The organism is Snodgrassella sp. ESL0324 (genome assembly GCF_013344955.1).
In the GTDB taxonomy this organism is placed as follows: Bacteria; Pseudomonadota; Gammaproteobacteria; order Burkholderiales; family Neisseriaceae; genus Snodgrassella; species Snodgrassella alvi.
Map to the genome: position 1 here is coordinate 1 of NZ_JAAEDS010000010.1, position 41,028 is coordinate 41,028.

Sequence of the window (41,028 nt, forward strand, 5' to 3'; positions counted from 1 at the left end):
CTGTTACTGTATCTAGGCCAGAGAGGGGAAGGACTGCTGACGCAGCGCTTCGTAGAGGACGATGGCGGCGGCGTTGGACAGGTTCAGTGAGCGGATGTGCTCTGACTGCGGAATTCGCAGACATTGCCCGGCGCGTGCCTGTGCGAATGCCTGGGGCAGTCCGGTGGTTTCGCGACCGAAGAGGAAGTAGATTTGCTGATTGGGGTCGCTGTAGTCGAACTGAGTGTAGTTGCGAGTGCCGTAGGTTTCTATCAGGTAGACTTGTGCATTAGTCTGGGTTTCAGTCATGCTGATGAATGCTTCCAGACTATCATGATAATGAATATCTACATGAGGCCAGTAATCCAGACCAGCACGCTTAAGCATCTTGTCATCTGTAGAAAAACCTAATGGATGGATTAAATGCAGGCTGGTATGTGTGCCGGCACAAGTGCGGGCGATATTGCCGGTATTAGCAGGAATTTGGGGTTGATACAGAGCTATGTGCAGACTCATCTGATTAGTTTTTTATTGATACAAAAAAGACGATTAGTATAATCTATATTGAAAATTTAAGTGACTACTGCTTTGAATGAAGAATGTGACAGATGTATCGCTTATTCGCTTAACTGTTTATGTATAAAAAATTTCTATACCATTTTAATTTAACATAAATTAATCTTATTTTTATCATTAAATCTATAGATATTTCATTTAAACACTAAAGTAATAATCCAGATTAGCCAGAGCAGAGCACAGCTTATTAAGGAATATTTGAGTTGCTTCAGTGCTCCCTGATATCTTTGTTCCAAAGTAAAATCTTGCAGTTTTTGTTTTTGCCAAATAGAAGTAAGAATAATACCAGCCTGCCGGTTATTTTCCTGAGTGAGTTCAGAGAAATAATGATTATCCAGCCATAGCCGCCAGCATTGATAAATAACTATACCGGCACCAGCTGTGATCAGTGAACGTATTAAGCCGCCAGAAGCGCAAAATATTGCCCATAATAAAGGTATTAATGCCATCAATAACAAAAAGCGCCAGCTTGCTAATGTGTGGCTGACTAACACTTTACTAAGTTCATGTTCATTGGATTCTGGGTTATGCTGATATGCCATTGCTCAAGAAGTTCCATATGTTTGGAGCCTAGTACAATTTGCGGGCGTTGTTGCTGCACAAATGTACAGGCCTGTTCTACAGTTTTAAAATCATCAAAAGCCAGCAGCCATGCTACTACTACAATGGCACTACGTGATAGTCCCAATGAGCAATGGATTAAAACACTATTGTGCTGTGTACGTAATTTTTCTAATTCACTGACAGCTTGTTGCAATTGCATCATACTGGGACAAACAAGATCCAGCATAGGTATACATGTATACACGCGATTATATGTAGATTGGGCGCGTGGAAATTCGAATGTTAAATCCAGAATGGCTTTTTGTTTAACACTGCTGCAAGGATAACTACCCATAAAAATGTGCTTATTGATTGGGCTGATAGCAGGAATTTTACGGGTATACAGCCATCTGGAAATAGTCATCAGACATCGCCAGGGAAATAACAGAATATAAGTAGCCGCTGAATATTTGCCATGCTGTGATTTATATATTGTATTAACACCAAAATGATATGAACAACTGACAATAAATAAAGATAATGCCAGCCATAATAACCATGGAGTAGAACAAATTCCAAAACATAAGCACACAAACGCTGCTATTGCATAATACTTAGCCAGCTTTTTTGACTGTGTACACGGTATATGAATATGGGTTTTTGGTATTTTTTTAGCCGGTATTAGCCAGTCAATAAACATACCAATAGCTACGCCGATGATTACATCAATAAAATGATGTTGCCATGTCGTCAGTACAGAAATACCAATTAACAGAAACCAGCAATGAATCAGCCAGCGCAGACGTTTAGGAGTATGTTGTAAAAAGTGTTGCCACAGCAGCCAGCTTAGGATGATATAGAGTATTGAAGACTGATTATAAGATAAATTAAACTGCTCCAGCTGATTAAACCACCAGCCGGTAAAACCTTCAACTTTGGGACGGATAAAGCTAAAACGAAAAGGAAATAGTAAAAAACTGATACAGGCTATTGTAGAAGCTAATACTAACCGGCAGGCCTGACGAGTCTGTTCAGATATAGAGCGACACAAAAATAAAGATATGCTATAGAGCAAAGCCAGACTACAGTAAGGAATAATGGTGAGCGGAATAAACGGGATGTATTGTTCCCAGCTATATACCACACTATTAATATCAGCTCGCGTGGCAGTAAACTGATTAACCAGTTCATACGTTACCAAGAAAAACGGCGCCAGAATGATTAACCAGCCTACTGCCAAACAGTTTAATTGACTACGCAACTTCATGATGTACGGCGAATTGCCATGGATACGCTGAAAATCCCCCATTCATCAATAATTTGTGCACATTTATCAAAACCGGCTGCACTTACCAGAGCATCCATTTCACCTTGAGAACGATTACGCATAATCCACGGCTGACCCTGACGATGGCTGGTTAAAGACCATGCAATGGTTTTCAATTGCGGGTGCCAAGGTTGATTTGTGTAAATCAGGATACCACCGGCAGGGATAGCTGCTGCTAAACCATTTAGTGAATTGCGTAACAGAGAGTTATCCGGAAAAAGTTCATACAGTCCGGAAACAATACCCAAGGTTGGTTGAGGTGTAAGTGCTGCGAGTTGCTCCTGATTGAAAGCATCACCAATTTCAAATCGCGCTTTATTGCTTAAACCATAATCAGCAATCATCTGCTGACCTTTGCTGACATTAAGTTCACTGTAGTCGCGTAATAAAATTTCTTCAACTGCATTGATATTGGATAATGCTTCAATGACATACCTGCCATGACCGGCAGCAATATCAACAACCCGAACCGGAAGATTTTTTTCCTGTAGTTTTGATACAGCTTGTTTAATCATATATTCCAGATTAATTTTGCGTTGCCGGATACCTCGCCAGCCAATGCTATTGAGATAGGCTTTGTCAAATTGTTTTCCCAGCCAGTTTTGACCCTGAGGCTGATTCTGATAAACATAATCCAGTGTACTGCCGGAATCAAAGCCAGTTTCACAACCCAGTTTAATACCATTAGAAAGTTTACCAAGGGTTGTCATACCTTTATGTAAGGCACGATAACTAAAGGCACTGAAAGAAAGCGGAACCGGTCCGCCGCTTAATTCACGCCAGTTATCTGCACTCGGGCTCCAGCGATCTTCATGCTGATAATTAAAAGCGGCTACTGGCTGCTGATATAAGGTATCGATAAAGCTGCGAATTTTTGTAAAAGCTTCTTCTCGGTTAAGTTCGCCCAATGTGTCGTGATAAAAACCGGGCAGAATGTGCATTTCTTTGAGCGGATTGCGAATACGCTGATAGAAATCCAGTTGTGGTTGCCTGTGCACTACATAATCCTGACCGGATATCAGCAGTTGCGTAGGTAAAGTAATAGCAGCAGCATCTTCAATGACGCGGTCGGCTGTACGGTATAAATCCAGTAAAATATTTACTGCAATTGCACGAGTAATCAGTGGATCGTTATTAAAACTGTTAACACGTTCGGGATCATGAGTCAGATACTTGCCTTTGACATAGGAATTAACAAAGAAAAGACCTTTCACATATTGTCCGAAACTAAGCAATGGCCGGGCAAACGGTACGTACAGTTTTACTTTAAATGCAGGAGAGGCTAATACAAGTCCGCGAATTTTCGGGGCATAATCATGTGCCCATGTTGCTGCCAGTACCGCTCCCACACTCTGGGCAATCACTATGATATTCGAAAGGGGAGTTTGGCTGTCTGCGGCAACAAAATGCATAAATTCATCCACATCCTGTACAGAACGAGCCAGAGACGGGCTGTAACCGCGAGGGCCGGGAGAGTGGCCATGCCCGCGGGCATCCCATGCATAAAAATCCGTATCCGGCATGTGCAGCTCATCCACAATGTGCTGCAAACGACCAGAATGTTCATGTCCGCGGTGAAACAATACAATAACTTTACGTATCGTGCCGGAGGTAATTGCAGGCCAGTGTCGATAAAATAATTCTTGTTTATCGCTGGTATAAAATGTACTTTCTTTTGCTTGGCGTTGTTCAGTCATCAGAATCTCTTTTCGTATATTGCGGACGCAATGCGAGTAAATTATTTAACAAATCTGCTTTAAACTGGTCCTTATCCGGCTGGTAATACATGGCACTGCCAATATTAATGTCTATGAATAGGGGCAGCGGAATACGATTACCTTTAGCCATAATCTGTTCAGTTCCCTGCAGCCATACCGGAATGATGGGTACAGTTGGCATAGCAGCGCTTAAATACCAGATACCTGATTTGAGCGGTTGCATTTTTCCGGGTTCGCCACGAGAGCCTTCTGGAAATAGGATAAGGATTTTGTTTTGACGTAAGGCTTCTTCACAGCCCTGAAGCGGATTGTTCTGACCGCCATTCTGACGGGTAACCGGAATAATGTTGAGAATATTAATTGCAAACCAGGCCAGCCATTTATTACTCAGAAAGTAATCTGCTGCAGCTACCGGATGAATCTGATTTTGCTGTAAAGGTGAGTATAGACCCATCAGTGCAAATACATCCATGTGGCTATTATGATTAGCAACAATGATTGCCGGACCCTGTTTAGGCAGATTGTGATGCTGATGAATACGCAAACCCAGCCAGAAACGCATAAACGGCCATTCTATACATAATGCAAATATGGGTTTGAGTAATGATTTAAGCATGATTTAGTAGTAAAAATAGCGAACGAAATGAAAAAATACCGGTGCAGTAAAAATCAATGAGTCCAGACGATCAAGAATACCTCCGTGGCCGGGTAATATCGTGCCGCTGTCTTTAATACCAATATCCCGCTTGATTGCAGACATGACAATATCACCACAGAATCCGCTTATACTGATGATCAGACCTGCAATTAAAGACATTTCCCAGCTCAGTGGTGTCAGTATAGGCCCCAGCAGCATGGCAGCAATTGTCGTGCTGGCTATGCCGCCAAGTAGTCCGGCCAGAGTTTTGTTCGGGCTGACTTTAGGTGTTATTTTGATTTTACCCAGAGATTTACCCCATAAGTATTGAGTAATATCATTGAATTCTGTTAAACCCACAAGGAACAGTACCAATAGTGCACCAGTTTGCTGATGATCATTCGGCAGTACCAGCAAACTGGCAACATGGCTGAAAGCAAATACAGTTGTCATCAAACCCCACTGCAATTGAGACACTGTACGCAGAAAATGTTTGGTATCACCAGCAAGAACCATTCGTACCGGTAAAAACAGGAACATATATACCGGAATAAATATAATAAAAAAACCGTACCAGTTACTGCCGATAAACCAGTAATTAATCGGGATAGTGATAAACATCCACAGGATAGGCATACGGTCTGCATGGCGTGCCGGTACCAGCGTTAAATATTCTTTTAACGCCATGAAGCTGACCAGAGCAAAAAAACATATCCCTAACCAGGATGGACTGATTAATGCCAGAGAAAACAGTATAATAATAATCCACCACGTTCGAATACGCAGTGTAAGTTCATGCCAGTCTTTATCCGGTTTCAGGTACACTAATAAGCCATTGATAACTGTAGCCAGTAATAAAAGGCTGAAAATGACCAGTAAGGATTTTTGCAACAGCATATCAGTGTTCTCCGGTCAGTGCACTGCGACAACGGTTAACACAAGTCCAGACCAGTAAGACAATTGATATACACCACAGCAGATTGTTCCATGATGTTAATTCTGGCCAGATAGCCAGTAATAAAGACCATGTACCGAAAATCAGGGCACGATCACTTTTACCCATGGGACCCGCATAGCTGCGGATGCCATTAATTGTTTGAGCAAGAATGCCGCAGAATTCCGTAAGTACTGCACAAAAGAGCATTACCAGTACCACAGTTGTATTACTGCACGGTAACAGAATGAACGGTACATATAAGGCAATATCAGATAAGACATCACCCAATTCATTTAAGACAGCACCAAGCCGGCTTTGCTGGTTACATTCACGAGCGAGCATGCCATCCAGTGCATTGAGCGCCATTCTGATAAATAATGTAATAGGTAGCAGCCAGAATAATCCCGGATGCGGAAAAATAGCCAGTATGACACCGATTAATACAGAAAGACCAATTGCAGAAAGGGTAATGTGGTTTGCTGTAACGCCTTTTCGATACAGCCAGAACATGAGCGGGCGTAATAATTTTTGAAAAGCAGGTTTGATACTGTAAAGAGTCATGCTTTTATAAATTAAGTTATGTAATTTCTATATTATAAAATGTATTTAAAAATTTTGTTTTGTTATTTTTATTAAACATGTTAGGCTGCTGTACCGCTTTATTGAGCCATACTGCAAAACTCACGTTAATAAATATTACAGTGCGGGATTTATTTTCAATGTTTTGATTAATAATTAGTGATCTGCTTATACGTTTTTAAATTTTTACTGTTACGTGATGAATTTATAGATGAATTGCCGGTAATGCGTGATAGTATTACCGGCAATTTTCAGGATGAGATAGGTTTATTCACCTTGTGGCAATGCCCACATCTGATTTTGATTGTATTTCTGCATAAATTGTTTAAATTCTGGTGATTGATAGGCTGCTTTTAAGTCTTTTGCCCACTGGGTATCTTTATTTTTTTCATTAATGGTAACCACCATTTCCATTTCCGGAATTACTTTTTCACGAAGTACGGCTTTTTTCGGATCAAGTTTAGACTGGTAAGCAATTCCACCGGAGGCGAAACCGAAATCTACTTCACCCAGTGTGCGCGGAATCATGACTGAATCCATTTCTTTAATTTTCAATTGTTTTGGATTGCTGACAATGTCTCTGGATGTTGCCAGTATCGGGTTAGTACCGGATTTGAGCTGAATGAAATGATTATCGGTCAGAATGCGCAATGCACGTGACGTATTGGCCGGATCACTGGGAATCAGCACAGTAGCACCATTGGGCGCCTGCTGAAAGGATGTGTATTTGTCTGAGTAAATGGCAGCCGGTATGGTAGGGATATGCACCAGAGGATACAGATGTGTACCTTTTTCACGGTTAAAGACATTAAGATAGGCAGTATGCTGATCCAGATTAAAATCAACCTGACCATTATTAACAGATTGATTATTCACTTCCAGCGTGGAAAAATTCATGGTTTTAATGGTGTAGCCCTGTTTTTCCAGAATAGGTTTAATGCCTTGTTCAAATACTGTGCTGTAAGGCATAGCAGAGGCACCAAAAACCAGCTCTTTTTTGGTCGTACTGGCTGCTGTGGAATCTTGCTGAGTTTTAGAGCAGGCAATAAGACCTGTTGTCACGAGACAGAATAAAACGAAATAGATAATTTTGTTCATAATGTGCCTGCTAAAAATTTAATACGGAATTTAAGTATATAATTGGAATTAGTTTGTAAATATACTGATTTTAAATAACTTTACTACTAAAAAGAATATGGGTTTATGCTATTTGCCTATTGTTTGAATTGTTATGCTTACTGATTTAGAAAAAAACGCCATACGTGATCATTACCAAAGTATTGCCAGAAGTTTGCCTAATTTCCGGCCCCGGCAGGCACAGCGGGAAATGATTGCAGCTGTTGCTAATGCATTTTCACGCACTCAGCAACAGCAGGATGGTGAGGATGCACCGGAGCGCAATGGTGAGTCTATCGTTGTAGTAGAGGGGCCGACAGGAGTGGGTAAAAGTCTGGCATATTTACTTGCCGGCGGTATTATGGCGCAGACGCGCGGCAAAATACTGGTAGTAAGCAGTGCGACTGTCGCCTTGCAGGAACAACTGGTCGGGCGTGATTTACCGTTTGTAGTCAGACACAGCGGACTGAGTCTTAGTTTTGCTCTGGCTAAAGGACGCGGACGTTATTTATGTCCCTATAAACTGTATCAATTAACCCAATTAAACGCACAGGACAGTTTGCAGGGTTTTGAACCACAAATGGTACTCTGGGAGCGGAAGCCTAAAAAAGAAGAATTGGCAGTATTGCGTAATATGGCAGATCAGTTTGCTGCCCGTACTTTTAATGGAGACCGGGATACATGGCCGGAACAAATTGACGATGGTTTATGGCAGAAAGTAACTAATGATCGCCATGGTTGTTTGAAATCCGGGTGCCCGAACCGCGCCGAGTGTCCTTTTTTTCTGGCGCGGGAGACGCTGGAAACGGTGAATGTTGTGGTAGCCAATCATGATTTACTGCTGGCTGATATCGGCATGGGCGGTGGTGTAATTTTGCCGGCACCGGCCAACAGTTTTTATTGTATCGATGAAGCGCACCATTTACCGCATAAAGCTTTACAGCAATTTGCGGCTGAACATAGTTTGAATCAGACATTATGGTTTTTAGACCGGATTGGTAATATTGTAGATAAAGTAGCTGGTGTGCTGGATAAAAGTGAACTTGCAGTGCTGGCTGTTGAAGCTGCATCGGGTTTGCAGGAAAGTTTGCAGGAATGGCTGATTTGTCTGGCTGATGAACCCAGTCTGGCAGTACAGGACGGTATCGAAGAAAGCAGCTGGCTATGGCCGGATGGTGAAATACCATCGAGTTTGAATATGCTGGTAAATAATACCGCTATCGCCGCACGAATGCTGCTGAAACATTTAAATGGTATGAATGAGGCATTATCTGCCTCCAGACGGGATAAGAATAAGGATAGCAGCCTGCTTGATCAGCTCAGTACTGATTTGGGCATGCTGCTGGCGCGAACTGAACAGGTCGTGGATGTATGGGATTTAATGTCCACGGAAAAAGTTGAAGGCGAAGCACCACTGGCTAAATGGATTACTCGGATAGCTAAAGATAAGGTTGACTACAACTTTCATGCCTCTCCCATTACCAGTGCCAGTAAGCTGGCCAGTGGTTTGTGGCGGCGGGCAGCAGGAGCATTGCTGACTTCGGCTACGTTGCGCTCACTGGGTACATTTGATTTACTGTTAAAGCAAACAGGCCTGAGCTGGCTGCCTGATACTACTATGCTGGCACTGGACAGTCCGTTTCATTTTGCAGAACAGGGTGAGCTGTATATACCGCCACTGGCAGCCAGCCCGAAAGATGCGGCAGCGCATACCAGTGAAATTGTTAATTGGCTGCCGAAGCTGATTAATGAAAGCGAACCTATTGGGACGCTGGTATTATTTTCTTCACGGCGGCAAATGCAGGAGGTCGCGCTGAAATTGCCGGACAGTCATTTGCCCTTATTGCTGGTGCAGGGAGAAATACCTAAACAGATATTATTAGAGCGCCATCATGAGGCAATTGCTGCTGGTCGTCCGAGTATTATTTTCGGTCTGGACAGTTTCGCTGAAGGTCTGGATTTACCCGGTGAGATGTGTGTGCAGGTCATTATTGCCAAGTTGCCGTTTGCTATGCCGGATAATCCGATTGAGAAAACCCGCAATCAGTGGATAGAGGCACGCGGCGGTAACCCGTTTATGGAAATTACTGTGCCGGAAGCCAGTATCAAGCTGATTCAGGCTGTAGGGCGGCTGATTCGGACTGAAACAGATTACGGCCGGGTTACTATTCTGGATAATCGTATTCTGACTGCGCGATATGGTAAACAGTTACTGGCGTGTTTACCGCCTTTCAAACGTATCGGCTGATTATGACTACAGATGTAATCATCAATGCAACTGTATCCTGCTCAGTACAGGGAAATTGTCATACAAACTCTGTACAGCAATTGACAATCAATTGATTAATCTTTAATATTAGAAGCTTTCGTATATTTATCTGGATTAGCTTTTATGAAAACCTTTTCAGCTAAGCCCCATGAGGTGAAGCGCGATTGGTATGTGGTTGATGCTCAAGACAAAGTTCTGGGTCGTCTGGCTGCTGAAATCGCCCGCCGTCTGCGTGGCAAACATAAGCCAGAATACACGCCACATGTTGATACTGGTGATTACATTATTGTAATTAACGCTGACAAACTGCGTGTGACTGGTCAGAAACAGACTGACAAAAAATACTATCGCCACTCAGGTTTTCCTGGTGGTATTTATGAGCGCACTTTTGCTGAAATGCAAAACCAGTTTCCTGGCCGTGCGCTGGAAAAAGCCGTTAAAGGTATGTTACCTAAAGGCCCGTTGGGCTATGCCATGATTAAAAAACTGAAAGTATATGCTACTGCAGAACATGGCCATGCTGCTCAACAACCTAAAGTTTTGGATATCTAAGGACACGCAATGAACGGTAAATATTACTACGGCACGGGTCGCCGCAAAAGTTCAGTGGCTCGTGTTTTCCTGCAAAAGGGTAGCGGTCAGATTATTGTAAATGGTCGTCCGCTGGATGAATTTTTTGGTCGTGAAACCGGTCGCATGATTGTTCGTCAGCCTCTGGTACTGACTGAAAATCTGGAAGCTTTCGATATTAAAGTAAATGTTGTAGGCGGCGGTGAAACCGGTCAGTCTGGTGCGATTCGTCATGGCATTACCCGTGCACTGATTGACTACGATGCAGCTCTGAAACCAACTCTGTCTGCTGCTGGTCTGGTTACTCGTGATGCACGTGAAGTTGAACGTAAAAAATTCGGTCTGCGCAAAGCACGCCGTGCAAAACAGTTCTCAAAACGTTAATCTGTATTGCCACTACCAAAACAGTTTATATATTCAAAAAAGAGCCTTTATTGGCTCTTTTTTTTGTGAATAGGTCAATAAAGATATATTGTAAATTTTGAAACAGATTACTGGCATATTATCCGCAGGAGCAACCTATTGCTTAGCAGCAGGGCGGCAGTAAGCGGGCAGTTCTAGTACAGGCTGCTATAATTACTGCTGGTTATGAGTATGATGAAATTAATCTGAACTGCGGCTGCCTCAGCACCAGCTCGCGGGTACAGCAAGGTGCTTTTGGTATCTGTCTGATGTGTGAAGTTGAACTGGTAGCACAATGCTTAATGCTATGCAGGAAACGGTTAATATTCCGGTTACGATTAAGCATCTCATCGGTCTGGATTAAATCGAGTTTTACAGACAAATATAAAAGCAAAAAATTACAAGTTATATAATTTAATAAAAATAAAACAAATCATAATTAGATAATTGTTTAATATTTTTTGCTAAATAAATTATTTATAATTTTGGTATTAATTTTAAGATTAATATATTTATTTTATTAATAAGAATTAATGATTTATATCTAGTAGAAATTAATCTATATAATTTTATTCAATATAATTTCAGATCATACTTGATAAATATTTATTAAATTGATATGACGATTTTTAATTAAATAATGTATTAAATAATTTCCGAATAATTATAATTTAAGGATAATTCTTCTGTGATTTCTATATTGTTTATATAAGATATAGTTTGCTAATTTTTTGATGGTTTTTTAGGTAGCAGGTCTGTTTTTACGCCATTTATACCGGTTGTAGCCAAACAGGTACTGGCTTGGGAAACGTGTTACCCATTTTTCAACATTATTATTAATAATCTGTGCATCATGATCGCGGTTGCCGTTGAGTGTGCCTTCAAGTGGTGCGATATGAAGAGCAAAGCCGCGACCGTGCGGCAGGCGTTCGCCGCAAAAGAACAGAGGGGTTACTTCAGGCATGATGGCCAAACGAGAGGCTAGGGTCATGGTGTAGGCAGGCTGACCAAAAAAAGTTGCCCATACACCTTCACCTTCGCCGGGTACCTGATCGGGCAGTACAATGGTAGCCTGCTTATTTTTTAATGCCCGTACAATTTGTTTTACCCCCAGCATATTGGCAGGAGCGGTATAGCCGTTATCTCGTACACGTCCGCTATTCATAACGCTTTCCAGCCAGCTTATTTTAGGCGGGCGGTACATGGCGGTAAGCGGAAAAGGCAGTTTTTCGCTCAGAAAACGGCCGGCAAGATCATAATTGCCCAGATGTGGTGTAATTAAAAGCAAACCTTCGTTGCGTTCAATAGCGGCTTCTATGTGTTCCCAGCCGTGTACTTCTTTAAATAATGAGACGATATGCTTGCTTGAGCGGGTCCAGGCTATGGATAACTCAAGCCCGCTTTTGGCTGTTTCTGCAAAAATAGATTTAACCAGTTTTTCTGATTCTTGGTCGTTGGCGGCAAGTTTGCTAAAATGCAGATTTTTAGTTGTGCGTTTACGTTCACTGGTGGCGAAGTAAAAGCCAAGGCGCCCCAGTACGGAACCTAAACCCTGTAAAACAGGTAAGGGGATTAATGCCAACAGGAAAAATATGAAATAAACCAGCTTTTGCATCCGTTCTGTATCTCAAACTCGAAAATTTGGGCGACATTGTAACAAAAGCATTTATAACTGCCCATCATAATGCTTGATTAGCATCAGAAAGTATCCGCCAATTATGAGTGAATTTCTGTTTACTTCCGAGTCGGTATCCGAAGGTCATCCGGATAAAGTTGCCGACCAGATTTCCGATTCTATTTTAGACGCTATCCTGACTCAGGATCCTACTGCACGTGTTGCAGCTGAAACTCTGGTAAATACCGGTTTGTGTGTTCTGGCCGGTGAAGTTTCTACACGTGCGCATATTAATTATATACAAGTTGCACGCGATACAATTAAACGTATCGGTTATAACTCATCTGAACTGGGGTTTGATGCCAGTGGCTGTGCGGTGATGGTGTGTTATGACGAGCAGTCTCCTGATATTGCTCAGGGGGTTAATGAAGGGGAAGGGCTTGACCTGGACATGGGTGCAGGCGATCAGGGACTGATGTTTGGTTATGCCTGTGATGAAACTCCTACGCTCATGCCGTTTGCAATTTATTATGCACACCGTCTGATGCAGCGTCAGAGTGAAGTGCGTAAAAGTGGTGAACTGCCGTGGTTGCGTCCTGATGCCAAGGCACAGCTTACCTGTGTGTATGACAGTGAAACCGGAAAGGTAAAACGTATTGATACTGTGGTGCTGTCTACGCAACATGAGCCGGATATCGAGCGTGATGAGCTGGTTGCAGCTGTTAAGGAATATATTATTAAGCCGGTGTTACCTGCTGATATGCTGACTGAAGAAACGCAATATCTGATTAATCCGACCGGGCGTTTTGTCATTGGTGGTCCGCAAGGCGACTGTGGTCTTACTGGTCGCAAAATTATTGTGGATACTTATGGCGGGGCGGCTCCTCATGGCGGCGGTGCTTTTTCCGGTAAAGATCCTACCAAGGTTGACCGCTCTGCTGCTTATGCCTGCCGTTATGTGGCGAAGAATATTGTTGCTGCCGGTCTGGCCAGTCAGTGTCAGATTCAGATTTCCTATGCTATCGGTATTGCACAGCCTACATCAATTGCGATTGATACTTTTGGTACCGGCAAGATCGATGAAAACAAGCTGATTGAAATTGTGCAGGAACATTTTGATTTGCGTCCGAAGGGTATTATTAAAATGCTGGATTTGCAGCGACCGATTTATGCGAAAACAGCGGCGTATGGTCATTTCGGGCGTGAAGAGCCTGAATTTACCTGGGAACGTACGGATAAAGCGCAATTGCTGCGTGAAGCCGCAGGTATTTAGTTCTGGTTATGTGGAAACAGGCTGCTTTTGAAGCAGCCTGTTTTTTTGCTGATGCAGGAGTTAGTCAGGATATGTATATATTGTGATGATGTTGTATCGGTAGGTTGTCTGCGGAATATGCTGAATATGCTGAATATGCTGCTTATGTCGTTATTGGTAATGTATTTGCTAAGAAAATTGCAGTTTTGTACAGAGTGGAAGATGCAATTTTGTTTAAGGCTGGTGTCAAAGGTTGTTGTGGAGAAGCCGGTAAAACAGGTATCTGGTTAATAAGGCGTAAAAAAATTCAAAATGTCTCTATATTTAATCTGTTATTAAATATAATTATGCTCTTAACACATAAGTATGGTTTTGAGTTGTTACTTTATGGTTTGTATAGAAAAATAATTATGTTTATGGTCTTTGCAGCCAATTATTAACAAGTTTAAGTGATGGTTTATCTGAGTTGAAAACTGGTTAACCGGTATTGCTGAATGCTGTCCGGGTTGTTTCATTTCTGCAACGACGGATGATGCGCTAAAGCAATTTGCTGTTCTGGTCTGTAGAGTCTGTTTCCGGTAATTGTATTTGACAGGTGATAGATGAGGGCTGGAAAAAACGATAACGGTATAGGGTATTTACTGTTACCGGCAATATGCAGATATACAGATAGATAAGAGGGCTTTTCAAAAAATTTGCTAAGGTAGTGACTATTTTAGGGATGGAATATTTTCAGCTAAATAATAAGCTTCATTTATAATAAGTGGTATGGTTATTAAAATGGTTTATTTTTTGGATTTTGAGGTGTTCTAAGATGGGTTTTTCTCTTCCTGCTACCGAACTGGAAGCTACTTTAGAGGTGCTGGCAGTGAAAATGCCAAGCATGAATGTTCAGTTGGTGATGCTCAGCCGGTTAATCCGTCTGGTACATACATCGATTCACGGTGAGCTGAATGAGCGTTTACACAAGCACCATTTATCAGAAAGTCTGTGGCATGCATTGCTGGCAGTGTATTCACGACCAAATCATGAGATTTTACCATCAGAACTGAGCAGTATTCTGAATCTGACTCGTACCAGTGCAACGCGTTTGTCGGATGAACTGGTGCTTAATGGCTGGGCTACGCGCTCTACTCATCCTTATGACCGGCGCAAAATTACGCTGAAGCTAACTAAAGCCGGTGAGGATCTGATTCAAACGGTTAGTCCGGAAACCAATGAGGTTCACCGGAGGGTATGGTCAGCCCTGAGTGAACCGGAATATGAACAATTACAGCAGCTGTTAACTAAGTTATTAACCGCTGCTTAACTTTTTGCTGAGATTTGCATGAAATTAACTGTATCTGCGCCCCGATTACGTCAGCTGGCTCTTGTTAGCCCTGTTGCTTTGCTGCTGTTATCTGCTTGTGCCAATTTTGGCAAACAGCCTGAGTTAGAAAATCCACAGGATGCCGGTCAGCTGCAATTGCCGGCAGGGCAGACTGTAGCAGTAAAACAAAACTGGTGGCTTGGGCTGAATCAGCCATTGTTAAACAGATTAATGGAAACAGGCTTGTCCAATGCGCCGGATTTACGTATTGCGGCTGCGCGTATTGCAGAAGCTGAGGCTCAATGGCGTGGTGCCAGAGGCGAAGCTGGTGTTCAGGTCGGGGTACAGGCTAATGGTGTGGCTGCCTATCTGAATCCAAAGCCTGACTCAAACCGGGACGGTGATAACCCGAATCATGTTTTCAGTAATGAAATGGCTGCGGTAGCGGTTAATTATACTTTTGATTTCTGGGGCAGACAGCGTAATCTGATTAAGGCTGCGCTGGGTTCCCGTCTTGCTGCTTCTTATCAGCAGGAACAGGCCCGGCTGGTACTGAGTCAGAGTATTGTGTCGCAATATACGCAATGGCAGCAGTTACAGGAACAGTCGGATATTCTGAAACAGCGTATTGCAGTGAATCAGCAGTTGCAGAAGCTGGTTGCAAACCGGATTCGCGCAGGTTTGCAGCCGGCAAGTGATGAGTATGCTGTTACGCAGACTGTACTGAATTTGCAAAGCGCTCTACGTCAGACACAGGCGGATATTGAACGTACCCGTCATGGTATTGCGGCACTGGTCGGATTATCACCGACCCAGTTGCCGGAAGCAGTACCGCAGCCATTGGGTAAGGTGCCGGCAGTTGCGACTGATGGTTTGCGGGCGGATATTTTAGGGCAGCGGCCTGATATTGCTGCACAGCGGGCGTTGTTACAGTCAAATTATTTTGGTGTAAAGGCGGCTGAGGCTGCTTTTTATCCTAATATTGAAATTAAGGGTCTGGCAGGTCTTGCGCATGTCGATGCGTTTGATCTGGTGCACTCTTCTTCACGGATGCTGGGCGTTGTACCGGCCATTACTCTGCCGTTATTTACTTCAGGCAGTTTACAGGCGGCATTATCCGGTAAACGCTCTGCTTATAATGAACAGGTAGCTCAATATGATAAAACCGTATTGACTGCCTTGCAGCAGGCAGCTGATGCAATTAGTGATTATCAGCACAGTACTGTGGCACTGCCATTACAGCAGCAGGCATGGCAGGTGGCACAGAAAAATGCAGCTGCCAGCAGCAAGCGTCAGGCAGCCGGTCTGGACAATGCTATTACCAGACTACAGCGTGAAGACGCTGCTCTGAGTGCACGGGCTGATTTGGTTAAAACCATTGCCTGGCAGCAGCAAAGCTGGAATAGTCTGCATGCTTCTCTGGGCGGCGGTTTCCAGATGACAGATGCTGAGGCTACTCGTTAATTTACTGTTATTTTTAAATTTTATTGAGCTATTTTCGTATGAGTGAACAAAAGCAAACTAACGAGGCGGTAACCACCTCACAACCGGCGGTTCAGCCGCAGTCAGAACGTGTACCGGCCGGCCGCAAACGTAAACTCGTGTTGCTGACCGTGATTTTTCTGCTGATTGCACTGGGTTGTCTGCTGATGTATCTGCTGGTTTGGCAGCATAAAGAATCTACCGATGATGCGTATGTAAATGGTCATCTGGTACAGATAACTCCGCAAATTACCGGTACGGTACAAAAGGTAAATGTGGATGATACGCAAACTGTGAAAGCCGGTCAGGTGCTGGTAGAGCTGGATAATAGTGATATGCAGCTGGCGTTTGAACGGGCACATGATGAGCTGATTAATGCGATTCGCCAGAATCAGCAGCAGACTGCTCAATCACGTCAGGCTAGTGCACAGGTTGCAGCGCAACAGGCACAGTTAAAACGTTTGCAGGCTGACTTACAGCGCCGCCAGAGTCTGGCCGGTACGGATGCCATCTCTGCTGAGGAGCTGAGTCATGCGCGTGATGCAGTACAGGAAGCACAGGCTAATCTGAAAGCTATGCAGGGACAGGAAAGCGCGGCCAAAGCAGTATTGGGTCACAATGTTCCGCTGCGTCAGCAGCCGGCAGTGATGACTGCTGTCAGTCATCTGAAGAGTGCATGGCTGGATTTGCAACGTACTCAGATTAAGGCTCCGGTTGACGGACAGGTTGCCAAGCGTAATGTACAGGTAGGGCAGAAGGTAGCCACCGGTGCTGCACTGATGGCGGTTGTACCATTGAATAATGTGTGGGTGGATGCAAACTTTAAGGAAAGTCAGCTGGCTAAAATCCGTATTGGTCAGCCGGTGGAAATCAGTGCCGATGTATATGGCAGTAAGGTGACTTATCACGGTAAGGTAGCCGGTCTGTCAGCAGGTACGGGAGCTGCGTTCTCTCTGTTGCCGGCACAAAATGCAACCGGTAACTGGATTAAGGTGGTACAGCGTGTGCCGGTGCGGATTGCTCTGGATCCAAAAGAGCTGGCTGCGCATCCGCTGCGGGTAGGTTTATCAATGGATGTTGAAGTGAATACGCGCAACCAGAATGGTCAGGATTTAACTGCGGCTAATGCGATTCCCACTAATGGAAATATGGCTGCAATTGACTGGACTCCAATCAATAATATGATTGAGGAAATTTTTGCTCAATATGCACCCTGATTGAGTTAATGCTGAACCATAATCCGACGGCTGCTAAAGCAGAAGGGCATATTCTGCCACCAGCAGCCATTATTCATGGTAATGATTTTGCCTGATTTTTTTGTTATTCCGGAAGTATCGTCTTTGTGAATAGTATTGACTGTACTTGTGAGTACAGCTATCCGGATATGCTGCAGATGAAAAATATTTCTGCGATAAGGCTGCTTGAATGACGCATTCTCCTTTAAAAGGTCCGGCACTTGCTCTGGTTACGGTGGCTCTGTCACTGGCTGTTTTTATGCAGGTGCTGGATTCAACTATTGCCAATGTGGCATTACCGACTATTACCGGTAATCTGGGTGCAGCCAACAGTCAGGGTACGTGGGTAATTACGGCGTTTGCTGTGGCAAATGCTATTTCTGTACCGCTTACTGGCTGGCTGGCACGCCGTTTTGGTGAAGTAAAAGTATTTGTCGTGGCTACGCTGTCCTTTGTGCTGGCCTCGTTTTTATGTGGTATTGCCCCCAGTCTGGCGTTGCTGGTGTTTTTCCGTGTATTGCAGGGGGCTGTAGCCGGTCCGATGATTCCGCTGTCACAAAGTCTGCTGATGGCAGCTTATCCGCCGGAAAAGCGCCCGATGGCGCTGGCTATGTGGTCAATGGTGATTATTGTGGCACCGATTTTCGGCCCGATTCTTGGTGGGATTATCAGTGACAACTGGCATTGGGGCTGGATTTTCTTTATTAATGTGCCAATCGGGTTGCTGGCCGCGGGTATCTCATGGCAGATGCTGAAAAAACGCGAAACTGAAACCGAAAACCAGCCAATCGACCGGATGGGGCTGTCCCTGATGGTTGTAGGTGTGGGTGCTTTACAGATGATGCTAGACCGTGGCCATGAGCTGGATTGGTTCTCATCCAATGAAATCATTATATTAGCGGTTATTGCCACGGTATGTCTGAGCTATTTTGTTATCTGGGAATGGTATGCAAAATATCCGATTGTAGATTTACGTCTGTTTAAAGACCGTAATTTTACGGTAGGTGTGATTACGCTCAGTACCGCCTATATGACCTATATGGGCGCAATTGTATTATTGCCGATGCTCTTACAGATGCAGTTGGGCTATACCGCTACCTGGGCAGGGCTGGCAACGGCGCCTATCGGTATTTTCCCGGTATTGTTGTCGCCATTGATTGGTAAGTTTGGTAACAGGCTGGATATGCGGGTGCTGGTAACCATCAGCTTTACTGTATATGCCATCTGTTTCTTCTGGCGTACCAATTTTAATGCCGGTATGAGTTTTATGGATGTATTCTGGCCGCAGTTTGTGCAGGGGATTGGTATGGCAATGTTCTTTATGCCGCTAACCCAGATTACTTTGTCTAATATGTCCGGTTCACAGATTGCCAGTGCTTCAAGTATTTCCAATTTTGTGCGTATTCTGGCCGGTGGTATTGGTACTTCAATGGTCAATGTGTTATGGGATAAACGTGAGGCTTTGCATCATACACAACTGGTAGAAAACATTCATCCTTATAACAGTACGATGAATGAATCAATTCAGGGGATGAACCAGCTCGGTTTAAGTGGTACTCAGCCGCTGGGTTCGATTGAGCAGACCATAGGGCAGCAGGCTCATATTATGGGTGCCAATGATCTGTTCTGGCTGTATGGGATGACATTCCTGATTCTGATTGTACTGGTGTGGTTTGCCAGACCGCCGTTTGGCAGTGGCGGTGGCGGCGGGGCACATTAGTTTTTCTGTAATCCGGTTCATACGGTCTGTGTCTTAGCAGGCCGTATTTATTTTTATCCGGAGTATTTTGCCTGTCACTACTTGCTCTGCTGTTATTGCAATAAGTTATATACAACAGTGAATGTAAAGTGACCGCAGCTTGTGTACAATAGAGTGCAGTTAATGATAGAGCTGGCGATAATCAGTTAGGTAACAATAGTAATGATGATGAAATTGGCGTTTGCTTTTTTGTATGTGCTGCAATTACTGCCATTATGTATGATTCATGCGCTGGCACGCTGTGTAGGCTGGATAAGTTATTATGCGGTAGCACCAAGACGACGTATTGGTCTGATTAATTTGCGTCACTGTTTTCCTGAATGGACAGAACAGCAGCGGCGCAAAATACTGCGTGAACATTTCTACCATATGGCCATGTTATTACTGGAATATGGTTTGTACTGGTATGGAGATGCAGGCCGGCTGAAAAAGCTGGTGCGTTATCAGGATAAACATTATCTTGATGAGGCTCTCGCCGCGGGTGAAAAGGTAATTTTACTTTATCCGCATTTTACGGCTTTTGAAGCAGCTGTCTATGCTCTTAATCAGGATGTACCCCTGATTAGTGTTTACTCACATCAGAAAAATAAACAGATGGATGAGCAGATACTTAAGGGACGTCATCGTTATCATAATGTTTTTCTGATTGGGCGTACGGAAGGGCTGCGTGCAATTATCAAGAAAATCAAAACCAGTACCGCTCCGTTTCTTTATCTGCCCGATCAGGATTTTGGCCGGCGTGAATCAATTTTTGTGAATTTTTTCGGTATTCCAACTGCTACAATCGCCGGTCTGAGCCGGATTGCTGGTCTGACTAAGGCAAAAGTGATTCCTGCTATTCCAACCCGCGAGGCTGATGGTACAGTAACTCTGCGCTTTTATCCGCAGTGGGAACATTTCCCCAGTGATGATGTGGTTGCTGATACTCAGCGCATGAACGATTTTATTGAAGCAAGAATACGTGAACAGCCAGCACAATATTACTGGCTGCATAAACGCTTTAAAACCCGTCCGGAGGGTGAAGCGTCGTTTTATCGAAAAATCCGTAAATAATAAATCGTCTGCCTGCTACAGCAAACAGACGGTCAGATATATCTTATAGCAATTATTTATTCAGACGCCGGATAATGCGACAGACTGTCCGATATAAGCATCATTGTGCAATGCTTTCAGCATAAAATGTGCCACATCTGCGCGGGCAATACGACCACTTCCTGCTGGTACACCCTGTGCTGCTTCAAGATAATGAGTCGAAAGCGCATCATTAGTTAAGCCAAGCGGGCGCACAATGGTTGCAGACAGACCGGCTGCCTGAATGATTCCGATTGCCGCCCGATGGTCTGCCAGCGGATAACGTAAAAATTCCATTGCCGCCTGACCGCGTTCGCCTTCAAGCTCATTATCCACACCGGCAGAAGCACAATACACAATACGTTTAATGCCATGTTTCTGTAATTGTGTAACGATGTTGTCAAGCATGCGCTGCAAATCATCACCCGGTTTAACTCCCTGATTGGTATTCAGAGCAGAAGCGACAGCATCATACTGGCTGTTACCGCTAAATAGTGCCGCTATATCAGCAGCGTTAAATGCATCACAGTGGCGAATATGTAATTTAGGATGCTGTAAATCAAATTTTTCTGGTGAACGAAGCGCAGCAGTTACTTCATCTCCGCTGTCTAATGCCTGCTCAACCAATGCCCTGCCAACGCCGCCACTGGCACCAAAAATCAGAATATGCATAAAAATTCCCCCGCTGAATAGTTAAAATTAATTCAATAACCCAATGTTAGCAAAATAATCACGATAAATTGCTGCCTTGCGTTCCAGTGCAAGCGGATAAGCACGCGATGAAGAAGGCAGTCTGGATAAAGTTAAATGCCGGCCGTCCAGTATAGTGTGACTGGGATGGCCGATAGTCGGTACTGGCGTATCTGCTGGTAATAGTTGTAATAATGTGCTGGTAGCTTTGTCTCCGGTAGTCATAATATGCTGACAGTGCGGAATCTGAGTTAGTACTGCCGATAAGTTTACCGGTGTAACAACTTCGAGGAATTTATCGGCTGCATTATTTTGTAAACGTCTGATCTGATAGGCAGCGTCATTAATGGCTATACCGCGTTCTGATAAAAAAGTACGGATGAGTTTTTCGTTGAATGCTTTATTGTTATCAGTAAAAAAGTAATGTTTGTCCTGAAAAAATACCAGCCCGAAAATACGCCACATATCATTTTGCAGATTCGGGTAATAAAAATTCATTTTCCATCGTCCGGCAGGCGGAGGGAATGACCCGAGCATCAGCAGCCGCGCATTTGCAGGTAAAAAAGGTTTCAGCGGGTGTGTTTCAACAATAATTTCAGCCATAAGTATCTATAATATAACCCGTACTTACTAGCAGCGACCAAACAGACAGGCTACCATATGAGCCTGTTCATCTGTATAACCCGCTTCTCCCAGCCGTGCAGCCATTACCCATTCACTGGAAAAGCCTTGCTGACTACTGTATTCCTGCCATAAACGCAGTTGTTCGGTTTTATTACCATTTTTTTTGGCAAGTTGCAGACGTTGCCTGATTTCCGGTGGTATAGATTCATCCATTATTATTTCCTTATAGTTCAGATATCCTGTCCCTGATTTTCATAACGACGGTGAAACCACAACAGGCAGGTACACCCAATTAATGTCAGTGGCACGCCGAGTAATGCCGGATATTGATACCCCCAGTGATGGCTGATGGCCAGCCCACCATTATAAGAACCAATGGCATTACCCAGATTAAATGCCATCTGTACACTGGCGGCTCCAAGCAATGCACCACCCGGAGAGTGACGCAGTAATAACAATTGCTGTGGTGCGGATACGGCAAACAGACAGAATGTACATACACACATCAGTATGGCTGATAACCAGCTAGTCGAAGCAAACAGAAAAATCAGTAATAATGCTGCGGCTGCCAGTCCCTGTAAGCCGGCTGCGACCTGACCCGGTGTATAACGGTCGGCCAGACGGCCACCGCACCAGTTACCGGCGACCATACCGGCGCCGGCCAGTACCATCAGTAAGCTGACCTGATTACCACTGAAACCGGATACCTGTGTGAGTAAGGGGCTAATATAGCTGAACCAGCAGAAAATCCCGCCGTTACCAAACATGGTGGCAGCCAGTATCAGCCATGGTGCAGCAGATTTCAGAAAACGGAATTGTCCCAGAATACCGGTATCAGGTAAACGATCCATTTGCGGGATAAAATGCCGTAAGGTGAATACCAGTATGATGGCCACTACAGCCACCAGAGTAAATACCAGACGCCAGCTTAAATGCAAACTCAGCCATGTACCTACTGGTACACCAATCAGATTGGCTACTGTCATTCCGGCAATCATCAGTGCTACAGCCTGCGCAGAGCGTCCCGGCGGTGCAAGTTTGGTAGCAACAATGGAGCCGATACCGAAGTATGCGCCATGCGGCAGACCGGAAATAAAACGTGCTACCAGTAAGGTCATATAGCCCGGAGATAATGCAGCCAGTATATTACCAATGGCAATCAATGCCGATAATGACAATAAAATAGTTTTGGGTGGCAGACGGTAACTTAATACCAGCAGCCATGCACCGCAGCAGACACCGATTGCATAAGCAGCAATAAAATGTCCGGCCTGAGCGATACTGATATTCAGTGAAACCGCCACATCCGGCAGAATACCCATCATGCTGAATTCTGCCATACCCAGTGCAAATGTGCCTAACGATAATGAAAGTAAACTTTTCAGTAGCATAATAATTTACAGCTATAGTTTATTCAGCAATAAACAGTCAGTTTAGACGCAGCCTGCCGGCTTGTCACTTTTCGCACTGGTAAATACCAGAATCATATAAACAAATTTTGTTCAGCCACGCGGAGAAAGCAAAATGATTGCTGCACCAAGCAGGCATACTAGTGCACCACTGATATCCCATTTATCCGGTACAGATCCTTCTACCAGCCAAGACCACAGTAACGAACAGCAGATATAAATACCGCCGTAAACGGCATATGCCCGTCCGGCAATATTGCTTTCCACCAGCGTCAGCAACCATGCAAACAACAACAGTGACAGTGTGCCGGGTAATAGCCAGAGTACTGATTTGCCCATGCGTTGCCAGACCCAGAAAGAAAAACAGCCGCTGATTTCAGCAACAGCAGCCAGAAAATAATAAACAAAAGATTTCATAGTGAGTTTTCGAATCAGTCTGATTGATTGTGACCACCTGCCTTGCAGATGCAGAAATAAAGAGAACCGCTTATACCATAGCAGTCTTACCTGCACCGGACAATCTGATTTCAGCAGGATATCTGCCAAAGGTGAGTGCTGTTACCGGTGTAACTGCAATACAAAACCTGATTCAAACCTTGCTGATCTGAATTTAAATACATTATCAAAATAATTAATTGATTCTGCTGATGTCCGGTTATTTATTGGTATTAAATTGACCAGCAATAACCATATAAACATTGTTTATTCAATAAATTTTTATTTTAGAGTATATTAATATGTAAATAAAATTTATTATCTATTCTCGGAGCAGAAAATGAAAAAAGCAATTGTCCAGTTTTCAACCATTAATGCATTGATGGCAGGGTTGTTTGATGGAGTATTTAGTGTTGGAGAAGCAAAAAAATATGGTGATTTTGGTTTAGGCTGTTCTCATGCGCTGGCCGGTGAGGTAATTGTTGACCATGATTTTCTGGAGGCCGACGGTGATAAGGCGGTTAAGGTGATGGGCGATAATGAGCTGTTGCCGTTCGTACAGGTTACAACATTTCAGCCTGATAAAGTCGTGGATATTACTGATGTCTGTAAAAGCAATCTGTATGCGCATCTGGCGCACTATCTGCCTCTGGATAATGTATTCGTGGCAGTAAGAATCAGCGGACAGTTTGATGAGCTGAAGATTCGTCGTCCGTTTGCTCAGCATAAACCTTATCCGTCTGTTGTTAAAGTTTTTGAACAGCAAGTCGTGGATACGGTAGAGAATGTCACCGGCACATTAATCGGTTTCTGGACGCCAGAGTTTTTCAAAGAATTATCTGTAGCCGGTTTTCATCTGCATTTTATTGATACTACACGTAAACTTGGTGGTCATATTATTGATTTTTCAGCAAGTAATGCAGAGCTGGCGTATGAGTGCAAACAATCGGTTCAAATTGCTTTACCTGAAAGTGAAGAATATTTACGCAAGAATCTGAAAATGGATGATTTAAATAAAATTATTAAGCAAGTAGAAAATTAATCAGCGCGTGTTACACTATTATTGATTATCTGGAGTAAATTAAGGGGAGAGGACAAAATTTTCCGGTATGACCGGACAACTCCTGTCTGTATCTGCTCTGAAAGTGTCAGCCATGAAAAAAATAATTGCGCTATTCTGTTTGTGCTTACTGGCAGCCTGTAACCGGCAGCCAGATGAATCTGGTGCAGCTTCTGCAGAAGCTGCCAGTAAACCTCGGCATATGCCTCTGGCCATTGATCCGGTATTGACTACGTCTGTAGATCAGCAATTGCTGGCATTACAGAAGAAACTGCCACAGCAACACAAACAGAATCTGTTTACAGCAGCTGTACGGCACAATCAGACTATTTATTATTCGTATACCATGCTGGACAGTAAGCGAAATCAGGCTAATTTCAATCCGGCATCAGTGAAAAAGGATTTAGAGCAGGCGTGCCGTCAGCCTCTGACACGGCGTATGTTGCTGGGGGGATTTAATTTTGTGTATGTTTATACTTTTCAGGATCATTCACAGGTAAGTGTGCCGTTGTCTGGCAAAGATTGTCGCTAAGATATTATATACAGGCTGTTTAATGAAAAAAGGGGCAGAGATGCCCCTTTATAGCGGTCTTTTGTCTATTGCTGTTTTAACCGGGCAAATGCTGCCGCCATAGCATTATCTGTGCCGGATACATTTTGTGTTTTACCATTTTGCCGGCGTGGTCGTTCGTGTTGGCGGGATGCAGGCTGAGCATCGTCGTTCAGACGCATGGACAGAGCAATACGTTTGCGCGCAATATCAACATCGATAACCTTCACTTTAACCACATCGCCGGTTTTAACAATATCACGCGGGTCAGCAATATAGCGGTCAGCTAAGGCAGAAACATGTACCAGTCCGTCCTGATGCACGCCAATATCGACAAAAGCGCCAAATGCGGCCACATTACTGACTACGCCTTCAAGAACCATGCCGGGTTTAAGGTCGCTGATGTCTTCTATACCATCAGCAAATGTTGCGGTCTGGAATTCACCGCGCGGGTCACGACCGGGCTTTTCCAATTCAGCCAGAATGTCGTTAATCGTAGGTAAACCGACATTAGCATCGATGTAATCTGCGGGTTTAAGTGTTTTGAGCACACTGCGGTTGCCAATCAGCTGGTCAGCACGCAGCTGAGCCGTTTTGAGCATTCTGGCAACGATAGGATAGCTTTCTGGATGGACTGCACTGGCATCCAGAGGTTCATCACCGCCCTGAATACGCAGAAAGCCGGCTGCCTGTTCAAAAGTTTTACTGCCCAGACGCGGTACTTTAAGCAGAGTTTTGCGATTGGCAAAAGCGCCATTCTGGTCACGATAACTGACAATATTCTGTGCCAGTGTACTATTAAGACCGGAAATACGCGCCAGCAGGGCAACTGATGCGGTATTCACATCTACGCCGACAGCGTTTACACAATCTTCTACGACTGCATCCAGACTTTTGGCCAGCTGGCTCTGGTTAACATCATGCTGATACTGACCAACACCAATTGATTTGGGGTCAATTTTCACCAGTTCTGCCAGCGGATCTTGCAGGCGGCGGGCGATAGACACAGCACCGCGCAGACTGACATCCAGCTCAGGAAATTCTTTGGCTGCTAAAGCTGAAGCGGAGTAAACAGAGGCACCGGCTTCAGAAACAACGATTTTTTGCAAATGATAATCAGGCAGGGCACGAATCAGTTCACCGGCCAGCTTGTCGGTTTCACGACTGGCCGTACCGTTACCAATGGCAATCAGCCGGACTTTATATTGTTTTACCAGATGCATCAGTGCAGTCAGAGCACCTTTCCAGTCGTTACGCGGCTGGTGCGGATAGATAGTAGCTGTTTCCAGTAGCTTACCGGTATCATCCACTACCGCTACTTTTACTCCGGTACGGATACCGGGATCCAGACCGATAGTGGTAAGACGACCGGCCGGAGCTGCAAGCAGCAAATCTTTCAGATTTTGGGCAAATACACTGATGGCAGCCTGATCAGCATTTTCTTTAAGCCGGTTGAGGGCTTCAAGTTCTAATGAAAGAAAAATTTTGGCACGCCAGCTTAAGCGCACTGTGTCACGTAACCAGCGGTCAGCAGCACGTCCGATATCTGCGATACCAAACTGTTGTGCAATCAGTTGCTCATAAATACTCTGTTCGCCGGCAGGTGTATCATCAGGCTGGTATTTCAGATTGAGCGACAATATACCTTCATTACGACCGCGCAGTATGGCCAGAGCACGATGGCTGGGCATGCTGTGAATCGGTTCACGGTGATTAAAGTAATCTTTGAATTTTTCACCGGCACTTTCCTGACCTTCGATTACCGTGGCATGGATTTCACCTTCACGCCACAATTTCTCGCGCAAACGTCCTATCAGAGCGGCTTCTTCGGCAAATTGTTCCATCAGAATCGCGCGCGCTCCGTCCAGAGCGGCTTTACTGTCAGCGACATTGTCGTTTAAATAATTTTGTGCGGTAATTTCCGGATCTAGATCTGGCTGAGTAAGCAGTGATTCAGCTAATGGTGCCAGCCCGTACTCGCGTGCAATTTGTGCCTTGGTACGGCGTTTGGGTTTATAAGGAAGATAGATATCTTCGAGTGCAGTTTTATTATCAGCGTCTTCTATGCTCTGGCGCAGCTCATCAGTCAGTTTGCCCTGTTCTTCGATGCTGGATAATACAGTTTGTTTGCGTTCCTGTAATTCACGCAGATATTGTAATCGTTCAGCCAGCGTCCGCAGCTGAGTATCATCCAGCCCGCCTGTGGCTTCTTTACGGTAGCGTGCCACAAACGGTACCGTAGCGCCATCATCCAGCAGGTCAATCGCTGCCTGAATTCGTGCGGAAGCAACATTCAGCTCCGAAGCAATTTTCTCAGTGATGTTCATAACAGTCTAATAAGCAATAAAAAGGCAAGCATAGCCGGCTGAAGTGGCTTTGTCACCTGTTCATGTCAGTTAAAAAGCCAGTTAGTTATACCAAATGCTGAATAAGATGAGCGGTATCGATAAAAAAGCTATTTGTCTGAGACAAATAGCTTTTAAATATCCTTAGAATCAGGCAGATTTAACCGGCTACCGGATAAGTGCCCGGTATCAGAATATCTTTATTGACGGTTTTGATATCAGTGTGACCGGTAAAGGCCATGCTGATATCCATTTCGTTATAAATAATTTCCAGCGCACGTGTTACACCATCCTCACCATATGCACCCAGGCCATACAGGAATGCGCGGCCAATTAGTGTACCCTTGGCTCCCATAGCAATAGCTTTGAGAACATCCTGTCCGCTGCGGATACCACTATCCAGCCAGACTTCAATATTATTGCCTACAGCAGAAATAATATTGGGTAATGCATGGATGGTCGAAGGAGCGCCGTCCAGCTGGCGACCACCATGATTAGACACTATAATTGCATCTGCGCCGGATTTCACAGCCATTTCTGCATCTTCGGCATCAAGAATGCCTTTAATAATCAATTTTCCGCCCCATAGATTCTTGATTTCTTCAATGTCTTTCCAGCTGAGGCGCGGATCAAACTGTTCAGATGTCCATGAAGACAATGATGTCATGTCGGCTACGCCTTTGGTATGACCGACAATATTACGGAAAGTGCGACGCTGTGTATTCAGCATAGCCAGACACCACTCCGGCTTAGTAGCCAGATTCATCCAGTTGCGCAGTGTGGGTTTAGGCGGAGTGGATAGCCCGTTTTTAATATCTTTATGTCTTTGTCCCAGAACCTGTAAATCAGCAGTAACCACCAATGCTGAGCATTTGGCTTCCTGAGCACGGCGAATCAGATCGCGCATGAATTCGCGGTCACGCATAACATATAATTGAAACCAGAACGGAGCGCTGGTATTTTCGGCCACGTCTTCAATAGAACATATAGACATAGTAGACAGCGTAAACGGCACACCGAATTTTTCGGCCGCACGTGCAGCCAGAATTTCTCCGTCGGCATGCTGCATACCGGTTAATCCGGTAGGTGCCAGTGCTACCGGCATTTTTACTGTCTGACCTGCCATTGTTGTTTCCAGTGTACGGCCGGTCATATCAGTCAATACACGCTGGCGTAATTTAATTTCCTGAAAATCATTACTATTGGCATGATAGGTAGATTCAGTCCACGAACCAGTATCAGCATAATCATAAAACATCTTAGGTACTTTGCGTTTGGCAACTTTACGCAAATCTTCGATACAGGTTATTTTGCTTAATTTGTTTTGCATGTGGATACCTATTTTTCAAATTTTCTTTGAAGAAAACAGTCTTAGCTAGAGAAGATAATGTTATACATCAATTTTATTCGGTTGTAATCACCATCATTGATTTCCAACCGATTCTTAAATAGTTATTCATCTGCCAGAATCAGAATGAAGCTGACAGACAGGAATCAGAATTCAGACAACGCGCGATAGTTTATATATCATCACCATAATCAGAATCAGCAGGCAGCTAATGCCAACCAGCATTGTCCATGGTCCCCAGCGCTGTGAGCGTCCGCAAAATCCGGCAGTTAGTATGGCACAACAGACACCAAGTAAAATCAGTAAAATATAAAAATCCATCTTTTGCTCCAGTTGTATTTCTTTATTGTAAATAATCGCTACGATTATTGTAACGGTCAGTTTGCAAATATGTCTGTTTTTTTACAGGACATTAAATATTCACAATTTCTGCTTATTGATATTTTCATCTGTCTGAATGATTATAAACTGGCAATAATAATAAAATCAGAAATTTTGCGGCAGAAATGACAGATATAAACAGATATAAATGGTATTTTTTAGTCTGTAGAGCAATGGCCAGATAAAATAAAACCCCGCTTGGAAGCGGGGTTAAATAGTATCAGGAAAAAATTAGTCTTTTTTCTCTTTATCTTTTACTTCTTCAAATTCAGCGTCTACAACGTCATCGCTGCCTTTGCTTTGTGACTGTTCTGTCTGAGCACCAGCTTGCTGACCTTCGGCCTGTGCCTGAGCATACATCATTTCGCCCAGTTTCTGGCTGGCTGTACCTAAAGCCTCGGCTTTAGCATCAATTGCAGCTTTATCTTCGCCTTTAACAGCTTCTTCAGCTTCCTTGATGGCTGCTTCAATTTTTTCTTTTTCAGCAGCATCCAGTTTGTCGCCATATTCAGTCAAAGATTTCTGTACTGAATGAATCAAAGCTTCAGCCTGATTGCGACTGCTTACCAGTTCGGATAGTTTACGATCTTCCTCAGCATTAGCTTCTGCATCTTTTACCATGCGTTCGATTTCTTCTTCGCTCAGACCGGAAGAAGCCTGAATGGTGATGTTGGCTTCTTTGCCAGTACCTTTGTCTTTTGCAGATACATGCAAAATACCGTTGGCGTCGATATCAAAAGTTACTTCTACCTGAGGCACACCACGGGGTGCAGGAGGAATATCACCCAGATTAAATTGTCCCAGACTCTTATTAGCAGAAGCACGTTCACGTTCACCCTGTAATACATGGATGGTTACTGCACTTTGATTATCTTCAGCTGTAGAGAATGTCTGAGTTGCTTTAGTCGGAATGGTGGTGTTTTTGTTGATGAGTTTAGTCATCACACCGCCCATGGTTTCAATACCCAGAGACAAAGGTGTTACATCAAGTAACAGCACGTCGTTACGGTCACCGGCCAGTACGGCACCCTGAATAGCAGCACCTACAGCAACAGCTTCATCAGGATTAACATCACGGCGCGGTTCTTTACCGAAGAAATCTTTAACAGCTTCCTGTACTTTTGGCATACGGCTTTGACCGCCTACCAAAATAACATCATTAATATCATTTACGCTCAGACCGGCATCTTTAATTGCAGTGCGGCAAGGTTCGATCGAGCGGGTAATCAGATCTTCTACCAGACTTTCAAACTTGGCACGGGTAATTTTCATCGCCAGATGTTTCGGGCCGGAAGCGTCCATGGTGATGTAAGGCAGATTGATTTCTGTCTGCTGACCACTGGAAAGTTCGATTTTCGCTTTTTCGGCAGCTTCTTTCAGACGTTGCAGAGCCATTACATCATTTTTCAGATCGATACCCTGATCTTTTTTGAATTCATCAATGATGTAGTTAATCAAACGCTGGTCGAAGTCTTCACCGCCCAGGAATGTATCACCATTGGTGGCCAGTACTTCAAACTGTTTGTCGCCATCAACTTCAGCGATTTCAATAATAGAAATATCAAATGTACCACCGCCAAGGTCGTATACGGCAATCTTACGGTCGCCTTTTTCGCCTTTATCCATACCGAAAGCCAGAGCTGCGGCAGTTGGTTCATTGATAATACGTTTTACATCCAGACCGGCAATACGACCGGCGTCTTTAGTAGCCTGACGCTGGCTGTCATTAAAATAAGCCGGCACAGTAATAACAGCTTCAGTTACTTTTTCACCCAGATAATCTTCAGCTGCTTTTTTCATTTTACGCAATACTTCGGCAGATACTTGCGGAGGTGATAATTTTTCACCATGTGCTTCTACCCATGCATCGTTATTATTTGCTTTAACAATCTGAAAAGGCATAGATTTAATATCGCGCTGTACTTCAGCATCATCAAATTTGCGACCGATCAGACGTTTTACAGCATAAATAGTATTTTTTGGATTAGTAACAGCCTGACGTTTGGCTGGTGCACCTACCAGAATTTCGTTATCGTCCAGATAAGCAACAATTGAAGGCGTAGTACGTGCACCTTCTGCATTTTCAATTACTTTAGTCTGGCCACCTTCGGAAATGGCAACACAGGAGTTGGTGGTACCTAAGTCAATACCGATTACTTTTGCCATAATTAATAATCTCCTAATTATTTAATTTCGTACTTTGCGCCGCTATATTACGGCTGCAAACAGGGTGGTTAATTACCACCGCCATACTATTGCTAATGAATCGTAAATGGGTATGCCCGGCACGATTTCAAGCATAGTTTTGCAAAATTTATCTATTTAATCGCATCCGGAAAATCTGCTTTAACATCAATAGCGTTTACTTACACAGCTGTATGTTATATTCATTCAGGCTTAAACAGTATAATCATCTGACTTTCGTTAATACCGTCTGATACTTTTTTGCTTTATATCAGACGGTATTTTGCTATAAAAGTATACAATCACATTCAGGTTAGTGATTTCTGTCTGGCTGTAGTCTGTATCTTTATGATTTAGGAGTATGTTGTATGCCTGTAAAAATTGGGTTTAAACCCATTCCCGCGGCTATTGCGCTGATAATCGCTCTGATTATCTGGTTCATACCGGTTCCAGAGGGGGTTTCACCTCAGGCATGGCATTTACTGGCCATGTTTGTCGGAGTTATTGCTGCCATTATCGGCAAAGCAATGCCAATTGGTGCACTATCTATTATTGCCATTATGCTGGTTGCCTTAACTGGAGTGACTAATAATGATCCCAGTAAGGCTATGGGTGATGCCTTAAGCAGTTTTGGTAATCCGCTGATCTGGCTGATTGGTGTGGCAATTATGATTTCGCGCGGTTTATTAAAAACCGGCCTTGGTGCACGTGTGGGCTATCTGTTCATTAGGCTATGGGGTAAACGTACGCTAGGTGTTGCCTATAGTCTGGCCGTAGTGGAATTAATACTGGCTCCGGTTACACCGAGTAATACTGCTCGTGGCGGTGGCATTATTCACCCAATCATGAAGTCTATTGCATCCAGCTATGATTCTGATCCTGAAAAGGGCACAGAAAAACGTATGGGTAAATTTTTGGCTCTGGTAAATTATCATGCCAATCCCATCAGCTCAATCATGTTTATTACTGCTACCGCTCCTAACCCGTTAATTGTGAGGCTGATTGCCGATGTAACCAATAAAAATATTAATCTGACATGGGGTACATGGGCTTTGGCAATGTTAATACCGGGTCTGATAGCGATGTTCCTGATGCCGCTGATTATTTACTGGTTGTATCCGCCTGAAATCAAGCAAACACCCAATGCCGTTGCTTTTGCTCAAGAGCGTCTGAAAGAGCAGGGGCCGATGACCCGTGATGAAAAAATCATGCTGGGTATTTTTGCAGTATTGCTGATTTTATGGGCAGGTGTGCCGGCCATGCTGTTTGGTGACGCATACATTATAGACGCGACCACTACTGCATTCATTGGTTTGTCATTGTTATTGTTAACTGGTGTATTAAGCTGGGATGATATTCTGAAAGAAAAAAGTGCATGGGATACCATTACCTGGTTTGCTGCATTAGTCATGATGGCTACTTTCCTGAATAAACTCGGATTGATTAAATGGTTCTCTGGTGTGCTGGAAAGCAGCATAGGCGGACTGGGTATGGGCTGGATGGGTGCCTGTGCCTTATTATTACTGGCTTATATGTATGCGCACTATATGTTTGCAAGTACTACTGCTCACATTACAGCCATGTTTGCTGCCTTCTATTCTGCCGGTCTGGCGCTTGGCGCACCTCCGATGCTGTTTGCACTGATGATGGCTGCAGCTTCCAGCATCATGATGACACTAACGCATTATGCTACTGGTACTTCACCTGTGATATTCGGTTCAGGCTATGTTACTTTAGGCGAATGGTGGAAAGTCGGTTTCATCATGAGTGTAGTCGAACTGATTATATTTGTGGCTATCGGTGGTGTTTGGTGGAAAGTTCTGGGTTATTATTAATCTGATTAATCTATTATTGCAGGCTGCCATAAAGTATGGCAGCCTGTTTTGTTGTCTGAAATCAAATTCAATGAATTTTTAAAGAATTTCACTTGTTGCGTTTGTATAGAATGGGTTATGATGCCCTGCCTTAAGGGAGTAGTTGCACAGGTGGTTTCTTCAAGCCTGTGGTTACGGTCAACATATTTACAGTTTTTGCTGTATGGTCGTAACGTCCTTGCCTGTTGGCGGACTAACGAGACTTGAGACACATAAAACCATTACGGCGGGGGTTTTATTGTGTCTTTTGTCTTTTGCCCGCCAACGGTATTCTGAAAATGATTCATGCTTTTCTTTCTTCTGTCATTCCAGTTGCGCTTGCTGAAATTGGTGACAAAACTCAATTACTGACTTTATTTCTGGCAACCCGATTTTCGCGCAAATATTCCATCATTGCCGGTATGCTTTGTGCCACCTTACTTAATCATATTGTTTCTGCATGGTTTGGCGTAGAAGTAGCACGTTTTTTTACACCGCAGTTAATGGGCTGGGTTGTAGGCTTCAGTTTTCTGATAGTGGGTTTATGGCTGTTAAAGCCGGATAAAGATGATGGTGTAGATACTCGCTTTATGCGTAACGGTCCGTTCGTGGCCACCGCAGTATTATTTTTTCTGGCAGAAGTGGGTGATAAAACCCAAATTGCTACTATTTTGCTGGCAGCTCAATACCGTGATTTATTTTCAGTAGTTCTGGGTAGTACAGTAGGTTTGTTATTAGCTAATGTTCCGGTGATATTTTTCGGAAACTGGCTGATGCAGCGTTTACCCTTAAACCGTATCCGTATAGGAGCCTGCATTCTGTTCTGTCTTTTAGGTATTATCACCCTGATTCAGACATGGTTATATTAAAAATTATCAGATAACTATGCAAAAATTATAACATTAAGCGGATTCAAATATTATGCAAAAACAGTTGAAACAACGGTGTGAATGGGTCAACGCCGACCCATTGTATGAACATTATCATGATTTTGAATGGGGAAAAATACAGAGAGACGGGCAAAAACTGTTTGAAAAGATTTGTCTGGAAGGCCAGCAGGCGGGCTTATCATGGATTACCGTATTAAAAAAACGCGATGAATACCGGCGTTGTTTCTATGATTTTAATCCACATCAAATTATTACAATTACCGATATTGAACCACTATTACAGAATTCCGGGCTTATTCGCCATCCGGCCAAACTCAAAGCAATTATTAATAATGCCCATGCATATCTGTCTATGCAGCAACATGGGGAAGATTTTGCCAGTTTTATCTGGTCATTTGTTAATGATCAACCGATTATAAATCACTATAAACATTTATCAGAGGTGCCAACACAGACAGAAATTAGTCGCGCTATGTCCAAAGCTTTAAAAAAGCGTGGTTTTAGCTTTGTAGGTCCGACTACATGCTATGCGTTTATGCAATCAATGGGATTAGTAAATGATCATTTAACAAACTGTTTTTGTGCCCAGCATTAAAATAACTATTATTTCTGTGATTCATCATGTAATTTGCTTTTAACGTTTACGTAAATAACCTAAAACACGAAAAGAATCTATTTTCCATAATCCATATTTATAAATTAACGGAAAAGTGGCACGACTACTGGCAGTAGGACCAGGATTTTGCTGAACGATCTCAATATCATTGTCAGTAACTTTACTGATAATGGCTACGTGACCATATTTAGACCAGCCTAAGACAATAATATCGTCAACTTGAGGTTTTGTGGGAGAGCCGTTATGGAACTGAAGTAAATTACGTTTAGGATTAAGATTTCCATCTGGTATCGAATCATCAAAAAATTGTTTGGCATGCCCGTAACTGTCAGGCATTTTATGATTAAAGCGTTCATAATAGTAGCGCTTAATAAATTCGACACATTGATACTTTAATCCTAAATTATAGTCATCTGGTGCTATATTTCTTTCACTCACATGGCTGATTTTTCCATTGTAGTAAATCTTAACACCATTGAATTCATCGACAACCGTACCTATTTTGCTTTCATCGACAAAGAGATCTTCATATACATAATAAAAACTGAATCCTAATAATATTAGTATAATAATTACTGGGAAGAAAACTTTTTTAGATTTAAGTAACATTTTGTTTTCTAATTATTTAGTATATTATCATTATGTTAATTAATAATTAAAAGTAAATTTAAGAAGCATGAAGTAATTTTATGATTTTTATTTATGTGGTTAAGTGCAATCTTTGAAATTATCAGAAACATCAGGAGAATAAATTAAATAACGTAAACTCTGTACTTATATTACAATAATATAAAAAATACCCGTACACCAGATAATTTGTCTTACAATTATATTTTGTAAAGATTTCAGTCACTGGTTAATTATCCAAATCAGCAAATTGTGCTATAAAACTACATTGTGTATGTATTTAAATGTGGACGTAACGAGTAATTGTTATGCAAAACAAGTTCAGATTTAGCTTTTATTTCATTATCTGTTTATTGTTTTTCAGTGATATGGATGTGGTTTGGGCTGAAGACACAACAGCAGCTGTGTCCACAGCCAGTGAGCCTAAATCTGTGGTCTGGTATGCTTGTCCGCTGGCAAATAATCATGTCAGCTATACAACCAAACCTTTAGATGTTCAGTGTCAGATTGCAAAGTATCCACCTGCAGATGATGATAATCTAAAAAAATATTCTCTGGAAAATCAGAATGCTCCGGGTTTAGAGCAATTGCAGCGTCTTTGGTACAGTGCTGAATTTGGACAAGACAGTGACTTAATGAAAACACCGGCTTCTCCCAAAATAGGTATTTCACTGCGACAACAGCCCCCGAAACCTGAAACTGTGACTATGATTAGAAATAAAAATAATATGGCTACAGTACCGGCTAAAATAATCACTATACCCAAACTGACACCAAAACAACTGGTTCAGCGTGATATTGCCAGTGAACAGAATGCATTGACAATAGCGCAGCAAAAGTTGCGTCAGGCACAAAAGCAGGGAGCAACAGCACAAATTCAGCGCTGGCAACAAAATATAACAGACCGGCAAGCCAATATCCGCGTATTAAAGCAGGAACTTAGCCGATACTAAAAATTAATTTGTTTGCTATTGAATAAATACAAGTACTCAAACTTGCAGCCAGAATGTTACCGGTCCGTCATTAATCAGGGAAACCTGCATATTTGCGGCAAAGATACCAGTTTTAGTCACAATTTGTTTCTGGCATAATTCAACAAAATAATTATACAAATCATTGGCTTTTTCTGGTGCTGCACCTTTTGTAAAACTAGGGCGCATCCCTTTTTTAGTATCAGCAGCAAGCGTAAATTGTGAAACAACCAGTAACTGACCATTAGCCTGCTTAACGTTCAAATTCATTTTATTATCTTGATCACTAAAAATCCGATAACCAAGTACTTTGTCACAGAGACGTTCAGCTTTTTGTAAATCATCTCCTTCTTCCACACCTAATAACACCAGTATTCCCTGATCTATTTGTCCGACTATTTCAGAGTTTACATAGACGCTGGCTTCTTTCACACGTTGTATTAATGCAATCATAGAAAATCCTGTTTCGAATCTGTTTGAATTTAAATTCATTTATAGATTACAGATTATTTAATCAATTTCATATGATTAAATAATCTGTAATCATATATAACTTAAATCAGAAAATTTTGTGCATCAAAAAACGCCTGTTATAGAGTACAGGCGTTTTTTGATTGCTCTAAAACTTAATCAGCATCATGAATAAATTTTACCCCAGTTAACTGCGAAGCCAGAATAGCAGATTTAATCATGCGCAAGGCTTTAGGACGGACAAAATTGCGTCTGGAAGCCAGAACAACGCGCCGTTCCGGTGTCGGTCTGGTAAAAGGAATAATACTGAACAACAGATGATCATTCTCTGTTAAAGCTGTAGCTGGCATGACACTAATACCCAGACCACTGGCCACCATATGTCTGATCGTATTGATAGAACTTCCCTGAATACTATTAGACAGTCCCTGAATTTTCTGACGTGAAGCCAATTCCTGACAGCTAGCTAGTACATTATCACGCATACAGTTGCCTTCGGTGAGTAATAATACCCGTTCTTCACCTAGTTGCTTTGGTGTAACTTCGTCCAATTGCTCGAAAGCATGGCCTTTTGGAACAATAACAAAAAAAGGCTCATCATAAAGCGGAATGGTTTCCAACCCGGTTTCATCAAATGGCTCTGCTACCACAATAGCATCCAGATCACCACGCTTAAGTGATTCTTTTAATACATCTGTATAGTTTTCATCCAGCTGTAATGGCATTTCTGGAGCCATCTCTCGCAAAGATAAAATCAGCTTTGGCAGCAGATATGGTGCAATGGTAAAAATCAGACCAAGTTTAAATATTCCTTCCAGCTCACTCTGTTCCTGATTTGCCATTAGCTTAATACGATCAGCTTCTTCAAGAACACGGCGAGCCTGTACCACAATTCGCTGGCCAGCATCAGTTGTCATTACCTCATTACTGCTGCGATCAAATAATGCCAGCCCAAGCTCCTCTTCCAGCTTCTTAATTGCAATGGATAAAGTAGGCTGACTTACAAAACATCGCTGGGCAGCACGTCCAAAATGTTTTTCCTGAGCTACAGCCACAATATAGCGCAATTCAGTCAGCGTCATTAACTGGCCTTTTTCTTTCCTGTTTCAGGTAAAGTAATATTCAATGCCAATACATCCATACCGTTTTTCTTTTCCTGAGAAATATGAATATCATTTAAAGAAACATGAACGTATTTTGATAACACTTCTAGTAACTCTTTTTGTAGTGTAGGTAAATAGTCCGGTGTATGAGTAGCTCGCTCCTGCGCAATAATAATTTGTAAACGATCGCGAGCCGTTTTTGCGGATTGTTGCTTCTTACCAAAAAGAAAATCTATTATAGACATGTCTTATCCTCCAAACAGTCGCTTGAGAAAACCTTTTTTCTCAGTATCCAGAAAACGGATTGGACGATCCTCACCCAGCAAACGAGCAACAACATCTTTATAAGCTTCAGCAACAACTGAATTTTCCTGCAAAATAACCGGCGTACCAGAATTAGATGCCTGTAATACATTTTGTGATTCAGGAATGACACCAATTAATGGAATACGCAAAATATCCTGAATATCCTGTACAGACAGCATTTCACCTTTTTCTACACGCTCAGGTGAATAACGGGTAATCAGTAAATGCTCTTTTACCGGTATCCCATTAGTTTCGGCACGGCGAGATTTGCTGGATAAAATACCCAGAATACGGTCAGAGTCACGTACACTGGAAATTTCTGGATTAGTAGTGACGATGGCTTCATCAGCAAAATATAAGGCCATTAATGCACCTTGTTCAATACCAGCTGGTGAATCGCAGACTACATATTCAAAGCCCATCTTCTCAGTCAGATCTTTCAAAACCTTTTCTACACCGTCGCGGGTAAGCGCATCTTTATCCCGGGTCTGAGAGGCAGGTAACACATAAAGATTTTCACAGTGTTTATCTTTAATTAATGCCTGATTCAGGGTAGCTTCATCCTGAATAACATTAATCAGATCATAAACTACACGGCGTTCGCAACCCATAATCAAATCCAGATTACGTAAACCCACATCAAAATCAATTACCGCAGTTTTATGGCCTGCTAAAGCCAGACCTGTTGAAATACTGGCACTGGTTGTGGTCTTACCAACACCACCTTTACCTGACGTCACCACAATAATCTTTGCCACAATCAAAATCCTTTTTGTTATATAAATGAATCTGTCAATACATTCAAAAATCAGTCATAAAATTAATGTGCCTGAATCGCACTAAGCACCAGCCGGTCATTCTGCAGGAAAATCTGTACAGGGTGACGATACAGATGTGCTGGTAATTGCTGATCAAAAATGCGATAAATTCCTGCTACCGATACCAGTTCGGCCTGCATAGACTGTGCAAAAATGCGAGTATCCTTATTTCCGGCAGCACCAGCCAAAGCCCGGCCGCGTAAAGGGCCATAGATGTGAATATTGCCATCCGCAATAATTTCCGCCCCTTCACTTACCAGTCCCAGAACAATTAAATCAGATTTTTCTGCATAAACCTGCTGACCGGTACGAATAGTGCGATCTATTACCAGCGTTGGTAAGGCAGAAACAGATGAAGTAAATTTTTCTTTTTCAGTAATTTGTGGTATTTGCGCCTCAGTTACAGCTTTGACGCGTGCACTGGCCTGTTCCTCTGGAAGAATGCTAAAGGCAATATTATGCTGTTTGGCCAGATTGGACCAGGATAAATCGGTATGGCGGATAGCAATAATGCGCAAATTATATCGTGCAAACAGCGCAATCAGCTTCGCTAAATTCACATTTGCCTGATTGGAAAGATTTTGCAGATCCAGAGTAAAAGGCATATTGCGTAAATTACCAAAACGTTCTGCCCGTTGCTTTAGTTCCTGGTTAATCAAAGTCAGATCATCTGTCAGTAATTGTACTGACAGCGTGTCTAGACGCGCAGATTTCACATTAAAAGCAGCATTCATTAACGTGTTTGCCCAAGTAAATTATGGTTAGAATATAGAGTAAGTATTGAAGTGTACCGTTTTGGTTAAAAGGCTTCAATTGCAACACGAAGCCTCAGGTAAAATAATCGTCTTTTAGTTAGAAAAATTAATAATGACAACTAGCTCCATTTGCCTGAAAAAAGCACACAGGCCAAGCGTAAACATTGTTGGTGCAGGTAAGGTTGCCTCAACATTAGCCATAATCTGGCATCAAAGTAAACTGATTAATATTCAAGCAGTCTGGAATCGTAATTTTTCAGCCGCAGAGTATCTTAAAAATCACATACCACACATCCAAGTACACAAACAGCTAGAAGCATTACCACAAGCGGATATTATAGTCATAGGTGTTAGCGATCAGTTCATTGAAGAAATTAGTAGGAAAATACATCAAATTGACTGGCTAAAGGCTGACACATTGATACTTCATTTTAGTGGTGCATTAAATAGCAATATATTAATACCAAACAATCAACAAAAATTATTAGTAGGTTCATTACATCCGGTATTTGCCTTTGCTTCGATAGAAACGGCCATCAATACTTTACCGGGGCATCTATGTGCAATAGAAGGCGATGCAGAAGCATTACCTTTATTATATAAATTGGCACAGGCAGCAAACTTATCCTGCTTTAATATTGATTCTGCTCAGAAAAGCCGTTATCACGCCGCTCTCTCCATCAGTGCAAATTTTTTAGTAACATTAAATGCTTTCGCAAGAAATATATTAGCTTCACTGTCTTTGTCGCAAGAATTAGCAGAAACTCTAGTAAATCAACTAATGCAGCAAAATCTCAATCAATTACAGATGATGTCTCCAGACAAAGCCTTAACCGGCCCCATTAAACGTGGTGACAGCAATACCATTGCCCGCCACTGGCAATCATTAAAACAATCAGAACAAACACTATATAAAGCATTGGCAGAGCAAACCTTACACTTAACCACATTGAGTGCAGAAAAACAGCAACAGATTTTGCAAATAATCAATCCGCAAGAAAATTAGAAAGTACATACACAGCTAAAGAATACAAATTTGATGTAATCAAAAATAATGGATCAAAAATAAACTTAGGAAAAACAGTTGAATGAGGAGAAAGTCAAAAATAAATGCAGGCAGGAGTTGACAGGGGGTTTGTGGAGGCGTATAGTTCGCCTTCTTCGCTGATGACGCGACACGAAACAAACGAACAGTTTAAAGTAGAACGCAGTCGAA

41 protein-coding genes and 1 pseudogene are annotated in these 41,028 nt (G+C 42.8%); 18 read left to right on the forward strand and 24 right to left on the reverse strand.

What is annotated here, in order from left to right:
• Nucleotides 1–12: 12 nt before the first annotated feature.
• The 8 genes from trmL to GYY70_RS01980 form a co-directional block, all read right to left on the reverse strand.
• Nucleotides 13–495 (reverse strand): tRNA (uridine(34)/cytosine(34)/5-carboxymethylaminomethyluridine(34)-2'-O)-methyltransferase TrmL, encoded by a 483-nt coding sequence (trmL, locus tag GYY70_RS01945; RefSeq protein ID WP_174831094.1) that lies wholly within the window; start codon nt 493–495, stop codon nt 13–15.
• 194 nt (nt 496–689) lie between these two features.
• A complete protein-coding gene (locus tag GYY70_RS01950; RefSeq protein ID WP_084561957.1) occupies nt 690–1,097 on the reverse strand; it encodes a hypothetical protein in 408 nt (135 codons plus the stop codon).
• The gene (locus GYY70_RS01955; protein ID WP_174831096.1) at nt 1,043–2,365 is read right to left on the reverse strand and encodes a phosphatase PAP2/dual specificity phosphatase family protein; all 1,323 of its coding nucleotides are present in this window, start codon (nt 2,363–2,365) and stop codon (nt 1,043–1,045) included. Before GYY70_RS01955 ends, GYY70_RS01950 begins: the two co-directional genes overlap by 55 nt.
• Nucleotides 2,362–4,122: a bifunctional alpha/beta hydrolase/class I SAM-dependent methyltransferase gene (locus GYY70_RS01960; protein ID WP_174831098.1), complete on the reverse strand. Its 1,761-nt coding sequence runs from the start codon at nt 4,120–4,122 to the stop codon at nt 2,362–2,364. Before GYY70_RS01960 ends, GYY70_RS01955 begins: the two co-directional genes overlap by 4 nt.
• Complete coding sequence (locus GYY70_RS01965; RefSeq protein ID WP_037393225.1) at nt 4,115–4,759, reverse strand: 1-acyl-sn-glycerol-3-phosphate acyltransferase; 645 nt, start codon at nt 4,757–4,759, stop codon at nt 4,115–4,117. The genes GYY70_RS01960 and GYY70_RS01965 overlap by 8 nt, the downstream gene beginning before the upstream one ends.
• 3 nt (nt 4,760–4,762) lie before the next feature.
• Entirely contained in the window at nt 4,763–5,677 is a 915-nt protein-coding gene (locus GYY70_RS01970) for a phosphatidate cytidylyltransferase (RefSeq protein ID WP_174831100.1), read from the reverse strand.
• Nucleotide 5,678: 1 nt separating this feature from the next.
• Nucleotides 5,679–6,278, reverse strand: coding sequence for a CDP-alcohol phosphatidyltransferase family protein (locus GYY70_RS01975; RefSeq protein ID WP_174831102.1), 600 nt, complete (start codon nt 6,276–6,278; stop codon nt 5,679–5,681).
• Nucleotides 6,279–6,563: 285 nt separating this feature from the next.
• The gene (locus GYY70_RS01980) at nt 6,564–7,394 is read right to left on the reverse strand and encodes a MetQ/NlpA family ABC transporter substrate-binding protein (RefSeq protein ID WP_084547198.1); all 831 of its coding nucleotides are present in this window, start codon (nt 7,392–7,394) and stop codon (nt 6,564–6,566) included.
• A 133-nt stretch (nt 7,395–7,527) separates the two neighbouring features.
• On the opposite strand from GYY70_RS01980, the gene dinG reads away from it, so the two are divergent.
• The 4 genes and pseudogenes from dinG to GYY70_RS02000 form a co-directional block, all read left to right on the forward strand.
• The gene (gene dinG / locus GYY70_RS01985; protein ID WP_174831104.1) at nt 7,528–9,660 is read left to right on the forward strand and encodes an ATP-dependent DNA helicase DinG; all 2,133 of its coding nucleotides are present in this window, start codon (nt 7,528–7,530) and stop codon (nt 9,658–9,660) included.
• A gap of 144 nt (nt 9,661–9,804) precedes the next feature.
• Nucleotides 9,805–10,233 carry a 50S ribosomal protein L13 gene (rplM, locus tag GYY70_RS01990; RefSeq protein ID WP_025329931.1) on the forward strand — a complete coding sequence of 143 codons (429 nt, stop codon included), beginning with the start codon at nt 9,805–9,807 and terminating at the stop codon, nt 10,231–10,233.
• 9 nt (nt 10,234–10,242) lie between these two features.
• A complete protein-coding gene (rpsI, locus tag GYY70_RS01995) occupies nt 10,243–10,635 on the forward strand; it encodes a 30S ribosomal protein S9 (protein WP_025329932.1) in 393 nt (130 codons plus the stop codon).
• Between the two features lie 146 nt (nt 10,636–10,781).
• Nucleotides 10,782–11,014: pseudogene (locus GYY70_RS02000) on the forward strand (tRNA-dihydrouridine synthase); the annotation flags it as partial.
• A gap of 381 nt (nt 11,015–11,395) precedes the next feature.
• On the opposite strand, the gene GYY70_RS02005 reads toward GYY70_RS02000, so the two are convergent.
• Nucleotides 11,396–12,268, reverse strand: a complete 873-nt coding sequence (locus GYY70_RS02005; protein ID WP_174831106.1) for a lysophospholipid acyltransferase family protein — start codon at nt 12,266–12,268, stop codon at nt 11,396–11,398.
• 103 nt (nt 12,269–12,371) lie between these two features.
• Here GYY70_RS02005 and metK point away from each other — a divergent pair, with 103 nt between their 5' ends.
• The 7 genes from metK (at nt 12,372) to GYY70_RS02040 (ending at nt 20,358) form a co-directional block, all read left to right on the forward strand.
• Nucleotides 12,372–13,541 carry a methionine adenosyltransferase gene (metK, locus tag GYY70_RS02010; RefSeq protein ID WP_084547456.1) on the forward strand — a complete coding sequence of 390 codons (1,170 nt, stop codon included), beginning with the start codon at nt 12,372–12,374 and terminating at the stop codon, nt 13,539–13,541.
• Between the two features lie 104 nt (nt 13,542–13,645).
• The gene (locus GYY70_RS02015) at nt 13,646–13,960 is read left to right on the forward strand and encodes a hypothetical protein (protein ID WP_174831108.1); all 315 of its coding nucleotides are present in this window, start codon (nt 13,646–13,648) and stop codon (nt 13,958–13,960) included.
• Nucleotides 13,961–14,334: 374 nt separating this feature from the next.
• Complete coding sequence (locus GYY70_RS02020; RefSeq protein WP_037393212.1) at nt 14,335–14,829, forward strand: MarR family transcriptional regulator; 495 nt, start codon at nt 14,335–14,337, stop codon at nt 14,827–14,829.
• A gap of 18 nt (nt 14,830–14,847) precedes the next feature.
• Nucleotides 14,848–16,293, forward strand: coding sequence for an efflux transporter outer membrane subunit (locus GYY70_RS02025; RefSeq protein ID WP_174831110.1), 1,446 nt, complete (start codon nt 14,848–14,850; stop codon nt 16,291–16,293).
• A 38-nt stretch (nt 16,294–16,331) separates the two neighbouring features.
• Nucleotides 16,332–17,528, forward strand: a complete 1,197-nt coding sequence (locus GYY70_RS02030) for an efflux RND transporter periplasmic adaptor subunit (protein WP_025329939.1) — start codon at nt 16,332–16,334, stop codon at nt 17,526–17,528.
• A gap of 208 nt (nt 17,529–17,736) precedes the next feature.
• A complete protein-coding gene (locus GYY70_RS02035) occupies nt 17,737–19,266 on the forward strand; it encodes a DHA2 family efflux MFS transporter permease subunit (protein ID WP_025329940.1) in 1,530 nt (509 codons plus the stop codon).
• Between the two features lie 207 nt (nt 19,267–19,473).
• The gene (locus GYY70_RS02040; RefSeq protein WP_174831131.1) at nt 19,474–20,358 is read left to right on the forward strand and encodes a lipid A biosynthesis lauroyl acyltransferase; all 885 of its coding nucleotides are present in this window, start codon (nt 19,474–19,476) and stop codon (nt 20,356–20,358) included.
• A 60-nt stretch (nt 20,359–20,418) separates the two neighbouring features.
• Here GYY70_RS02040 and GYY70_RS02045 read toward each other — a convergent pair whose 3' ends face one another.
• The 5 genes from GYY70_RS02045 to GYY70_RS02065 form a co-directional block, all read right to left on the reverse strand.
• Entirely contained in the window at nt 20,419–21,048 is a 630-nt protein-coding gene (locus tag GYY70_RS02045) for an NAD(P)-dependent oxidoreductase (RefSeq protein ID WP_174831111.1), read from the reverse strand.
• Between the two features lie 27 nt (nt 21,049–21,075).
• Complete coding sequence (locus tag GYY70_RS02050; RefSeq protein ID WP_084562176.1) at nt 21,076–21,669, reverse strand: uracil-DNA glycosylase family protein; 594 nt, start codon at nt 21,667–21,669, stop codon at nt 21,076–21,078.
• Between the two features lie 27 nt (nt 21,670–21,696).
• A complete protein-coding gene (locus tag GYY70_RS02055; protein ID WP_025329944.1) occupies nt 21,697–21,903 on the reverse strand; it encodes a hypothetical protein in 207 nt (68 codons plus the stop codon).
• Nucleotides 21,904–21,920: 17 nt separating this feature from the next.
• Nucleotides 21,921–23,081, reverse strand: a complete 1,161-nt coding sequence (locus GYY70_RS02060) for an MFS transporter (protein ID WP_174831113.1) — start codon at nt 23,079–23,081, stop codon at nt 21,921–21,923.
• Nucleotides 23,082–23,192: 111 nt separating this feature from the next.
• Nucleotides 23,193–23,516 (reverse strand): YnfA family protein, encoded by a 324-nt coding sequence (locus GYY70_RS02065; protein ID WP_100116793.1) that lies wholly within the window; start codon nt 23,514–23,516, stop codon nt 23,193–23,195.
• 358 nt (nt 23,517–23,874) lie between these two features.
• On the opposite strand from GYY70_RS02065, the gene budA reads away from it, so the two are divergent.
• Together budA and GYY70_RS02075 are read left to right on the forward strand one after the other, a co-directional pair.
• Complete coding sequence (budA, locus tag GYY70_RS02070) at nt 23,875–24,576, forward strand: acetolactate decarboxylase (RefSeq protein ID WP_174831115.1); 702 nt, start codon at nt 23,875–23,877, stop codon at nt 24,574–24,576.
• A gap of 67 nt (nt 24,577–24,643) precedes the next feature.
• Entirely contained in the window at nt 24,644–25,126 is a 483-nt protein-coding gene (locus GYY70_RS02075; protein WP_174831117.1) for a hypothetical protein, read from the forward strand.
• 65 nt (nt 25,127–25,191) lie between these two features.
• On the opposite strand, the gene GYY70_RS02080 is transcribed toward GYY70_RS02075, so the two are convergent.
• From GYY70_RS02080 to dnaK, 4 genes are all read right to left on the reverse strand, one after another.
• Nucleotides 25,192–27,471 (reverse strand): Tex family protein, encoded by a 2,280-nt coding sequence (locus tag GYY70_RS02080; protein WP_174831119.1) that lies wholly within the window; start codon nt 27,469–27,471, stop codon nt 25,192–25,194.
• 178 nt (nt 27,472–27,649) lie between these two features.
• The gene (locus GYY70_RS02085) at nt 27,650–28,819 is read right to left on the reverse strand and encodes an alpha-hydroxy acid oxidase (protein ID WP_025329950.1); all 1,170 of its coding nucleotides are present in this window, start codon (nt 28,817–28,819) and stop codon (nt 27,650–27,652) included.
• A 171-nt stretch (nt 28,820–28,990) separates the two neighbouring features.
• Nucleotides 28,991–29,158: a hypothetical protein gene (locus tag GYY70_RS02090; protein ID WP_167539456.1), complete on the reverse strand. Its 168-nt coding sequence runs from the start codon at nt 29,156–29,158 to the stop codon at nt 28,991–28,993.
• Between the two features lie 291 nt (nt 29,159–29,449).
• Nucleotides 29,450–31,384: a molecular chaperone DnaK gene (dnaK, locus tag GYY70_RS02095; protein WP_025329951.1), complete on the reverse strand. Its 1,935-nt coding sequence runs from the start codon at nt 31,382–31,384 to the stop codon at nt 29,450–29,452.
• 398 nt (nt 31,385–31,782) lie between these two features.
• On the opposite strand from dnaK, the gene GYY70_RS02100 reads away from it, so the two are divergent.
• From GYY70_RS02100 to GYY70_RS02110, 3 genes are all read left to right on the forward strand, one after another.
• On the forward strand, nt 31,783–33,237 hold the full coding sequence (locus tag GYY70_RS02100; RefSeq protein ID WP_025329952.1) for an anion permease: 1,455 nt from the start codon (nt 31,783–31,785) through the stop codon (nt 33,235–33,237).
• A gap of 320 nt (nt 33,238–33,557) precedes the next feature.
• Nucleotides 33,558–34,124 carry a TMEM165/GDT1 family protein gene (locus tag GYY70_RS02105; RefSeq protein WP_174831133.1) on the forward strand — a complete coding sequence of 189 codons (567 nt, stop codon included), beginning with the start codon at nt 33,558–33,560 and terminating at the stop codon, nt 34,122–34,124.
• A gap of 52 nt (nt 34,125–34,176) precedes the next feature.
• The gene (locus tag GYY70_RS02110; RefSeq protein ID WP_084562171.1) at nt 34,177–34,740 is read left to right on the forward strand and encodes a DNA-3-methyladenine glycosylase I; all 564 of its coding nucleotides are present in this window, start codon (nt 34,177–34,179) and stop codon (nt 34,738–34,740) included.
• 39 nt (nt 34,741–34,779) lie between these two features.
• Here the strand turns inward: GYY70_RS02110 and GYY70_RS02115 are convergent, their stop codons facing one another.
• The gene (locus tag GYY70_RS02115; protein ID WP_174831121.1) at nt 34,780–35,370 is read right to left on the reverse strand and encodes a CHAP domain-containing protein; all 591 of its coding nucleotides are present in this window, start codon (nt 35,368–35,370) and stop codon (nt 34,780–34,782) included.
• Between the two features lie 326 nt (nt 35,371–35,696).
• On the opposite strand from GYY70_RS02115, the gene GYY70_RS02120 reads away from it, so the two are divergent.
• Nucleotides 35,697–36,341 carry a hypothetical protein gene (locus tag GYY70_RS02120; protein ID WP_174831123.1) on the forward strand — a complete coding sequence of 215 codons (645 nt, stop codon included), beginning with the start codon at nt 35,697–35,699 and terminating at the stop codon, nt 36,339–36,341.
• A gap of 36 nt (nt 36,342–36,377) precedes the next feature.
• On the opposite strand, the gene dtd is transcribed toward GYY70_RS02120, so the two are convergent.
• From dtd to minC, 5 genes are all read right to left on the reverse strand, one after another.
• Nucleotides 36,378–36,812 (reverse strand): D-aminoacyl-tRNA deacylase, encoded by a 435-nt coding sequence (gene dtd / locus GYY70_RS02125; protein ID WP_174831125.1) that lies wholly within the window; start codon nt 36,810–36,812, stop codon nt 36,378–36,380.
• 173 nt (nt 36,813–36,985) lie between these two features.
• On the reverse strand, nt 36,986–37,912 hold the full coding sequence (locus tag GYY70_RS02130) for a hydrogen peroxide-inducible genes activator (protein WP_174831127.1): 927 nt from the start codon (nt 37,910–37,912) through the stop codon (nt 36,986–36,988).
• Nucleotides 37,912–38,178 carry a cell division topological specificity factor MinE gene (gene minE / locus GYY70_RS02135; RefSeq protein WP_025329959.1) on the reverse strand — a complete coding sequence of 89 codons (267 nt, stop codon included), beginning with the start codon at nt 38,176–38,178 and terminating at the stop codon, nt 37,912–37,914. The genes GYY70_RS02130 and minE overlap by 1 nt, the downstream gene beginning before the upstream one ends.
• A 3-nt stretch (nt 38,179–38,181) precedes the next feature.
• Entirely contained in the window at nt 38,182–38,997 is an 816-nt protein-coding gene (gene minD, locus GYY70_RS02140; protein WP_025329960.1) for a septum site-determining protein MinD, read from the reverse strand.
• Between the two features lie 62 nt (nt 38,998–39,059).
• On the reverse strand, nt 39,060–39,791 hold the full coding sequence (gene minC / locus GYY70_RS02145; RefSeq protein ID WP_025329961.1) for a septum site-determining protein MinC: 732 nt from the start codon (nt 39,789–39,791) through the stop codon (nt 39,060–39,062).
• 133 nt (nt 39,792–39,924) lie between these two features.
• Here minC and GYY70_RS02150 point away from each other — a divergent pair, with 133 nt between their 5' ends.
• A complete protein-coding gene (locus GYY70_RS02150) occupies nt 39,925–40,818 on the forward strand; it encodes a Rossmann-like and DUF2520 domain-containing protein (RefSeq protein WP_174831129.1) in 894 nt (297 codons plus the stop codon).
• Nucleotides 40,819–41,028 lie beyond the last annotated feature (210 nt).

Excerpts from the sequence above, each read along its gene's own strand:
- GYY70_RS01980 (WP_084547198.1), bottom strand. The coding sequence starts at position 7,394 with ATGAACAAAATTATCTATTTCGTTTTATTCTGTCTCGTGACAACAGGT.
- GYY70_RS02005 (WP_174831106.1), bottom strand. The coding sequence starts at position 12,268 with ATGCAAAAGCTGGTTTATTTCATATTTTTCCTGTTGGCATTAATCCCC.
- GYY70_RS02050 (WP_084562176.1), bottom strand. The coding sequence starts at position 21,669 with ATGGCTGAAATTATTGTTGAAACACACCCGCTGAAACCTTTTTTACCT.
- GYY70_RS02025 (WP_174831110.1), top strand. The coding sequence starts at position 14,848 with ATGAAATTAACTGTATCTGCGCCCCGATTACGTCAGCTGGCTCTTGTT.
- rplM (WP_025329931.1), top strand. The coding sequence starts at position 9,805 with ATGAAAACCTTTTCAGCTAAGCCCCATGAGGTGAAGCGCGATTGGTAT.
- GYY70_RS01965 (WP_037393225.1), bottom strand. The coding sequence starts at position 4,759 with ATGCTTAAATCATTACTCAAACCCATATTTGCATTATGTATAGAATGG.
- dinG (WP_174831104.1), top strand. The coding sequence starts at position 7,528 with ATGCTTACTGATTTAGAAAAAAACGCCATACGTGATCATTACCAAAGT.
- GYY70_RS02020 (WP_037393212.1), top strand. The coding sequence starts at position 14,335 with ATGGGTTTTTCTCTTCCTGCTACCGAACTGGAAGCTACTTTAGAGGTG.
- minC (WP_025329961.1), bottom strand. The coding sequence starts at position 39,791 with ATGAATGCTGCTTTTAATGTGAAATCTGCGCGTCTAGACACGCTGTCA.
- GYY70_RS02075 (WP_174831117.1), top strand. The coding sequence starts at position 24,644 with ATGACCGGACAACTCCTGTCTGTATCTGCTCTGAAAGTGTCAGCCATG.
- GYY70_RS02120 (WP_174831123.1), top strand. The coding sequence starts at position 35,697 with ATGCAAAACAAGTTCAGATTTAGCTTTTATTTCATTATCTGTTTATTG.
- GYY70_RS02090 (WP_167539456.1), bottom strand. The coding sequence starts at position 29,158 with ATGGATTTTTATATTTTACTGATTTTACTTGGTGTCTGTTGTGCCATA.
- GYY70_RS01950 (WP_084561957.1), bottom strand. The coding sequence starts at position 1,097 with ATGGCATATCAGCATAACCCAGAATCCAATGAACATGAACTTAGTAAA.
- GYY70_RS02035 (WP_025329940.1), top strand. The coding sequence starts at position 17,737 with ATGACGCATTCTCCTTTAAAAGGTCCGGCACTTGCTCTGGTTACGGTG.
- GYY70_RS01960 (WP_174831098.1), bottom strand. The coding sequence starts at position 4,122 with ATGACTGAACAACGCCAAGCAAAAGAAAGTACATTTTATACCAGCGAT.
- GYY70_RS02045 (WP_174831111.1), bottom strand. The coding sequence starts at position 21,048 with ATGCATATTCTGATTTTTGGTGCCAGTGGCGGCGTTGGCAGGGCATTG.
- GYY70_RS02055 (WP_025329944.1), bottom strand. The coding sequence starts at position 21,903 with ATGGATGAATCTATACCACCGGAAATCAGGCAACGTCTGCAACTTGCC.
- metK (WP_084547456.1), top strand. The coding sequence starts at position 12,372 with ATGAGTGAATTTCTGTTTACTTCCGAGTCGGTATCCGAAGGTCATCCG.
- budA (WP_174831115.1), top strand. The coding sequence starts at position 23,875 with ATGAAAAAAGCAATTGTCCAGTTTTCAACCATTAATGCATTGATGGCA.
- trmL (WP_174831094.1), bottom strand. The coding sequence starts at position 495 with ATGAGTCTGCACATAGCTCTGTATCAACCCCAAATTCCTGCTAATACC.
- GYY70_RS02030 (WP_025329939.1), top strand. The coding sequence starts at position 16,332 with ATGAGTGAACAAAAGCAAACTAACGAGGCGGTAACCACCTCACAACCG.
- minE (WP_025329959.1), bottom strand. The coding sequence starts at position 38,178 with ATGTCTATAATAGATTTTCTTTTTGGTAAGAAGCAACAATCCGCAAAA.
- GYY70_RS02115 (WP_174831121.1), bottom strand. The coding sequence starts at position 35,370 with ATGTTACTTAAATCTAAAAAAGTTTTCTTCCCAGTAATTATTATACTA.
- GYY70_RS02060 (WP_174831113.1), bottom strand. The coding sequence starts at position 23,081 with ATGCTACTGAAAAGTTTACTTTCATTATCGTTAGGCACATTTGCACTG.
- GYY70_RS02040 (WP_174831131.1), top strand. The coding sequence starts at position 19,474 with ATGAAATTGGCGTTTGCTTTTTTGTATGTGCTGCAATTACTGCCATTA.
- GYY70_RS01975 (WP_174831102.1), bottom strand. The coding sequence starts at position 6,278 with ATGACTCTTTACAGTATCAAACCTGCTTTTCAAAAATTATTACGCCCG.
- GYY70_RS02080 (WP_174831119.1), bottom strand. The coding sequence starts at position 27,471 with ATGAACATCACTGAGAAAATTGCTTCGGAGCTGAATGTTGCTTCCGCA.
- GYY70_RS02130 (WP_174831127.1), bottom strand. The coding sequence starts at position 37,912 with ATGACGCTGACTGAATTGCGCTATATTGTGGCTGTAGCTCAGGAAAAA.
- GYY70_RS02085 (WP_025329950.1), bottom strand. The coding sequence starts at position 28,819 with ATGCAAAACAAATTAAGCAAAATAACCTGTATCGAAGATTTGCGTAAA.
- dnaK (WP_025329951.1), bottom strand. The coding sequence starts at position 31,384 with ATGGCAAAAGTAATCGGTATTGACTTAGGTACCACCAACTCCTGTGTT.
- GYY70_RS01955 (WP_174831096.1), bottom strand. The coding sequence starts at position 2,365 with ATGAAGTTGCGTAGTCAATTAAACTGTTTGGCAGTAGGCTGGTTAATC.
- GYY70_RS02150 (WP_174831129.1), top strand. The coding sequence starts at position 39,925 with ATGACAACTAGCTCCATTTGCCTGAAAAAAGCACACAGGCCAAGCGTA.
- GYY70_RS01970 (WP_174831100.1), bottom strand. The coding sequence starts at position 5,677 with ATGCTGTTGCAAAAATCCTTACTGGTCATTTTCAGCCTTTTATTACTG.
- GYY70_RS02110 (WP_084562171.1), top strand. The coding sequence starts at position 34,177 with ATGCAAAAACAGTTGAAACAACGGTGTGAATGGGTCAACGCCGACCCA.
- rpsI (WP_025329932.1), top strand. The coding sequence starts at position 10,243 with ATGAACGGTAAATATTACTACGGCACGGGTCGCCGCAAAAGTTCAGTG.
- dtd (WP_174831125.1), bottom strand. The coding sequence starts at position 36,812 with ATGATTGCATTAATACAACGTGTGAAAGAAGCCAGCGTCTATGTAAAC.
- GYY70_RS02065 (WP_100116793.1), bottom strand. The coding sequence starts at position 23,516 with ATGAAATCTTTTGTTTATTATTTTCTGGCTGCTGTTGCTGAAATCAGC.